The following is a 57,671-nucleotide window of genomic DNA, read 5'->3' on the forward strand; positions in this document are numbered from 1 at the left end:
GCACGCCGTTCGGTAGTTTCGGCCGGGGCGAATTTGGAGGCGCGATCGTGGGCATGGGGTGCAACTCTTCAGAGACCTTCGCCCGAGATGTCAATACATTATCGACGAAATCGGGCCGCCACGGGCCGCTTTTTCTCTACCTCTGCTCGTGAATGCTCATTCGTGCCCCCGATCGATCATCCGGGGGTCCTCGCGAATCGTCGATCCCGGCGCTCTCCCGCCGAATTAGCCGAAGCTTTGGCTGTCGAACGACGGCGCGGCCTTGCTGCGATAGGCGGCCGCCCGCACGCGGAGCAGAACCGCGCCGCAGACATAACCAAGCTGGAGCACCACCGCAAAGACGAGAATCGTAACAACGGTGTGAGTCGAATCATATCCCCGCCAGGCCGAGCCCGCACCGAGGATGGCCCCACCGAGAACGATGGCGGGCGGCAGGATGAAGACTCGGAATCGGCCTCCCAGCAACGATCCGATCAACAGACTGAAAACGGCAACGGTACTCACGACACAACTCCTTGAATTGGTCACGAGTGTTAATGGCCGCGGCCTAATACCGGCTTAAGCGGCATGGTTGAACAGCCGTTCAAATGCGCGCGCAATTCTGCGCGAATATGCCGCGATTTGTTAACAAACGCGGTGACATGCCCGCATAATTGTCACGTGTGTGACAGGACTTTGAGCATCCCACTATTAGGGCGTCGCGTTGCATAAAAATCGATTTGATTTTTTCGCTGCACTGCCGCAATGTCGCTTTGTTTAGTTAAGATATACCTTGTCTCACGTCGACGGTCGATCGACTTGCTCGCAACCACCATTGCGATGCGTGACGGGGCAGCGAGGTTTCGGATGGCTGTAGCAACTTACGGTTCGGAAAATTATTATTCGGCTATATCGAACCGACGCGGTGCTCTCCAGAGACCCCTGCAGGTAGCCTTGATCGCCGGTGACTTCGTCGGGGTGCTGCTCAGCTATTTCGTGGCGAGCGGTCTTTATCGGGTCCTCGTGACCGAACAGGATTCGTCCGTCGGAGCAGGTCTCGTCGTCGGCGCGGTGTTCGTGACCATCGCGTACTTCCAGGGTGTCTACGATCATCATCGCCTCTTGAGCACGATCTGGCAGCTGCGCAAGGCTCTGGCGGTCTGGCTGATCTCGTTGACCATTCTCGCGGTCGAGGCTTTCCTGCTCAAATCGTCCGCGGATCTGTCGCGCGGGACCACCCTGTTGTTTGCCGCGACCGGCGGCATTGCTTTGGGCGGTCTCCGCGTGCTGTGGCGCCTGGCGCTCACGTCAAGCTATGCCAAGGGTCGGCTGGTCGACCGGAAAGTGGTCCTCCTGAGCCTCAAACCCCTCGATTTCACATCGAGTCGCTTCAAGGATCTGCGCAAGCACGGCTTCAACGTCGTGCGGCACTTCGTGCTCGAGCCTTCTGAAGAGGGCACCGGCTGGGATCGCGAGATTCGCGATATCGTCCGTCAGGCACGGACGGCGAATGTGGAAGAATATCTCCTGGTCGTCGACTGGGACGAAATGCCTCTTCTCCAGAAGCTGACTCAGCACCTGCGCGTGGTTCCGCAGCCGATCCGTCTTCTGCCGGACTTTCCGATTGCCGATCTGGTCTCGCGTCCGTTCCAGCCCGTCAGCGGCACGGTCGCGATCGAGATCCAGCGCGCACCTTTGAACGCATTCGAGAGGGCGCAGAAGCGCTGCCTCGACATCGGCCTGGCTTCGTTGGCGCTCCTGTTGCTGGCGCCGCTGCTGGTTTTGTCGGCGATCACGATCAAGCTCGATTCAATGGGCAAGGTCATCTTCAAGCAGTCGCGGCGCGGCTTCAACGGCAAGCAGTTCGAGATCTGGAAGTTCCGCTCTATGACGGTGGCGGAGAACGGTAACAGCGTCACTCAGGCAACAAAGAGCGATGCGCGCGTGACGCGCGTCGGCCGCGTGCTGCGGCGGACCAGCATCGACGAGCTGCCGCAGCTCTGGAATGTGCTTCGTGGCGAGATGTCGCTGGTCGGGCCGCGCCCGCATGCGCTGGCGCACGATAATTATTACGATCAGCTCATCAGCAATTATGTCTACCGTCATCACATGAAGCCGGGCCTGACCGGTTGGGCCCAGGTCAACGGCTTTCGCGGCGAGACGCCCACCATCGATCTGATGGAAAAGCGGGTCGAGTACGATGTTTGGTACGTGAGCAACTGGAGCATCTGGCTCGATATCAGGATCATCCTGAAGACCGCGCTTGCGCTGATCCATCAGGAGGCTTATTGAGCCACTGAATTTTTGTGTTTTGCCTCTCTAGGCAATTTTCGATTGGTCCTCTGCCTTCACGAGCAAGCCGTCGACCACCGAGGCCAGACGATTGCGCCGCGATTGCCTGGAGCAGCCATCAGTCGGAATTTAGATGCTGTCTAATCGTAGCTGTCATCCCAACGAGAGTCCGAGTGCAGGGGAAGTACGGCAAATGCGACAATCGCGCAGATCACGATCGCGAACGGAATAACTAGTATGTAGTAGACGGCCGATGCTAGCGCCCTGTTAACTGACAATTTGGCAGCTACCTGAGCAACATCCGCCGACCGCGGCGCTTTGTTCTGACCGCTAAATGCACGAAATGATGCTCTGTTGAGGTCAATGTGCGTCATGTCAATTGCTCCATACACAAACCTGTTACCGATGCTTCGAATATTAATCCTAAATGAGGGGCTGCTAGGAAATGACGCCAGATTAATCAGTTGCCCGACCAATGTCCATTCCGTGACGTGAACGTGGTCAACATTTGCTAGGTGTATGATAATACCGGCACTGCCCTGCGGCTGTACTTTTGGGAAACCTCGCCCCTGTCAATCGCGCAGTGTTAACAGCGGCACCTGCTAGCCAGAACCATGCTGGCCTTTTTGGTCCTCCTGCGCAGGCTGTGTCGTTGAAGAACTACGGGCGGCATGATTACTCGGCGCGGTGGGTCAACATTTTTAATGTGGCCAAATCAATCTGCGGCATGACCAATAATCGTGCCTGCCTGCCACCTGGAAGCCCCAGAGCGGCTTTGACCGAGACCGGTTGCGGTTTTCCGAACGCCTCCCTGATTGGGTGCGATCGGTCGCTCATGACGTCCATTTCCGGTCGAGCACTTGATGCACATCTCGGCGGCAATTCAAGAAAGCAAATGGCACGATCAAGATTTTTCTCACGAAATTCCGTTCGCGCTTGCAACACAAATCCGTACGTCTAACAATACGTGCAAGGCGCAATGTAACCAAGGTTGCACACTTTGAATCGGCTGAAACATATCGACTCAATCCGAGGTCTGGCAGCTCTTGCGGTGATCTACTTCCACATCGCCGAATATGCGACCAAGCGGAATCTGGTATCGAATGAGTTCGAACAATACCTGTTCGGATTCTTCACGCACTATATTGATCTTGGAAAAGTCGGGGTAACCGTTTTTTTTGCCGTATCGGGCTTTGTCATTCCGTTCTCGATTTTCAAGTTCCGCACAAAGCCGATTCTGTCATTCGCAATCAGCAGACTGTTTCGCCTATATCCCGCTTATTGGGTCTCGCTCAGCCTTGGCGTTCTCTTTCTCTTCGTGCTGCATGACAAGCCGATCTCGCCGACCGTTGTGCTCGTAAACGTGTCGATGCTTCAGCAATTCGTCGGTGTGCCGAACGTCATTGATCTCTACTGGACACTTCAGGTCGAGCTGATCTTTTATTTTATCTGCGCGCTGCTGTTCGCGATGAAAGGCCTCGACGACACCAGGACGGTAACTGGCGTGGGCTTGGCATCCCTGGCTTTCGCCCTGTTCCTCGGGTTGCTTCGCTATTTCGTTGAACGAAAAGTGCCGGTGGCATTGCCGCTGGCACTGTCGGTCATGTTTTGGGGGCTTGCGATCAGGTATCACTCGGAGGACAGGGTTCGGTGGCGGAGGCCGCTGGTGGTTCTGACTGTAGCCCTGGTGGTCGTGATTCCGATTGTGTCGATCCTCGCCTACAACAAGGACATGGGCTTCCAGGAAACCTGGTACAAATACACGGCGACCTATTATCTGGCGATCGCGCTGTTCTATCTGCTCTACCGCTATGTCCGCATCACCTCGCCTGTTTTCGTCTATCTCGGTACGATCAGCTATTCGGTTTACCTGTTCGGTCCTATCGTTCAGGAAAGGCTTCTCACCGGGTGGGGCAATGGTGTCTTTGAATATCCGGTTCATGTTTTCATTATCGCGACCTTCCTCGGGACCATTGGTGTCGCGTCTATCGTTTACCGAATAGTTGAGGCGCCCGCGGTCACTTTTGGCCGGCGGCTGATCAAGCGCATCGAGGCAGGTGATAGCGTATCTGCTGTCGCTCTTGAGGAGCCGGTGCGGCCGCTATAGGTGTTCGCCGCAAGATGCAGCTCCCGTTGGCCAAGATCGTAGGGCGTAAGTCTCGCTACCTTGAGCGATCCTTATTCACGTCGAGCTCGACTCGTGTACCGGCTTATTCAAATTCCTAAGAGGAGGCGCTTCGGTGCCGCGGCGAGAACAACTACTCCAACTCAACTGGGTCCGAGGTATAGCAGCGCTGCTCGTCGTCGCTTATCACTGCGAGATAACGATGTTGATGCCGAAATATTTCGGAGCCGGCACGTTGCCGCTTTTCAAAGCTGGCCATGCTGGAGTTCAGCTTTTCTTCGTCTTGAGTGGCTTCGTTGTCTATCTGGCGCATCACCAAGATGCTGAGCGCAATAGCACCGCGATCTTCCGGTTCGCGGCAAAGCGCTTCCGCCGTTTGTATCCTGCACTTTGGGTTGTGCTCGTCCCCCTCGTCATATTGTCGCTGTTAGGTTTCTCGACGAAAGTGCCGACAGTTACAGACATTCTCGCAGCGTTTCTCATTTCTCCGGCCCAACAAGAGGTAGTCCTCGCCACGGAGTGGACGCTTCGTCATGAAATCATCTTTTATGCGCTGTTTGCCCTATTCGTATGGAACCGAAAAATCGGCTTTCCGCTTTTGCTGACCTGGGGCCTTGTCGCCCTACCACTTGCCGCTTTTGAAGGCAAAGGTTGGCTCATCGATTTCATCTTCAGTCTCAATCATATATTATTTCTGGCGGGCATGAGCGTGGCATGGCTCTATGTCCGCGGATATTCGGCCGGCGGCCCCTTTTTTCTTGCAGCTGGAATACTCGTCTTCTCTGTAACCTTTTACGTAGAGAGTTCGCAGTCCCACCTCACTAACCTCAGGCTGCTCTTGTTGGGCTTGGGTGCTACGGGAATCATTTACGGGTTGTGCTCGATCCCACGCTTAAATAGGCGTGTAGCACTGCTTGAAGAAGCTGGGGCGTCTTCGTATGCCCTCTACCTGATCCACTACCCGTTGATCTCGCTACTCGTAAAGCTTGCGGTCCAACTCGACAAATCAATGGCGGCTCCGCGCGTCCTGTACTTCGTGGTGATCGTGACGGCATGCCAGCTGGGAGCCGTGGTCTTTCATCGCTTGATCGAGGCGCCGCTGATGCGAGCTTCCTGGATGCAAAGCGTGCTCTCTCTCTCACCGCCAGCTAACAAGCCGGTTTAGTCTGGGAGAAGGTCTCGATTGTCATGGATGCGCGCATCCTGAGCGCTGTGCACGGGATCGTAATCGTCGGTCGATCGGACCATTGATGGGCCAGACAACCGCATGTTCGTTGAAAACGTGATCGTGGGGAAGCGACCCGGCCGATGTCATCCGCTCAAAGCGTTTGGCGAAATGCTTCGAAGCTTGCAACTAATCCTGACTTCGAGCGCCGGCATCGTTGATGCCACCATCCTCAGCGCTCCCCCAGTCCGCTAGCCGAGCAAGAAGTTCGCTCAAAGCTGAAACTGTCCAGGCCCGTCGCAACGCGCTACGAAAAGTCCGCTCCACTGCCCAGGATCAAGTTAGGTTTTGGATCTCGCCAGCTTTGCGCTTTCCATCGCGAAACCCACCTTCGAGCAGGCGGCGCAAGCGAACCTCGATGAGTTCATATGTGAACCAAGAAATGACAAGGCTCGCGATCAACCCGAGGAATATGAACGACAACCAGACCGGCCATAGCGGATAGCCCCCGCCTGCCAATTTTGCTCCTGCGACTTGGAGTGGATAGAGCGCGAATGGGTGCGCCAGATAGAGGCTGTAGCTGATTTTCCCTACATACTGCGCGACCGGACGCCCGAGCGGAGTGACGATTCCGGATCCAGGCGAGCGCGCCATGGCGAACAGCAGGAATCCGGGAGCGAGTCCAAGGAATGGATTGATGTATTCGAGGCAGACATACATCAGGAACAGGCAGCCTAGCCCTGCCACGACGCCTCGTAGCCCCGGCAACGCGATGCGAAGATCGAAATACCGAATTGCGATCCCGACCAGAAAGTACGCTGCGATGGGAAAAGCTGCGATGGCAACGAGTCCCCCAAGCACGAGAAGCGCCGAGACGGCCCACACTCGCCTGATCGAAATAAAATAGAAGGTTGCAGCAAACCAGAAATAGAACAGCCATTCATAGGTCAGCGTCCAGGCGTTCTGCTGGGCAGTCGGCAGCTGTAGAATGTCGGGCAGGAAGAGCAAATTAGCCAAGAAAAGGCCGACATAGCTGAGGAGATCGATCCCTTTGAAGAACTTATAGCCAACGATCGGCCCAATTGTGAAGATGACGAGATGGAAGGCGACGAACACCGGCAAGATGCGCATGCAGCGTTCGTAGAAGAACTTCGACAAGCGCCCGTGACGCACCAAGCTCGCTGGAATCAGATAGCCGCTGATGATGAAGAACAGTTCGACGCCGCGGCCGCCCGTCAGGATGGTAAAGTCGAACCACGCAGGAACCGCCGGCAGAAAGCCCGCATTCATCGGCATGTCGTACAGATGCACGAACAGCACGCTGAGCGCGGCAATCCCGCGCAGGCCCTGAATGGAGGGTTCAAACTTCTTGTCGTGGATGGTGTCCACTAGATCAGGGCTTTCCGTCACCTAATTGTCTGCCGAAATGGGAGATGCAAGATATTCGCCAATCAGCGCGATGGGACGGGAGCGGCCAGGGCTTTCCTTGGCGCCGGAAAGAGCAGGCGCGAAGGTTGTCGTGAAGGTCGGGTGAAAACTTCACTAAACGCCAGTCCAATCATTAGCAGGGCGCTGGCAGGACCGTAACTCAAAATCGTTATGGTATAGACGTTCATTACGAAGACGAGGGTCAGCTTGTAGATATCCGTTGTGCGCGCGACGGCAAGAACGACGAAGATCATGAAGACAACGAAGATCGGCCCAATCATCAGATAGGTGCCGATATAGAAGTTGTCGACGGGCACATAATAGAAGATCTTGTCCGAGAACAATTGCTGCGGATAGTTGAAGCAGCCCAATCCACACCCAGTGATGAAGCCGGTCGGCATCAGCTTAGCCATGTAGACGAACGGCAACTGCCAGCTGTTGTCGATTCGATCCTGCAGGCTGTACAGGCTCTTGGATAAGCTCGCCAAATTGATGCCGGCGAACAGGATCATCAAAATAATGGGAATGAAGATGCACAAGAACGACCACAGAGCTAGGCCGCGTAGCGCACTAAAGCGATAGCGTTCGTGGAAGAGGCGTACGAACATCATTGCTGCAAAGTACAGAGCGAGCGTGCCGGCCGCGGTCTTGCTCGTTGCAACGTTATTGGTCGCCCAGAACGCGACCGGCGCCCAGAAGGCACACCAGATGAGACCGCGCCGGGGCGAAGTCATGACATAGGAGATCACGATGAAATAGCTGGCCATCGTGCTGTCCGCCGCAAAGCCCTGTAGGCGCGTCGCGCCCTCGACGAACCAGAGTTTGGAGGCGGTTCTGGATGCACCAAACGTATCGAATTCGTATCCCACCCAGGGGAAGCGAACGTACGAGGACCAGACAAGTCCGATGAGCGAGATGTAAAAAAGACTGTGAACGAAGCCCAGTAGAAAGCGATAGTCCTTGACCTCTCGTTGACAAAAGCAAAACCCGACGAAGACCGGGGCGATCATCTTGAGGGAGGACAGGCCTCCTCTGTAGTCGTTGAGAAAGACGTATCCGACATACAACGAGAAGACGATGTAGAGCAGCGTGAATATTGCAAGGGCGTTTGCCTGCTTGATCGCATAGCGGTACGCAAAGGTCGCCACGCAGAGGAACGCCACGAGGTCCGGGATGAACCACAGCGCGCTGAGATGCGTGATGGTCGCGTAGTAGCGGAACGCGCCTGCAAATGCGTCGCGGCCGAAATACAAACAGAGCGCGATCGCCTCGATCGGAAAGCTCACGGTGTTCTGCTCGCGGATGGCTTCCATGCGGCTTCTGCCGGGGCCTGCCGTCGCTTCAAGCGTCATCGTGGGTTGTCGATCTCTCATGTTCGCGTATTCAATCGTAAGATAGCATCCACCTGTCGGCTGTACCAACAGCGTCGTACTTTCCCAATCGGCCCTTTTTTTGAGCAATCGAAGGCAACGAGTTTTGCGGGACTACCTCGGAAAGATATCCATTGGAATGGCATCGGCGGTTTTCGTGCTCGCGCCTCTGCCGCTCGGTTCGGTCGATCTGGCCTGGGTCTGCATCTGGACGGCTGTTCTTTCCGCGAGCTTGCTGACAGCGCGGGTGGATCACGGCTGCAAGGCTGATTTGTGGTTTATGGTGCCCATTCTGGCTGCAATTGCGGCGATTGCGGTGATCGTGTGGATTCAGGTCGCGCCCAATATCCTCGCCAATTTGCAGGATCCGGCATGGGGCAACGCGCGTGATCTCGCAGGCATCGACGTGCCGGGCCGCATTTCGCTGACACGATCCAGCCCCTTGTTGAGCTTCGGATATTATCTCGTGTTCGTGCTGGGGTTGAGCCGCGCCTATCTGCTCGGAATCGATGGGTGGCAGGCACATAAATTGCTGAAGCTGGTGGCTTATGCGAGCGTTTGTTACGCGTTGTACGGGATTCTTTCGCAATTGTTGCTGCCTGACACGCTGCTCTGGCGGCAAAAGGAGTTTTATCTCGAATATGCCACCGGAACATTCGTGAACCGAAATACGGCCGCGACGTTCTGGGGCAGCGGTGGGTTGATTCTCTTGATCATGATGGTGCGCTCAATCCTCCACAAATCGGACGATGCCGATTCCGCGCGCGTCAGGTTTCTCGACCGACCGGCGACGCAGGCCGTTGGTTGCGGCATCTGTCTCGTGGCGGTGGGAATGACCGGCTCGAGGGCGGGAATCCTGATCACCGTTCTCAGCATGGTCTGCGCAATCGTGCTCTATCTGGCACCGCTCAATCGCGGCGGGTGGTTGCTGTGGACCTCGGTGCGAAACAGCCTGGTGGCCGGGATCATCGTGCTGGCCCTCGTCGGCAGTCTGGCAATGGGGCGCATATCCCAGATCGGCCTGGTCGATGGCCAGCGCTACGAGGTCTACAAAACCGTCCTCGACATGATCCGGGGACACACGGTGCTCGGCTTTGGAGCCGGCAATTTCGACGCGGCGTTTCCGCCGTTCCGGCCCGCTTCGCTGGGAAGCCAGGGCATCTGGGACCGTGTCCACAGCACACCGCTTGAGCTCGTGCTGGACCTCGGATTGCCGGCGGCCACCGCTGTTTTTGCAGTGGCCGTCTTCTTTTTTGCAAGCCTGATCACCGCGGCGCTCCGCCGCAAACGGGATCGGCATATTCCGGTGATCGCTGCGGGAGCCTTCTTTTTAGGCTCCTTGCACTCGTTCGTGGATTTTTCGCTCCAAATTCCTGGATTTGGACTGCTATTTGCCTGCGTTCTGGGTTGCGGGCTGGCTCAATCGATCTCCACGTCGACGCGCGGACTGGCGCGTCGCGCGCCGGATTGGGATTCACCAATTCTTAGGTAAATCTACCATCAGCGACGAACTCGATGTATGAGTAGGGAAACAGGTGATTGAAGATGCGCTCACATTATTTCGTTTTTGCTGCCGTACTTCTGGGTTTGCCTGACGCAGGCTTTGCCGCCACAGCCTACAGTGGCGCTTGTGCCCCTGCGTCCGCACAAATTACGGCGGAAAAAGCTATCAGCTTTCTGGAAGCACCGGCCGCTCTGCTCGCCAATTTCGCAGATGGTGGCGGCGCGCTGTCCTCGGCAATCCGGGATCTGGTCAGCATTCGGCCGGAGACCCTCGAAGGTATTCAATCGCTCGCAGAAGCCGCCACGCCCGAGCAGAACAGCGCCATCGGCGCGGGGCTGGGCACCGCGGCCGCGATCTGCGTGGTGTCCCAGCCCGCGACCGCCATGGATATTCAGGCCGCCGCCTTGAAAAGCGGTAGCAGCGAGCTGTTGACCTCGTTTACGAGCATTACCGGCGACATCCCGACCAATGTTGCCGCTGCCTCCGACCCCACCGGTGAATCGACCGCGGGCGGCGGAAGGGGAGGTACGCCGACCCAATCATCGGGCGGGGTGACCGGGTCGAGCCCGAGTTCTCAGTCGTTCTCCCCGGCATCGTCGAGCGTTAACAACGTCTTCGCTGCCGCAGCGGCCGCACCTGCGGTCGCGCTCTCGCCGGTGAGCCCGACCAACTGAAAAGACGGTTTCGATCAAATTTTAGCGAAATCCGGAACCGAAGCGTGAAGGCTGCTTGCTAGTCTACTGCGAATGGTCGGCAATCGCTGAGGTTAGCTATGAAATCGCTCGTCGCTCTATCGATTCTTGTCTTGGGTTCCACGGCTTCGCTGGCCGCATCTGTCGAGCGGGAGAGCCGCTCTCCCGCCACTCTTGTGGCGGAAGCCCGCAATGTTCTGGCGCCGCTCCAGTTCGTCAAGTTCTGCATGAACTATCCGACGGAATGCGAGGCGCGCTCGGGTGAGGAACCCACGCTGTCGCGTGTCGAAGCGCTCGCCGCCCTCGAAGAGGTCAATTCGCGCGTCAACCGGTCGATCGCGCCCACGGTGAAGTCCAACGAACCACTCGTGGCGCGCTGGACCATCGGGCCTGCCGCCGGAGATTGTAACGACTATGCGGTAACCAAGCGCCATGAACTCCTGGCGATGGGCTGGCCGTCGTCGGCATTGCGCCTCGCCGTGGTGTTTGCGCCGGAGGGCGGTCACCTGGTTCTGGTGGCGCGCGTAAAAGACGGCGACTATGTGCTCGACAATCTGTCGCAGACGGTCCGGCCGTGGAACGAGACCAGCTATGCCTGGGTCTCGATCGAATCGACGGTGAACCCGAAGTTCTGGGTTGCGGTCAATGGCAGGAGCCCGCAGGGCGCCGCCCAGAAGTCCGCCGCTCTCGATTAAACCAAGGCGCGATTTACCCAACGGTGGGGTGATTTGGGCCGCCCCACCGTTAGTTTTTGCACCGCACAAAGATTTGCCATAGTGTTGCAGTCTACGGTCTGCACCGCTGCTTGAGGCGAACCTGGATGTCGGTACATACCCTGCCCGAACCGAGACGCTTTGGAAGTGGCTGCAAATGGGCGCTCATCGTGATCGCTGCCCAATTGACTTGGTTCAGTCCAGCTTTCGCCGGCAGGGGATGCCTGCCGCTCATGGAGCGCACGCCGTCACTGGAGCTTGAGCTCTTTGCTCAAGACACGTCTCGCGTGCTGGACTATGCCCAGAGTGATGATACCAAGCTGGAAGCGAGGGTCACGGGATATCTGGCGACCGATCCCGAGCTGATCAGAGTGATGAAGGATCTGCTCATCAAGGCTCCAGCGGCCCGCCACTACGTCATAGGCAAGGCAATCGGGCGCGCCGCGCTTCATTGCGGTGCTGCCGAGCCGGCCTATGCACGCAAAATCTCAACTTTCGTCGACACCTTACGCGATTCTGACGTGTTGACGGGGTATACGTCCGTCCAGACTTCCAACGGAGTGCAACTTGGGACCATCGGAAGAGCCGGACCGTCAGTGTCCGGAGGAGCCGCACTTTTCGAAGGCGAATTTGGTACCGAACTTGCAAATCCATTCACCGAAGTCCCATTGCCGCAATGACCTCTTGGGTTTCACCTGATGTATCAGCCTAGGACTGCGTTTGAGCCGAGTTCCGGTTTTCGGGCGCCTCTGAACGAGGCGTTTTTGACATTTGAGCGCCTGCTCGACATCGTCCGTCGTCAGTGGCCTCTGATCACCTACACGATCATCGGTGCGGTCGCCGTGGTGATCCTCTATCTGCTGACCGCATCGCCGATGTACACGGCGACGGCCAGCATCCTGATGGACACCCGCCAGGCCCAGCTTCTGAACAAGGCGAGCGATGCCGCCAATGCCACGCTGATCGACCCCGGCTTCGTCGAGAGCCAGGTCGAGATCATCACCTCCGAAAACCTGATCCGCGGCGTCGTCAACAAACTCAATTTGACCAAGGATCCGGAATTCGTCGGGCCGCCAACCGGCATCCTGGCGACTGTCGTCGGCACGGTCTCAAGGCTGTTTTCGTCCAACGGGCCGCCGTCGAAGGAGCAACTGGAGCAAACGGCCGTTCTCGAACTGAAGAAGAATCTGAAGGTTGAGCGCGTCGGGCAAACTTACGTCCTCAATCTGTCGTTTCGGTCGTTGGCTGCTGACAAAGCGGCTCAGGTCGCGAATGCCATCTCCGACGAGTATGTGGTCGGTTCGCTCGAGGCCAAGTACCAGTCGACCAAGCGCGCAAGTGAATGGCTTCAGAACAGAAGCGCCGAGCTTCAAGCTCAGGCGATCACCTCGGATCGCGCGGTTCAGACTTTCAAGGCGGAGAACGGCATCGTAGGCACCAGCCGCGGTCTGGTGAACGAGCAGCAGCTCGCCGACGTCAACACCCAGCTGATCCAGGCGCGCGCAGCGACGGCCGAAGCAAAGGCCCGGCTCGACCGTATCAAGCAGGTGACGACGCAGGATCTGGCGCAGCCGACGGTGACGGATGCGTTGAACAATCCGGTGATCACGCGGCTGCGCGCCCAGTTTCTCGATCTCCAGGCGCAATACGCGGACTGGTCGAACAAGTACGGCAAGGATCACCAGGCGACACAGAATATCGCGAGCAAGATGCAGGACCTCAAGACCTCGATCCGGGACGAGGTCAACCGCATCGCCGACGCTTATCGAAGCGATTACGAGATCGCAAAAAGCCGTGAAGTGTCTCTGGAGAGCGGCCTGAAGGGACTGGTGACCGAGTCGGGCAGTACGGCACAGGCCCAGGTCAAGCTGCGCAATCTCGAAAGCGCGGCCGACACCTACCGCACCCTCTACAACAACTTCCTCCAGAAACTCCAGGAAGCCACACAGAACGAGAGCTTTCCGATCTCGGAATCGCGTGTGATCGCGACCGCTGTCACGCCGGACAAGAAGAGTTCGCCGAAGACGGCTCTGGTCTTGCTGGGAGGCATCATCGCCGGCCTGTGCTTCGGTCTCGGCGGAGCCTGCGCGCGGGAAATGCTGAGCCAGGTGATCCGGACGCCGACCGAGATTGAAAACGAAATCGGGTTGCGCTGCCTCGGAACGCTTCCCGACGTCGGAGACGGCAGGGACCAACCGTGGTCGGCGACGCGAGCCAGTGTCTACGCGGTCGACCATCCATTCTCCCGATTTGCCGAGTCGCTGCGCAGCGCCAAGACGGCGATCGATGTCGCCCGCCTGACCAAGGAAATGAACGTCGTCGGCATCGTGTCCTCGCTGCCGAAGGAGGGCAAGACCACGGTCGCGGCGAACCTGGCGCATCTGGTCGCCATGGCCGGCCACAAGACTCTGCTGATCGACGGCGATCTGCACACGCAGTCTCTGACGAAGAAGCTGGCTCCCGAGGCGACCTATGGCCTGCTCGAGGCGTTGTCGGATTCCGCCAATTTCGAGCGCTATGTGAGCGTCAGCAAGAAGACCAACCTTTCGTTGCTGCCGGCCGTGGTGCGCTCACGATTGACGAATTCGTCCGACATCATGGCGTCCCGGGAGATGGCGACGCTGCTCGGCGCGCTGCGCCAGAAATACGCGTACATCTTCATCGACCTGCCGCCGATCCTGCCCGTCACCGATGCGAAGGCGGTCGGGCATCTCGTCGATTCCCTTGTCTACGTCGTGGAATGGGGCAAGACGCGCAGGTCAGCCGTGCAGGAGGCCGTCGCCGAGATCGAGGGCTTTAGCAGCAAGATCGTCGGCGTTCTCCTCAATCGCGCCAATCCCAAGGTGTTGAAGCGGATCGAGTCGTATAAGGGCCGCCACTACTCTGATTACTATGTCGAGGCGAGCTGAAGCGGCGGACCGATCGGCCCCGTGGCCGGGACGCATCCTCCTCGTCTTCAGGCTGATACTGGCCGCTCTCGGCGTCGGATGGATCGCCCTGGCTGGAAGCATCATCTTCCAGCCTAGCCTTCGACTGGTCGCCGAGCGCCTCGCCCGTGGCGAGACCTACGATACCGACGGCCTGCGGCAGATGGCCTCGCCTCTTCCCGCCGGCGAGACGAGCCTGTGCGACGTGAAGCGGCGGCGCAGCGCACTGATGATCCAGCTCCGCGTGGCGACCTCCTCGATCGAGAAGGCCGATCTCTCCCATCTGGACCAGGACGTCGGGGCCGTTGCCAATCTCGGCAAGGAATTGCTGACGTGTTCGCCCTCCGACGGCTTCGCGTGGCTGGGGCTGTACTGGGCCGAGATCCGCCAGGGCGGGGTGGGCCCGAAGGCCTGGTCCTATCTGGCGCAGTCCTATCGCTTTGCGCCGCATGAGGCATGGATACAGCTCATCCGTGCGCCGATGGTGCTGCGCGTGGGTCAGACGATTCCCGAGCCGCTGCGGCCGGCGGCGGTTACCGATTTCGACGACATCTTTCGCGCGCGGCTATATCCGAGCGCGGCGCTGATCTACAAATCATCATCGGCCCAAATGCGGATCGCGCTTCTCGACCGGACATGCGAACATCCAACCGAGCCTCGCGCCGTATTTCTCCATTATGTGAAAGAGCAGGGCTTGAGCATCGATCACCGCTGCTATCCGGCTCAATTGAATTCCAACGCTCAATCGAACGAGCAGAGCAAAGCGAGCGCGGATTTCCGCCAGGAATAGATCGATAGCCTAGCCTGCTGCGCGGCTCGTTCGGCTTCGGTGATCGGGCCGATGGCGATACGTTCGGTGAGAAGCGCGGCCAATCCCTGCACATCCGTAGGATTGAAGTAGCGCACGGCGTCGGCGCACGTCTCGTGAACCGGCGAGATATCGGCCGCAATGACGGGGCATCCGAATAGCATGGCCTCGAGCGGTGGCACGCCAAAACCCTCGTACAGGCTGGGAAAGACGAAGGCGGTCGCGTGCTGGTACAGCGCCGCCAGGCCTTCGTCCGGAAGCCTTCCCGCAAAAATGACGTTCGCGACAGGGGCCGTCTGCGTCTCTCCGCGGTTGAAGACACGGTCGTTCTCGCTGCCGACGACAATCAGGGGATAGTCGGAGCGGTTCAGTACCCGCATCGCCTCGATCGCGACCTGAACATTCTTGTTTTTCTTCAGCGACCCGACGGCCAGGAAGTAGCGGCCGGCCTCGAGCTGGAAGCGTTCCAAGACCGTGGGATCGGGCTGGACGCGCGCCAGATGTTCGGCGCTGTTCGGGCACACACCAATGTCCTGTTTAGACAGGCCCAGAGAGCCAGCGAGCTCGCCGCGCGAAAATTCCGAGACAGTGAAGATTCGGCTGCGGCGCGCCAGCAGCTGCCCCAATTGCCTATGCGCGAAAGCGTACTTCCAGCCGAAGAACTCGGGATGTTTGAAGACCTGCGCATCGTGGAGCACCACGCGCTGGTCCCGGTGAAGCAGGGGGCCGGAATTGGCAAGGCTGATCAGCGGGCCACCTCGCGCCGCCCGTGCGAGGTCGACCTGGTCCCAGGCATGCCCGGACCGCGTTCCGACCCGAGCCACCTCGATGCTGCGCAAGGCGAGGCGCGAGATCGCGTTTGGCGGCACCAGCAAGGTCCAATCCGCGCGCGATATTGATGGTGGGATCGCGGGCGTTCCCGCGAGTTCATCGATCGATCTGACCATTTCGGCGGCATAGCGCTGAACGCCGCTGAGCGATTGCGACAGAAATCGCCCGTTGATGAAAATCCGCAAAACAGCCAGATCCGCCCTGAAATCCGAGAGCCCATGGAACGAGACCCGTCGCTCCACCGCCAGCGGTCCGGAACCACGGCTCGTCGGTGACTCGAAAGGGAGTGCGATGAGGTTATCGCACGACCCCGTCGCTGCCGACAAGCGGACGTTTGGTCGTCCGCTAGGCGAAGAGGAAGTTGTTGTGGCTGAGCTGACTCGCTGTGACGTGAGCCAGCGTTATCGAGTCCGATCCGTTGATGTGAATTACCGTATCCTGCCCGCTCTGTTCGAATTGGAGGTGGCTGTAGTCAGCGACGAGAGCCTTCGAAATCTCGATTACGTCGTAACCCGAGGCCGAGCCCGCATGGAAATTGGCGACCTTGTCGTTGCCGTGGTCGAAGACCATTTTCGTCGAAGCCGTGGAGAATACGAACTGGTCGTTGCCGTTACCGCCCTCCAGGGTCTGGCCGGGCTTGAAGGCCATGACCTGATGCGTGGCGTCCGCCGCCGTCACGTCGGTTTGCAGGACGCTGCCGGACGAGTTGTACGATACATGCTGGGTGGTGCCTTGGGAGCCGAAGTTGAAGTTGTAGACGTCCCGGGCTCCACCGGTTCCCACCAGCACCTGCGACGTCACGTGTCCTTGCGCGTCGTAGTGCAGCGAGTTCGTACTGCCGTCGGTGGCAAAAGTCTCCTTGAAGTCGAGGGTCCCGTCGGAGTGGGTGCGGAGGATCGAGGTAGTCTTGCCGCTGGCGTCGACGTGCGTGACTTGGTTGGCATAGGTCTGCCCGGTGACTCCGTACACATAGTAGTCCTGGCTGTGGTCGGCATTCGTCATGGCCTTCTTGGTCAGTGCGCCGGCGCTGAACGTCGACACTGAAGATGAACCGTCCCCGCGAGTGACGGTCTCGCTGGTGACGTGGCCCGACGCGTCGTACTGATCCGTGATCGAGGTGCCGTCCGCGCTCTTGGTGACCTTGGAGAAGTCGGTGCCGTCGGCGCGCTCACGCTCGAAAGTCGTTAATAGACCGGACGCGTCGTAGACTGAGTGCTCAGTGGTATAGGCCTGACCCTTGATGTTGAACGTGTAGGACTCACGCGTCCCATCCGCGTGGACGATGTTCTCCGAGCTCTTTACGCCGCTTGCATTGTAATAGACACCCGTTCGCATGCCGTCGGCCACGGTGGTTTGGGTATAGTCGAGCGTGCCGTCAGCGTGCTGCTGGATGATTTCCGTCAGCTTTCCACTCGCGTCGTAGTGCTTGTGCTGGGTCGTGTAGGATTGGCCGGCCACATTGTAGAGGTAGACGTCGCGCGTCGCGTCGGTGTTGGTGACCGCCATCTGCGCTTTGGTGCCGCTGGCGTAGGTCGATGTCGTCGAGGCGCCGTTGGCGGAGGTGACGATCTCGCTCGTCAGAGCGCCCTTGGCGTCGTACTGATCGGTGGTCGTGATGCCGTTCGTGGTGGTGACCTTGAGCGCGTAGCTGCCGTCAGCATGGAAGCGCTCGAACAGGGCGAGCTTGCCCGAGGCGTCGTAGCTGCTGTGCTCCGTCGTGTAGGACTGGCCGGTGATGTTGTAGGAGGTAAATTCTTTCGCACCACCGGGATGGGTGATGCTCTGTGCAGTTTTCACGCCGGCCGCATTGTACTGGGTCGATGTCACACTACCGTCGCCGGCGGTCGACTGGGTGTAGTCCAGGCTGCCATTGCTATGGTAGCGCCAGACGCCGGTCACGTTGCCCGAGGTGTCGATATGCTGAAGCTGCGACGTGTAGGTCTGGCCGGTGATCCCATAAGAGTAGTTGTCATGGGACTGATCCGCGTTGGTGACGAAGACGTAGGACTTCGCCCCGGCGGAAGTGTAGAGCGTCGTGTTCGACGATCCGTCGGTGTGCGTGATCGTCTCGGACGTGAGCTTGCCCGCGGTGGTGTACTGGTCGGCCGTCGTAGTACCGTCCGCTGCGATCTTTGTTACTGCAGTAAGCTTTCCATTCGGGTCGCGATGATCGATCTCTGTCAATTTTCCGCTGGTCGCGTAGATATACGTGTCCTTGGAATGATCGGCATTATTGACGATCGTCTGCGTCTTGAGGCCGTTGGAAAAGTTCGTTGTGGCGGTGGACCCGTCTGCGTTGGTAACGAGCTCGTAGGCGATCACGCCATTGGAGTAGGCGGATTCGTCCGTCGAAGTCTGCTTGCCGGTCGAATCATAGTTGGTTGTCAGCTTCCAGCTCCCGCCGTCGACCGTGACGGCGAAGGAGTAGCCGCCCTTGATCGTCGACAGCACCGAGCCGTAATGGGCAATGATGTACTTCATCGTCGCTTCCGACGCGACGGTCAGCACGTGGGTGTCCGTTAGCGTGATGCTCGTGACGGTTCCGGCGGCGTTCAGATCCGACAGCTGCGCGACGATGTCCGCGGCGGTGTCGGTCACCGCCGTGACCGCGGCAGGCGGAATCGCAGAGGACGACGGCGGGTCGATCTCGATAACGAGCGGATGATCGCTGACCGGAACGGTGAAGTCCTGGACATTGTGATAGGTGGCGATCGGAACGGTCCCGGTCAAAGGGTCGTAGATGACGACAATCTGATGAACCGCGCCGAGATGCACTGCGACCGACTTGGTGGGATTTGCCACTTCCTTGTCAGTCGTATCGTTCCACAGCGTCGGTTCGGCCCAGACGACGAGGTCGTAGGCGCCGTTGCTCTTGCCTAGCACCATGCTGTTGCCGGTCGTGGGCATGTTGCCGAGGGTGTAGTTCAGCGACGCGGTGGGCGTGCGCCCGCCCTTTCCGTCGTCAGCGAGAATGCTTGTCAGATTGTGAAGTGCGGTCGCAGCGAGCTTCGGCGTGCCGTCAGAATTGAACAGGCCGAAATGCGCTTCCGAGTCGGTGTTCGAGGAACTGGAGTCGCGGTCGAACAGCTCGTATAGATACGTCATCTTGACGCCGTCGCTGTACGAATCCACCAGCAGGTTCAGAATTGATTTCGCCTGAACTGTCTGATCGACGCCCAGTCCGCTCGCGCTGGCCAGCGTGGTGTAACCGGTTTCGGTGATGACGGACGCCTTTCCGACGGCGCTCGTCGAAGCGGCATTTAATGAGTAGTTTAGGCCATACTGGTTTGGGGTGCTGGTCGCGACATAAGCGTGCGCATTCGAGTAGTCGGCGTACTTCGCGAGGTTCCCCAGCGACGCGTAGGCGGCGTTGTCGTTCAGGCCGAGAGTCATATTATAGACGGAGACGCTGCCGAGATGGGCATCACTCCGGATCGCAGTATAGAGGTCGGCCTGGAACTGGGCAGCCGCCGAGAGCGACGAGCTTCCGTGATAGCTGAAGGATTGGATGTTCGCCTCGTTAAGCCCTTCCAAGGCAACGATGCTGCCAGGGTGGGCCGCGAGGAACGCGTCGATAGATGCGACATATTGCGTCAGGCCGGTGCTACCTGTCGCAGGCAGATCTGACGATGTAACGAAATCGAACTTCACACCCGCGGCGGAGAGTGCATTCATAACGGGCACTGCGCTCGGATCCGTAGCAAATGAATCTCTGACGGTCGTAACCCCGAGATATTTCAGATCGTCGATTACGAGGCTGGCGTTTTTATAAGCACCCCACGAATAGCCAGCGTGCGTATTGATGCCGATCGAGTCAATGAACGATGCAGCAGAGAGAATCGTTTGATTGGCAGTCGTCATAGTCGCAAGTCCCCATTTCAAGTTTGGAGAGATGCTGACAGGCGACAGCGAGGATTGAGTGTTGGGAAAAAGTAAAATTGTTAGCGTTGCGATGTTTTTCTCGCGACAACGTTCCGTTGCAGGAACCTAGGCGCGGGCAAGCACCATCAATGACCATCCGCCGACGAATCGTACCGTTGCATCGGGTGCCATTGTGAAAGCGATGCGACGTGGCCAGGCGGCGAGGCGCTTCTTCCAGGTCTTGTAGGATTGGTCGATCGCCCACGCCGTATAGAAGTCATCAACAATTTCGAGCCCCGACTCTTTCAGCAGGGCAATCGCGCTCTCGCGCGAAAAATAGTGAATGTGACCAAGGCTTCGGCGCGCTTCCGGCAGCACCCAGCCGCGGCCGACCGAAAGCGCGTTCATGTCGAGCGGAATGTGAAGCACGTGCCACTGTGCCACTTTTTTCATCGCTCTGAGGAAGGCGAACGGATTTTCGACGTGCTCAATGACGTCGATCGCCATGCACAGATCAAACGTACGCCCGCTCTGGAAGGCGTCGGCCATAGTAAACGACAGGTTCGCGGATTTCCGCTTCGTGCTCATTGCGTGGGCATGCGGCGAAATCTCGAAGCCCTCGGCAACCGCCTGCGGGTAGCGCTTCGACACGATCTCAATGATCGCGCCGGTGCCGCAACCGACGTCGCAGATCGATTTCGGCTGGACATGGTTATTGTCGAGTATCTTTGCGATGTGCGCCGCCTTCCATGGCGCATCCTCTTCGTGCCAGTCCGGATTGTCGGCCAGATATTCGGTCGTGGTGTATCTGTCAGAAATTTCCGGATGCCTGCTATCCATTCGTCACTCCGACCTCCGTATTCATGGGCAACGCCACGCCAGCTGGGCCCTGTCTGACGGTCTCGAAGAAGTTGACGAGCTTGTTGCCAAGCGTGTCCTGCTCGAATTCGTGCGCCCCGCGCCTGGCATTGTCCCGAAGAGCCGCGAGTTGTGCCGGGTTTTGGAGAATGCGCTTCAGGGCGGCGCGCCAGGCCTCGACGTCGCCTGGAGGGACCAAAATACCGTTGAGCCCATCGACCACCAGTTCGGGAATTCCTCCCTTGTTGCTGCCCATCACGGGCAGCGACTCGCCGAGGGCCTGAATGACGACGCCGGGTGAATTCTCCTGCCAGATCGAGGGAACGAGAAGCATATCGCTGCCGACCATCCGGTTAGCGACCTCTTCCATCGATACATGCCCGGTGAACGTCACCCATTTGTGGTTAACACAACGCTTCTTCAGGCTCTCGGCATCGGGCCCGGTTCCGACCACCGTAAAGGTGAAGTCGTGTTGATCCGCGAGCGGCTCCAGCGCATCGAGCGCGACATCGACGCCCTTGGTCTCGTGCAGCCGGCCAACATAGAGCAGCCGGACGGTTTTCGAGGTTTCATGTCGGACCGTCGGGGTCGGATATTTGTTGGGATTGAGAATGTGGGCGGTCGGATAATTGCGGATCGGCAAGAGGCCTGACAGCTTGGCGAGGTTGGCCGCCGACGGAGAGACGAAGCCGACCCGCCGCATCTTCCGGATGAACCCCATCTTGACCCTTGCCGAAAACGAGCAGGCCCGGCACAGGCCGCGGCATTCGCTGCCGTTCACGAACATGGCCATCTTGACGCAGGCAAGGCTCAGATCGTGCAGCATGAAGACGGTCGGGATATCTCTTTTGGCGAGCTCGAGGATCGCATTGTACCCGATGCCCTGAATGATGTGGATGTTGGCGACATCGGGTTTGAACGCGTCCAGCACGTTGGCAACGATCGTCTTGTTGCGCGGATCGAAGTGATCCTGGAGGTGCCATACCGGCTTCTGCCATCCGGATCGTTGCGCGGCATCGAACACCGTGTAGGACCGCGGCATGGTCGTTCGCCAGATGGTGACGTCGCCGACCTGCGCTCCGCTCAGCTCATCGTCCGGATTCGGTGACGTCGTCAGAACGCCGACCTCGTGGCCCTGGGCAACGAGCCACCGGGCCAAATTACCGGCGCTGAGCTCCGCGCCCCCTTGCACATGGGGCGGAAACAGAGCCGAGATGATCAGGATGCGCATTGAAGCTGCCTGGCTTGGGTTTCGTTCGTGTCGGCGAACTGGCTCTTCCAGGACTTGATGCCGTCGATCGGGATGTCGAGCCGGACCGGCGCGGGCTTGCTGATCCACTCCTTGATGAAGTCGAAATCGCCGCGTTTCACCGTCGGAAGCTTGGTGTCCCGTGCGATCTCCGTGGCGCGGTTGTCGACCTCGACGATCAGCGAGCGCGTGCCAGATTGCAGCGCGAGCACGCCGCAATGCAGCCGCATGCCGATATAGTCGACGTCCCCGTTGGTCAGCGTCGCGCGCGCGGCGGCTACGCTAGGTTCGACGATGGTGACAGGCGTCGTCGAGATGTTGCGGAGATAGGCGAGGTCTTCATACATCTGCGGCCAGAAAAACAGCTTGTCGTATTGCTCTCCCAGGCGCCTGACGAACTCGCGGTCGCTGTCCGGATTCTTCAGATAGCCGGTCAGGGTGAAGAAGACGTTCGGCGCCTTGCGCACGGCGATGCGTGACAGGTGGTTCTCGTCGAGATCCCACATCGTGGGGCAGCCGGTGTAGATGACGTTCGGTATGCCTGCCTTCTTCAGCTTCTCGTAGCTGTAGCGGTCGCGAAGGGAGTGCGGCAGCGTCTTGTGCAGCAGCGTCTGGTAGATCGTCGAGGTAACCCAGTCGGGATCCGACTGGTATTTGTGCCAGCCGACGCCCATCAGGACCGGGCTGCCCGCCTTCCGGAGGTCGGTCAGCCGCAGCTTCCATTGATGATACCACAGCCAGTGGCTGCTCATCATGTTGGTCCCGCCGACGAAGGCATTCTCCGACGCCTTCAGCGAGGCAAAGGACGATTTGGAGGGATAGTCGTGGCTCGGTATGCCCGTGAAAAAGCCTTCGGGAAACATCTGCCTGAGATGTTTCATGACCGCTTCCATGATGATTTGGTCACCGAGATTATCGGTGACGTAGGACGTGTCGAATACGCAAATCTTCTTCAAGGCGACCTCAGGCGATGGACATTACTGAATCTTGGCGCATGCCGCATGCACGCACCAGGGGCTCACGATGGACCCCGGCGACAGTACGACCGGCACCTGACGTACTGGCTGCAATAAAAAGCATTTGCATTTGTACGTAGCGTGACGCTGGACGCTTGGCGGCCCCGGTACAACCAATCGGCGTACGATCAGCGGCACAGTGAGCAGCGACGAGCGTCCATTCGGACCGGCTCGAGATGGTTGATCTGAGTCGTCGGCGATCCTTTGAATTAGGGCTGTCGATGCAACGCACGATGGTCTCTCGCCGGGGCTACCTTTGTGGTACAATATTGGTCCGGCGAAAAGAACCCCAAAAGTGTGGGTTGCGCCCCGCGCGGCAGGGGGCTGATGGCATGGCGCGTGCTACACAGTTTCGCCTTCAAATTTCCCATTTGAGAACGTGCCTTTCGCACGCTCCCCGCTATTTGAGGTCGCAAATTGCTCATTTCGCCGCCATGCTCGTCTAATATGGGGGCATCGCGGGGCAATATTCATGGGACGAGTTATATGATGATTCCTAGAAGCCTGCGCCTTATCACGCTTCTCGCCGTGGTAGGCTGCTGTGGCGGATCTCAGCCGCTGGTCGCTGCCGATGAGGTCAAGACCCTGACCTTCGAGGGTGCATCCCTCCCGCAGCGGCCGGAGCCGCTCATCGTCGGCATCGGCGTGCATTTCGGCATCGGCGGTGAACACGGCTATGCCGCGGATAAGGCAGCGTTGTTGATCAGTGCGGGACATTTTGCCTCTTACCGCGACGATCTCGGCTGGAGCGTCTTCTACGCTCCCCCATCGGGACCGGGCCGCCAGCCTGCGAAGCTATTCAGCTTCATCGAGATGACTAAGGCGCGACCGACGCTGATCCTCGGCCATCCAAATCCGTCGGTTCCCGACGGCAATCCCCCACTGACGGACACCGGCCGTGCGGCGTTCGCGAATTTCACCGCGAAGGCGGTCGCCGGAACGCGGGATCTCAATCCGATTTACGAGATCTGGAACGAGTGGAACATGAATGCGGTTCGGGGGCGCCCTTGGCTGGATGGGCCCGGCGATCCCAGCGATCCGCGGGCCGCAGCCAATTATGCGCCGCTGGCACGAGCGTCAGTGAAGGCCATCCGCAAGATCGCACCTGACGCAACCGTGCTAGTGGGAGCCGTGGGCATCGACAACGACTGGAAGTGGACACAGTCGATCGTGGACATGGGCGTGCTCGACGGTGCGAGCGGCCTTTCGGTTCACATGTACAATCATTGCGACCGCGTGGTCACGAACAGGACAGCGCGCGAAGCCATTGATCGTCTGTCGCAGCTTCAGGACATCCTCAAGTCGAAACGAGGAGGCCAGCAATTCCCTGTCTATGTGACGGAGGTTGGTTGGCCCACGGCCCAGAAACCATGCGCGATCACGCAGAAGGTCGTGGCCGACAATCTGGCGCAGTTCATCCTGTGGTCGGCTGCGACTCCTTGGTTGATGGGCGTGTGGGCGTATGAATTGAAGGATCAGGTCGACAATCCGACCGACCTCGAATCGAACTTCGGTCTTTATGATCACAACTACCAGCCCAAGATGGCGGCTTGCGCCGTGATCGAGGCAAGCAAGCTGGCGAAGGAGGCTGCGGTTGGCGCAAAGCTTCAACGCCCCTTCGCCGATGTGTTCATCCTCCAGATCAAGACGCAGAGCGGCATCCGGCTGGTTGCCTGGACTTCGCGAGATGCCGTTCAGGCCGCGGCGACCGTCGTCGGGGCAAAGGCCGCGGTGAAGAGCGCGCCCCTGTGCGGCGACGGGAATGCGGCGCAGGACAGCAACGTTCGGATCGGCGCGACGCCGGTGATTATCGACATCGAAGGCGTGCCATCGGCCGACGTGCGTATCGCCGTCGCGCCCTGACAGCAGGCGCGAGGCGAGGCCTCGCGCGCGAGGTCAGGCGGCCTCGATCACGTCGAGCACCTTCGCGGCGCAGTTGTTCCAGCTGAACTCGCTCGCTCTGCTGCGTCCCTTCGCAGCCAGCTCGGCCTGCATCGCTTTGTTCGCTATCAGCGTCTCGACCTGGGCCTCGATGCTCGTGGTCTGGTTCGGATCACAGTAGAGGGCCGCATCGCCGCAGCGCTCGCGCAACGAGGGAATGTCGCCGGCAACGACCGGGCAGCCGCAGGCCATCGCTTCGATCGGAGGCAGCGGCGAAGCCTCGTACATTGAGGGAAACATGAAGACGGTCGCGCGCCGATAGAACTGCATGAGCTTCTCGGTGTCGTTGACCTGGCCGGCGAAGGTGATCAGCGACTGGACGGCTTGCGGCACGCCGCTGTTCGATTCCAGCAAGCCGCCCGCCGTCCCGCCCACGAAGGTGAACTTGTAGTCTTTCTTGCTCGCGAGCGAGCGGGCTACCTCCAGCATGCGCGGGAAATTCTTGCGCTTGCTGAGGCTGCCGACATAGAGGATGTGATTGTCCTCGCGCTGCACGTTTGCGGTGTCGGAGGCGATGTCGTTCGGCAGTCCGCCGTTCTGGATCGCCGTAAGCCGCGGCGCGACGTGGGGGTAACGGCTGACGATCGAGTCGCGCTCCGAGACCGACACGGTGATGACGCCGCGCGCGCGCTGGAACGCCAGAGGCACCAGGAAGCCATAAACCCTGCGAAAGGCCGAGCTGTAGGCCTCGGGGAAATAGAGATAGGAGAGATCGTGGACGGTAACGATCACGCTCTGTCCGTCTAGCAACGAGATGGCCGGCGCGGTGTTGCCCGGACAGAACAGCACCTTGCCGCGCGACAGCCATGGCAACTCGAGCTGCTCCCAGGCGTGCCCCTGAAGATTGCCACGCTGCTCGACGGCGATATTGGTGAGAGTCGGCGGCGCGCGGTCGAGCCTCGGACAGACGAGCGTGATGCGGATATTCGGGCGGGTTGGAATGATCCGGTCGAGTGCATAGAGCAGTTCGTGTCCATACCGTTGAACGCCAGTAACTTCCTGTGACAAAAAACGGCCGTTGAAACACACTTCCCGAGGCTTTCCGCCCATTTCATCTCCTGCTCTGCTGCTTGCCCGCGGCGGGCCTGGAAGTTCCGGCGAAGTACAGCGCCCGCGGTGTCAGCCATACGTGGCCCTGGACGCCCGGTATGTCTAAAGTGCAACCTTGGCGGGCGTGGCCGAGTTGGCGTTCGCTGCCGGTTCGCTCTTGTCGGTCTTGACGAGGCGCGCTGGTACGCCGACGGCCACCGCGTTCGGCGGGACGTCGCCCGTAACGACGGCATTGGCGCCGATCGTAGCGCCTTCTCCGACCTTGATTGCGCCGAGGACGACGCTGCCCGCAGCGAGGTACGCGCCATCGCCGATCTCGCATGCGCCGAGTTCGCTCCGACTCTTGAAGCCGATGGTCACGTTTTGCAGGATCGTGACGTTGCGTCCGATTGTGCACTTTCCGACGACGATCCCGTAGGGATGCGGAATGTAGAGGCCGCCGCCGATCTCGCAGGCGATGCCTAGCTCCGAGCCGAACACAAGGCAGCTAAGCCACCAGGCTATGCGCCTCAGCGTGCTGCCCAGAATCGGAATTCCGGCCAGCATCTCTTGCACGCGGCGCGCCATCACAAACTGGAAACCAGGCGTGAGCAGCGTCATCTTGGCCGCGATCAGTAGCTTGGTGCTCAGCCTGGACGCGTCGGTGTAGTAGGGGCTTTCCCGCCGGGCGTAGTGGTTGAAATCGGCGGCGATCTTCTGAAGGATGCTTTCGTGACTCATGATCGGTCCCGGCTCGGCATGTCGACCTGCGCAGTCGCGTTGGAGGAGGCTCTCATATCGCAAAAACCGGCTGATCCTGGCCTTGGAGTGGTGCCGCCACTATGGTGAATATTCATGGCTCAATCATAGCAGACTTTGGCGACCGTCGAAAGAAACTCTAATTTGCAGTGACTGACGCGCTTGCGCGCACAGCGGCCGCCAGCAATGCGAGCCGGATGCCGAGGAGAACGATCGCGGTGGCGAGCGACGCTATTCCGATCCCGATCAAGCCGAACAGCACCACACCCAGCACGCAGGATGCGACGGACAGCAGAACGCCCAGGATGTTGATCGCGGCATAAGACCGGTCGCGGCCGGTGCTGGTGATGCCGACATTGGCCAGATCCGAACACGACCGCAGGACCGACGTCGCCAGCATCAGCAGGAATAGACCCCTGTGCTCGGCGAGCCCGGTCATCGCGAGATAGCGCAGCAGCACCTCGCCGAACAAAAATATCATGACGGAGAGGCTAACCGAGAGGCCGATCGTCTTTACGAATTGTCGGCGCAACTCGGCACGCCATGCGCTGTGGTTACCGACCGGAAACGATTTCACGAGCGCGGGAAGTGCGACCTGCACCACGGCGGTCGCAACCAGAGTCTGAAGCGCGTTCGTCAGCGACCAGAAGAAAGTGTAGATGCCGGTCGCGGTGAGGCCTAGGAAGTAGCTCACGATGTAGCGGTCGGCATACATGAATCCTACGATGCCGAGATCGCTCAGATAGATGTACCAGGAGCGGCGCAGCCGTGAACGGATCCATTCGACATTGATGGCGTGGCCGAGCGACCTTCGAATGTGCCAGTGCCTGCCGATGAATAGGAGAGTCCCGAGGGCGCAAATATCGGCAACGATCCAGGCATCCAGGATGATCTCGACGTTCTGGAATTTCGGAAACAGGAACCCGAGTGCGACGATTGGAGGTATCCAGATTGCGGATCGCACGAATACGAGCATGTTGGCTTGATTGGACAGCTCCAGGCCGATCAGAGGCAGGTGCAGGTCGAGCGCGTAGGTTTCCAGCCACGTCAGGACCACGATGATGAGGTGCAGCCTGGTGATCTGGATGCCGAGGATCCATGCCGTCAGCAGCGCGGCGAACGAGAACAGCGCGAGTGAGATGGTGGTGACGAGAAGCCGGTCCTTGACCAGCGGGACGGCATCCGCGGGACGGAGGCCGACCACTTCCCGGGCGACGAAATAGTTCAGGCCCCATCCGATCAGAGCCGGCACGACCCCGACGACACCCACGGTGAGGCCATAGACGCCGGTTGCTTCGAATCCGAGATACTTGGCAATATAAAGCGCCAGGAGGAATCGAAGACCCAGTGTCCAACTTCGCAAGATAAGGTTCGTCATTCTGAAGCATCTACTCGGTGCGGCGCGCCGGACTTTGTGCCGATCATGGCCGGGTTAGTCATTCCAATATGGCCAAATCCCGGCAGATCATCTTTGCCGGAATTCAGGCAAAGACTCCGTGCAACGCCATTCCGATTTCCCGCCGCACTGGAAGCGGCAACCCGCGCCTGGCGATCAGCCCTTGATCGATGCGCCCCAGCCCCAGTTGACGCCATGCTCTCTGGCGGCGGTATCGACCGTGTCGCGAAAGCGCTGGGAGAACAGTTCGCGGGAAAATTTCAATGCGTTCTGTCTGCAATCGTCCGCGGTGATGGCCGGTGAAAGCGATTCGAATTCGCGGATGGCGTCCTTCACAGACTGCATCGTCTGCTCGTGGAAATGGATGCCGGTCCGGCCCGGGCCCTTGTCGCCGCGCACGGTCTCAAGCGAGCCCCCCCGGCCGTAGGCGATGACCGGGGTTCCGCACGCCTGTGCCTCGACCGGAATGATGCCGAAATCCTCCTCGGCTGCGAAGACGAAGGCGCGGGCGCGTTGCATATGATCGAGCAGCACGTTCTTGGGTTGATATCCCATGATCGTGACGTTCGATCCCGCGACTGCTCTTGCGGTAGAAATCTCCGGCCCGTCGCCGATCACGATCAGCCGCTTGTCCGGCATGCTTGCGAACGCTTCGACGATCAGGGGAATACGCTTGTAGGGCACCATACGCGATGCCGTTAGATAGAAGTCCGAGCGATCGCCCGGTCCCGGTCTGAAATACTCGGTGTCGACCGGCGGGTGGATCACCTCTGACTTGCGGCCGTAAGTCTTCATGATCCGGCGTGCAACGAATTGTGAGTTCGCAACGAAAGTATCTACCCCGTGCGCCGTGCGCACGTCCCACATCCGGATGTAGTGCAGGATAGTCCGGGCGATGATGCTCCTGAGGCCGGAGTCCAGACGGCTCTCGCGCAGATACTCCGCCTGCAAGTCCCAGGCGAAGCGTACAGGGCTGTGGACGTAGGAGACGTGAAGTTGGTTTGGTCCCGTGATGACTCCCTTGGCCGCCGCGTAAGAGGAAGAGATCACAAGGTCGTATTCGGCCAGATCGAATTGCTCGATAGCGATTGGAAAGAAGGCGAGATAACTGCGATACTTCGTTTTTGAGAAAGGCAAATTCTGGATGAAGCTTGTGCGAGGAACGAGACCTGATAGGAATTCCCTGCGATCCTCCGGCAGATGACACACGAGCGTAAACAGGTCTGCTCGAGGGAAGAGTTTGATAATCTCGCGAAGAACCTGCTCGGCGCCTCCTTGCACCATCAGCCAGTCGTGTACGATCGCAACTCTCATGCTAAGCGCTGATTTCTTCCGAACATAACTGCGGATCGCATTTGACCTCGACGGCCCGCGCAAATCGTTATCAACCGCCATCTCGCAATAGTCAACGTGCTGCAGCGCGAAGCGTGTGCTTCTATTCGTGAAGATTTTGCCACGCAGTGTTCCAACGCGCCCGACGTCAAACGTTTTGGGTGTAATCAGCGTCGCGCCCTTTCAGGCAGGTGCGACACCGAATTCATTTCAACGCGTTGATGTTAACAGCTGTATTTGTCGCCGAGTTTGTCAGGTTGAGGAATTTGAGAATCTCCGTTTCCGGAGATTCCGAGACTATAATCTGGTCATGATCGCGAACCTGGAATGTATCGGCGAGGAAAAGCCCATCAGGCTTGCTCCAGTCGAACCAGTAGATCGTTGGGATAACGTCTCCGGGGAACATCGTGGTATCGTATCCGGAAGAGTCGAGCAGCCTACGTGGCTCGAAACGGAACACATAGACGGCCATTAAATTAGCGCGCGCAGGATCGAGGCCGCCGGACTTCGCGAGCGCCTCGGCAAGAGTCATTGTGTCGTTCTCGAAGGTGAAGCGCCTGTTGTTGGTGCCCCCGATCGAACCCGGCGAAGGTGTCGAGCCGAAGGTCATGAACACGCGCGGTTCCCGTGAAAGATAGACGACGTCGCCCGGCGCGAGCTGCACATCATCGTTCGGCCTGCGCACCAACCCGCTCATCGATTCCGTGAGAACCTGGCCGCCACGCTTGATGGTCACCTTGGTCTCATAAGACGGATATTTCGGCCCGCCGGCGCGGGCTACCGCGCCAGTCACCCTGATGCCACCAGGGTCGACGGGAAAGCGCAACGGCGTGTTGACCTCGCCCAGTACGCTGATCTGGTTGCCGCGCTGCTCGGCGACAGCAACGACTACCTGCGGATCAATCGCGCGGTTTTTGATACGCTCGCGAATGATGTCCGACACCGCGCGCGCCGTAAGGCCGGCCACTTTGACCGAGCCGGCATAGGGGATCGTGATGTTGCCAGACTGGTCGACCTGTTGTTTCGGAATATCGACAAAATTGCCGGGCCGGACGCTTGCTTCCTTCGGAATGAATAGGCCGCCCGACTGGGCCTCGTACACCGTAACCTGCACGAGGTCACCAACGGCGATCGTGACGTCCTTGTAATTTCCGCCTCGCAGTTTGGCGAAGCTCCCGCCATACTGGTCCGTTACACCATTGGTTGCCCGCATAACGTCCGGGTTGATCGGCACTAGCACATACGGAACCGGACCCGTCGGCGCTGTTCTGAGAGTTGCATTGCCTCCGACCGAAATCGCATTCGGAGCGTCCTGCGGGATGAAACCGCAGCCGGCCAAGCTCAGCGATAGCATCGTGGACGCGAAGAGGAACGAGAGGTGCTTGGAGGCAGACGTTGGGCGCAAGGGGATCACTCAGGTTGCTACGCAGTATAGCCACAGATACCAGCAGCTATTCCACGTAGCTATTACACAATGAGGAACACTGGCTCTTCTCGGAACCTTGTTGCCAATGGGCAACAAAAAACGTCACGATTGGGCCTTATTTAGAGCTTCGAGGTACACCTCGATGAGCGCTGCGTGTGTTCTTTCAATTGAAAAATAGTCGGTGAACCGCGCAAAACCTTTGATCCCCATTTCCGACAGATCAACCTGTCCTGCTTTGGTAAGACCATCACGTAAAGCGTCGGCACTGATGGACCGACAAATAATCCCAGTGACGCCATCATCAACTATTTCAGGCAGAGCACCGGCGCGGAAGGCAACAATTGCCTTTTTAGCGCGCATCGCCTCGAGCGCCACGAAGCCAAACGCTTCCCAGCGGGAGGGAATAACCGTGAGATCAGCCAGATCAAGCTGGACTTCGATTTCCTTGCGGTCGAGCCAACCCATCATTCTAACGTTGTTGGGAGGTTGAATTTGCTCTTTTGAGTTGACGACGGGCGACCCAATCATGCGAATGTCCGCCACATTACCCAGCATTTCTGCTGCGCGAATGAGTAGATCATAGCCCTTCTGTCGATCGAGACGTCCGACGAACAGGACCTTCAGCTTGTCGGAATCCCACCTCGCATTCGGTGGAGGCGCCTTTTTCCGGATCATTGAAAGGCCGTTAACTACGAGGCTTAGGCGCTTATCGGAGATGCCGGCGCGCTGGGCCGCACGATATTCGTCATGCGAAACGCAGATGATGCGATCGGTCCCGAGCGCCAGCATGCGCTCCAGCAATTCAGTGGAAATGGTGCTGACGTGGGACGTCTGCCTAGAAAACGCCCAGCCGTGCGGGCAGTAGACGATCTTAGGCCCCGAGGGCATGGACATCAGGATCGGTCGCAGAACTAGGCCGGCGAACGTTGAGTGTATGTGTACGATGTCCGGCTTTAACCGGCGCACTTCGGCGACGGTCTGGCGCGCCAGCCGGAACAGACTCGCGAAATTTCTGCCGGTACGACTAAACAGCGAGATGTAGCCGTCCTCAATCTCGACAAGCTCGCTGCGGTGGTCGCGCGGAACGACGTAGTGGACCTGCTTGAACGTCTTGCGTTGGAGCGGGTGAAGTTCATTGAAGTATGTCGCGATACCGCCACGGATGGTCTCGGCAGCATGTAGTATCGTCAATGGTAACTGCGTTTCCGCCATAATCAGACTAGATGCGGTTTTGAGCGACGATGAGTCAATCGATAGCCCCCTGAAAAATTGGATAAGGTCGGAAGGAATACGCTCTTTGGGGTCACTTTAGCTGGGCAGAGTCGACATGATAGGGGAAGAAATGTGGCCGGAGACGTCAAAAACTGATGGCTTGGCTAAACCGGCAGGGCTATTCCGATGAGCTTAGCTGGGATCCGATCTAATAGATCGGATCCCATGCCGATCTTGCCGCCTCACGTCAAATCCGCTGCTCCCGATATTTGCCGTGGCGCGTTGGGTCAAAGATGGATCTGTGTGTGTAGATCAGACTCATTAACCCTGTGCTCCGAAGCCTGGCTGTGCTCGTGCAAGACGCTCGTACTTGTTTGGCCAGGTGTGAGCGGCCCTTTGGGACCGTCAATGACCTTGTCGCATGTTTGTTTCTCGAATGGAAGTGTCAGCACATTTGCCTTTCTACGCCTTACTGTCGCGCAGTTGCGATTCTGCTGGAGTTTGGGTGACCAATCGCAGAGCGTCGCAGGCGAAAGGCAGTCGTGACTTCGGTCCGAATGGAGAGCTGATCCTTCTGCGTGTACCCTTGTGGGCACAGCTGGCGGTCGCGGGTACGGGTTTGGCGAAGGCCTGGGCATTGATGCGTGTTGCGTCGAGCCTGGCACAGTGCTGGCGGCCCGCTGTGGGAAGACAACCCATTTAGAGGCGGGACGCGAGCCTGCTCCGGGATTGACCGGAACGGCCGATAGCTACAATAAGGGATAGGTTTTCCCGCGGCGTGCTTTCCCAGATGGTAAGTCTAGGCCGTGGGTTCGCCGGACCTGTTGAATACAATATGAGCCTTCGACCATGCGCGAGCGGATCGCTCTCATCACCGGCGTGACCGGCCAGGACGGGGCCTATCTGGCCGAATATCTGCTGTCGCTCGGCTATATCGTGCACGGCATCAAGCGGCGTTCGTCGTCGTTCAACACCGCGCGGGTCGATCATCTCTACCAGGATCCACATGTCGGGAGCGTCCCCTTCCTGATGCACTACGGTGACATGACGGATTCGACCAATCTGATCCGTCTGGTTCAGCAGATCCGGCCGACCGAGATCTACAATCTCGCTGCCCAGAGCCACGTCGCCGTCAGCTTCGAGAGCCCGGAATACACCGCCAATGCCGACGGCATCGGCGTGCTTCGCCTGCTGGAAGCGGTCCGCATCCTCGGCATGGAGAAAGAGACGCGGTTCTACCAAGCCTCAACCTCCGAGCTTTACGGCCTCGTCCAGGAGATCCCGCAGAAGGAGACCACGCCGTTCTATCCGCGCTCGCCTTACGGCGTCGCAAAACTCTACGGCTACTGGATCACGGTGAACTACCGCGAAGCCTATGGCATGTTCGCGAGCAACGGCATCCTTTTCAATCACGAGAGCCCGATCCGCGGCGAAACCTTCGTCACCCGGAAGATCACGCGCGCTGTCGCCCGCATCGAGGTCGGCCTCGAACAGACGCTCTATCTCGGCAATCTCGAAGCCAAGCGCGACTGGGGCCACGCGCGCGACTACGTCGAGGGCATGCACAAGATCCTGCAAGCCGACAAACCCGACGATTTCGTGCTCGCCACCGGCGAGATGCACTCGGTGCGCGAGATGGTCGAGCTGTCGTTCGCGCAGGTCGGCCGCCGCATCGCATGGCGCGGCGAGGGCGTCGAGGAGACCGGCGTCGACACCAAGACCGGCAAGACGGTCGTGAAGATCGATCCGACCTATTTCCGCCCCACCGAGGTCGATCTCCTCGTCGGCGATGCCAGCAAGGCGCGCGAGGTGCTCGGCTGGAAACCGAAGCGGAGCTTTGCAGCGCTCGTCGCGGAGATGATGGCGAGCGATCTGTTGGACGCAAAACGGGACGCGGCGAGTGGCAAACGCACCGTTTGAGTTGACCGGCAAGACCGTCTACGTCGCCGGCCATCGTGGCATGGTCGGCAGCGCGATTGCGCGTCGGCTGGCGCGGGAGGGTGTCAAGCCCGTCACCGTGGACCGGCGCGAGGTCGATCTGTGCAACCAGGCCGCGGTGTTCGAGTGGTTCGCGAAGACGCGGCCTCAGGTGATCTTCCTCGCCGCGGCAAAGGTGGGCGGCATCGCCGCCAACAACACGCTGCGCGCCGAATTCATCTACGACAACATCGCGATCGCGGCCAACGTGATCCAGGCCGCGCATCAGAACGGCGCCGACAAGCTGATGTTTTTGGGCTCGTCCTGCATCTACCCGAAATTGGCGGCGCAGCCCTTGCGCGAGGACTCCGTGCTGACCGGCCCGCTGGAGCCGACCAACGAGCCTTATGCAATTGCAAAAATCGCCGGGATCAAGATGGCTGAGGCCTACCGCAGCCAGTACGGGTGCGACTTCATCAGCGTGATGCCGACCAATCTCTACGGCCCCGGCGACAATTATCACCCCGAAATGAGCCACGTGGTCGCGGCCCTGATCCGCCGCTTCCACGAGGCCAAGATTTCGGGCGCGAAGCGTGTCATAGTGTGGGGCACCGGCACGCCGCGGCGCGAGTTCCTTTATGTCGACGACATGGCGGATGCCTGCGTGCACCTCATGAAGACCTATTCGAGTTCCGAGCTGGTCAACATCGGCACCGGCAAGGACATCACCATCGCCGAGTTTGCGCGGGTCGTCGCCGAAATCATCGGTTACAGCGGCGAGATCAGTTTCGACAGCTCGCGTCCCGACGGCACGCCGCGCAAGCTACTCGATGTCAGCCGGATCGCAAAACTCGGCTGGCGCGCCCCGACGTCGCTTCACGACGGGCTGAAGCGTGCATACGCGGCTTACCTGTCGAATCTGTAGGCTGCAAGGAGCGGCCAAGGCCTATTCGCCCGGGCGATGCCGCCCACGATCTTCTCTGCGGCATCAGCCATGCGGCCATGCCGATCTGGCGTCAGCTGCGACATCCGAGCAGGCGACCACAATCGCTCGGGACGTGCCCCTGAGCACGATAAGTTCCTAGATCGTTTTCCTCAGCCAATGGTCGGTGCGCAATTGTCCGCTCCACTCGAGATGACTGAGGCCAATCAATAGGCCGCAGGGTAGGCTAGGCAAGTCGAGCTTGCCGAACAGCCTACGCGCGCTGCCTTTCAGGCCAGCCGCTAAAGCTGTGTGGGTCGCAGTGTATCGACTCGCAATTCAAAGCAGGTGACTCCAGTCGTCGTAGAGCGACGTGATCAGATGACGCTTCCTTTCGCGAATGTTGCCGACCATCTTAATCAAAAATGCAGGCGACCAGGAAGCGAACTGGCTGCCAAGCGATCCACCGATCGCCCCCAACCAAACAGTTGTAGTTAAAACGGCTACAGCACCGAACGCGAGGGGAAAGGCGAGATCGAACAAGTCGCTGGGAGGGTAGGCATGTGCCGCTTGTTTCGCACTTCTGTCTGACATTCGGATTTTCCTCTGGTCGAGGTCATACCGATTATCGTCCTCAGCACCCAAAACAGGGGACCAGCTGGCGCCCGACTCAGCAGATGATCCGTCGGATGACTGTGAGAACCGCGGGCCACATTCACCTTACCAGTCAACCCTCAGCGTTCGAAGCGTGATCGTGGAGCGTCGTTTCTGATGCGACCAAACATCAGCCCCAGCAGGTTGGCGCGATTACGAATTGCCTTCTGTGTTCGATCCAGGGCTGCCGCAACTTCGTTGGGTCGGCAGCCGCGACCGATCATTTCGCGCAACTGCCGCTCGTCTTCAGGTGTCCAGAGTTTTATGATCGGATAGCGGTCGTTGCCCATCTCGAGCTTCCTGCTGTTCTCCTTCAAATTGCTAGAGGCGATACTAGTTCCCAAGCGTCTATTTTCTTCAACTCGGTGGGTCACCTCGCCGATGGGCGGGCTTGGTGTCGAATGCCCGGCTGCAATCCAATCTGCATTTCAAGCGAACTGAGGATCCCAAGGATGTCGTCGAGCCCCATTCGATGCTCGATGTGCTTCGTATGAAGATAGCTCCATCGGGCACCTGAGCAAGCATTCAAGTGAATCACCCTGAGCCGTCGCGGGGCTTCGACCGCCACGTGTGCTGCGGATGCGCCACTCGATCGCCTCCAGCAGATAACGCATCTGCGCCGCGCACAGCCCCACCACACCGCCCACCGTCGCCGGCCAGACAAAACGGCCACGGTCCAACCGCTTCGCGTAGAGCGACAATCCACTTCCATCGTGCCACAAGGCCTCGATCAGCGAACCGCCGCGTCCGCGGAACATGATGACATCTCCGGCGAACGGATCACGACCAAGGCTTTCCTGCACCAATAATGACAAACCCTGCATGCCCTTGCGCATGTCAGTGTAGCCGGTCGCAATCCAGATGCGTGCGCTCGAAGAGACCGGGATCATCGACGCTCCAGAACCTGCAGCACCCGCGCCAAGGCGGCCGCGTCGACGGCCGTCTCGACAATCACCCGACGATCACAGCTAACGACGATCACGATCTGCCCGCTCGTCGCTGTGGCAGCAACTGCCGGCTCGACCTCAGCGGCAAGGACGACCCGCGCAAAGCCGGATTGCTCGCTTTGAGGGCTGATCGGCTCGGGACCGAACGAGCGCCGCCATGTCATCAGCAACGGGAACGTGATATGCTATGGCGTCTTGCTGTCGACGATATCGCGCGCGGCGCTTCAAAGCTGTGTTTCGGCATGGAATAAGGACCCCGTTTTCGGGGTGATCGGCATCCAATCGGGACCCCGGGATAAGGGTCCACAGTGGCTTCCATCGAGTCATGGAAGCCGAGGTTGGGATGCTGGTGGTGGAGACGATTGGTAAGATCCGTCGCGCCTACTTTGTTGATGGTCGTCCGATCAAGGCGATCTGCCGAGAACTTGGCGTATCGCGGAAGGTGGTTCGCAAGGTCATTCGTTCTCAAGCGACGGAGTTCCGGTATGAGCGCGAGACGCAGCCGCTCCCGAAGATGGGTCCCTGGAGTGCCGAGCTTGACCGGTTGCTGGCAGGGAATGAGAGCAAGGCGGCGCGGGAAGGGCTGACGCTGATCCGGCTATTCGAAGAGCTTCGCGGCCTCGGTTATGCCGGCGGCTATGATGCGGTTCGTCGATACGACGGTGGAGCAAGGAACGCGGCACCTCGACAGCGTCGGCGTATGTGCCGCTGAGTTTTGCCCCAGGCGAAGCCTACCAGTTCGACTGGAGCCACGAGGTCGTCCTGCTCAATGGCGTGACGGTGATGGTGAAGGCCGCCCATGTCCGGCTCTGTCACAGCCGCATGCTGTTCGTGCGGGTCTATCCGCGGGAGACGCAGGAGATGGTGTTCGACGCCCATGACCGGGCGTTCGCCCTGTTCAAAGGTACCTGCACCCGCGGCATCTACACAACATGAACACCGCCGTTGAGACGATCTTCGTTGGTAAAGGCCGTCTCTACAATCGCCGCTTCCTGCAGATGTGCAGCCACTATCTGGTCGATCCGGTCGCCTGCACGCCTGCATCGGGCTGGGAGAAGGGGCAAGTCGAGAACCAGGTCGGGCTGGTCAGGGAACGCTTCTTCACGCCCCGGCTGCGGTTCAAAAACCTCGACGAGTTAAACGCCTGGCTGCTCGACAAATGCATCGTCTATGCCAAGGCTCATCGCCATCCGGAGCTGATCGATCAGACGATCTGGGATGTGTTCGAAGCCGAACGCCCCAAACTCGTTCCCTATGCCGGCCGCTTCGACGGCTTCCATGCGGTGACGACATCGGTCTCGAAGACTTGTCTCGTGCGCTTCGACAACAACAAGTACTCGGTTGCAGCCAGCGCGGTCGGGCGTCCGGTCGAGGTTCAAGCCTATGCCGATCGCATCGTGATCCGTCAGGATGGGCGCATCGTTGCCGAGCACCCGCGATCCTTTGGCCGCGGCGATACCGTCTACGACCCTTGGCATTATGTGCCGGTGCTCGCCCGCAAACCCGGCGCCTTGCGCAACGGTGCTCCCTTCAAAGACTGGGTACTGCCGGCCGCGATCGAGCGGATCCGGCGCAAGCTTGCCAGCACCGACGATGGCAATCGGCAGATGGTCGACATCCTCAACGCGGTGCTGACTGACGGTCTGCCCGCGGTGGAAGCGGCCTGCGCGGAAGCGCTCAGTCATAGCGTCCATTCCGCCGATGTCGTTCTCAATAGCCTGGCCCGGCAACGCGAACCCGCTCCACCGGCCAACATCATGACGCCGGCCGCACTGACGCTCCGCCATGCACCGATCGCCGATTGTGCCCGCTACGACAACCTCCGGAGGACCATCTGATGGAACGAACCCAAATCTTCGATCTTATGGGCGAACTCAAGCTCTACGGCATGAAGGCCGCCTTCGACGAGATCATGGCGACCGCTGTCAAACGCCAGCACGAACCCCAGCGCATTGTCGGCGACCTGCTCAACGCCGAGATCAACGAGAAGCAGGCCCGCTCGATTAAGTACCAGCTCACCATCGCCAAGCTGCCGCTGGCCAAGGATCTCGAGGACTTCCAGTTCGAAGGCACACCCATCAACCAGACGCTGGTCAATGATCTCGCCGGCGGCGGCTTCATCGCCCAACAACGCAACGTCGTGCTGGTTGGCGGCACCGGTACAGGCAAAACCCACCTGGCCATTGCCATCGCCAGAAGCTGCATCCGATCCGGTGCCCGCGGCCGCTTCTACAACGTGGTCGACCTCGTCAACCGTCTGGAGATCGAGACCCGCAATGGACGGCAAGGTCGGATCGCCGAGCATTTGACCCGGATGGACTTCATCGTCCTCGACGAACTCGGTTATCTACCGTTCGCCCAATCCGGCGGCCAGCTCCTGTTCCACCTCGTCAGCCGGCTCTATGAGCGCGCCTCCGTCATCGTGACCACCAATCTCGCATTCGGCGAATGGCCGAGCGTGTTCGGCGATGCCAAGATGACCACCGCGCTGCTCGACCGGCTGACCCATCACTGCGACATCGTCGAGACCGGCAACGATAGCTGGCGGTTCAAAAGCCGCGACGATGTTCAAACAACCCGCGCTCGCGCCGTCTCCGCAACCCCGACCAGCTCCGACGACCCGAGCGCTACCAGCAGAGCACGCCGATCAAAGGGGGCCCTCTTGGATGCCGATAGGGGGTCCCACTCGAACGCCGATTGACAGTCGATCGCGAGAAGCCACTCGATAGGGAGCCGGAGCTGAGATCCGCAGCAATTGCTGCCTGAAGCGCTCGGTAGTCGGCAATGTGCTCTCCTGGCAAAAGCTGTGGTGGAGGGCAGAGCGCCTCAAACTCTTGTGGCAGCAGGGGGAGGAATTGCCGCTGATGCCCGATCGATGTGACCATTCATTGCCGGCGCACCTGTAGAACGGACGGTTCAATAGGTGAAGAGGCATCTGCTCCTTTCGCCATGTGTACCGGGCTCCCATCCCAAAGTTCCTTGGCAATCTGTAAGGGAGAAATCCGCAGGTTTGCCCACCAGGCTCGCTCGTCGCCGTTCCGGTGAAGCGATTGATGGTGAGGTCGGCACAGCGGTACGGTGAATTCGTCGCTTACCTTGCGCCCTAGTGTCCGCGGCTGCGCGAACTTCAGGTGGTGGGCGTCTGCTGGTGACTTTTGGCAGACAAGACAACCCCGGCTGCGGATAAAAGCGAGGTGCTCCTTGCTTCGGCGCCGGGCCAGCTCTTTTGGGAAAGCCAGGCCGGCGTGTTCTTGGAGATGGGTACCGGCTGCTGGACCATCGGATGTCGTTCCGTAGACTTGGGCGGAAGCAATTACGTCATCCATGGAGGACGGTGGCTCGTCTGCTCCTTGTGATCTGACAAGAGCATTTTCCTCGAGTCGCTTCTGGTAGGCGGCTTCAAGAATATGGGCGTCCACCTCCAGAAGAGTGTTCTTGAGTGGCAGGCTAGCCTTAGCCCAAGCGAGCAGCCCGTCGCTGTCCTCCCGGAGGGCTAGCTCTCCCAAGAGGCGCTCCAGGAGCTCGGCAGAGGCCTGAGGCGGCAAGACCGGGGCTCGGCTCATAAGGTCCTTGGACGGCTTTCCCTTCGGTCGTGGCTCCGTGGCGGCTAGCGGTCCCGTGAGAATGTCAGGCGCGTCCAAATCGTCCTCTCCGGCGATGCCGACCAAGGCAAACAGGGCATAGCGGCGAGCATAGGTCAGCGCCGCCCCCATCCGGTGCGGCGCCTCGACCTCCTTGGAGGCGCAGAACGGTAGGTCAGAGGAAATCCATTCTCCCGAGGCATGGGCGAGCAGGCTGGTGAGGTGGATTTGCCCCGTGGCCTGCTCAATCCGGGTGGTCTGAATGGTGGCGATCTCTTGTCGGCTCAGGGCCTTGCGGACGATATCAAGGCCGGAGGCAAGCGAGGCATAACGGAAGGTTCGGTCATCTTCCCGAGGAAAAGGCGAGCGGATCGTTGCGGTGAGCGTCTTCTCCGGGTTGGTGAGCTCGGCTTGTGCTTTGGCCAAGGCGGCGGCGATTGCTCCGATGTGATCACTGGACTGCATTGGCGCCCCCCATCTGGAATGCCTCGAAGCTGACTGCCCCTGATTTCGAGCGCTTGGCCCTGATGCCATGTCCAACAGCCTCCTTGGCGTCTTCTGGAACTAGTTTCTTCAGCTCAGCCTTGGCCATTTCATGTTCTCCGTGCGCTTCCCGGGTGCGGAGATAGCAAGCAGCAAGCTCGGCCCAAGAATTGGAAGCCGCCATGTCAACGATTTTAATTGCTGCCAATCGTGGCCGGGGCGTATCGGTGTTGAATAAGATGGGCGGATTGCCGGTCTGTACACACCGCCAAAACGTCTTCTCAGCGGTTAAAAGGAGGTGCTGATACAGCGGGTCGGCATGAACGGTTATCTCCACCCATTTGCCGCCACCGGTGATGATCGAGAGCACCGCTGAGCGGGCGGCAACGACCCACATGTTGTGCTGCAGCTGAGCCATGTGTTTCTCGGCCGCCGCCTCTTCGGAGAAATTCCAAGGCAGCATGAACTTGGCTTCGAACACCGCTCCGGTCGCTTCAATGCGGCCATCCAGCGTTGCACCCATCCATTTGTGGATCGGGTGACAGACCTTCTTCTGGACGTCTACGACCGTGTGGCCGCTGGCGCGCTCGTACCAAGTCCGGTTGAGGTCCTCTGTGATGCTGCCGAGTTGGACGACCAGCTCTCCACTGAGGTCTTCGGGATCCACCTCGCCCCGCTTCTCCTGCCAGAGGCGGATCAGATTGTCTTGGTTGTCGCCCATGATGATCCGGGCGTCGGATCCGCCGATAAAGGTGCGCCGGTCTGCGGTAAATAGTTGAGGCGTTCTAGTAAGAAACACGGCAATTTCTCCTCTGGATCAAATCAACATTTTATGTTGATACGAATTAGCGGAGAGGATGTCAACATAAAATGTTGAAGTCGATGTCGCCTTCTCAGTGCCGCAGCGCTAGGGCGCTGCTAGATATGACCCAGCCGCAGCTTGCTTCGTTGGCAGGTGTCGGACTCTCTACTATTGTGGACTATGAGAGACAAAGGCGCAGCGTTTCCGACGACGCTATAAACAAGCTGCAATTAGCTCTTGAAGCAGCCGGGATCACGTTTATCAATGCGAATGGTGAAGGCGAGGGAGTGCGCCTGCGCACTCCCAAACGTTGACAGAGCAATTGGGCTCCTTACGCACGGGGCTCATGACGGAAATCTCGTCGAGGCACTAAGGCGCCAGGACAACCAGCCGTTCGGCCATGCCGTGACTTGCGTCAACGGTTTGTATCTTCTCGCGAGTCGGTAGGTTTGCTGCGCGCCTAGCCGGATGCCTAGCACGGTCAGCAGGACAAAAGAGCAGTTCGGGTTAGATCCGAATAGGGAAGGATGAACCGGCATTTGCCCTGCGTATAACACCGCCGGTTGGGCGTTATCACTTGCGTGTACCTCGGGCTCGCATAGCCATTGACGTAAGAAAAGCCCAGTCGGCCATCTCAGCGCGCTCGAAGGAAGCGCAGCAATCCCGCCCAGCATTCGCTATTGCTGACACAAATGCCAAAGAAGCGGCACAAACGAACTCGCGCTGAGCAGTCTCACCTCGTTTACGAACGGAGGCCGCCGTCGGAGATACTTCGCCCTTCGATCTCGACACGATCGTGGAGGCCTATAGGCGAGTGCCGGCACTATTACCTCCGCCAGCGCTGTGTATCGGCGAGCGCAATACTCGGCATTGGTTCATATTCGTGAAAACGGCGGTGGAGAAACAAATCCCTCCGGAAACCCCATCGGTTACCCTGCTAGCTGGGGACAATGACTGTTCTGGTTCCGTTCTTGATCTGAACCCGCGTTTGTGCCAGCAATATATACGGCAGGCCATCCAGAGGCTCCAAAATGCGTGCGAGTATCAAATCACTTTCTGACCGCAACGTGCCAAAGGCGATTGAGTTTCTTTTCGAGGATCAGCCCCTTTTAAGTTCTGAGCGACGCGAAGATTACGACGCCTTGCTTGCGGGACTGATTAACGCGGTTGGGCCCAACAATGAGATCCATTGGATACTTCTGAAAGACCTAAGGGACCTTATTTGGGACATTCAGCGCGAGCGGAAAATTAGAGCCGAAATTATCGCGGGGCGCGTTGTTGCCGCAACGAGAGGTTCTACGAGGTCGGAATTCCTCAGGCAGCGTGCTATCGAAAAGGGCGAGATCGTAGCTCAAGTCACATCGAGCGAGTCGCAGCCAAATCTTGCTCAGTCCATCACTGAGAATGCACCTCACATCGAGGCGTCGGACCGGCGTCTCGCTGGTTATGAAGCGCGCCGCTACGCCATTCTCCAGCAACTACTACTATTCTCTAATGTTTTCGAGATGATGTCTGAAGGCAAGGATTCAAAAGTTATTGAGAGTGCCTTCACCAGGAAATCTGCTCGACAATGACAACAGAGAAACGAAGACAGGCAAATCGGCGCAACGCAACGAGGAGCACCGGCCCACGGACAGCCCAAGGCCGAAGTGTTAGTCGCCGCAATGCCATTCGTCATGGGCTCGCAGCTTCGATACGTTATGATCCTGAATTGAAGATCGCGCGAGATGAGCTTGCAATGGCAATGTGTGAAGCTGTGGGGCTACAGAGTATCACAACCGAGGCTTATGAAGCAGCAGAGGCCTCTTTGGATCTCCTGCGCATACGTGGAGTGCGTGCCAAATTGTACGATTCATTTGTACTCAGCGGATGTGATCTACGAACTGACCTCTGCGAGCAGCTTGCCAAGTTAGAACGCTACGAGCGCCGCGCATTCTCCCGTCGAAAGCGAGCCCTGAATGAGCTACATCAGCATTCTCTGGACAATTTTTTGGTGAATGCGCCAAAAAACCGTGAGGAGGCTCCGACATGAGCAGCTGGTTCAAGGTGTTGATGGTTGTTGCTCTTGTCCTTTATTTCAAGGCATCACAGCTTGTGGCAACTGCCATCGTCGACCGATTTGGATTTCTAGGATGCTTGGTTTCGCTTGGCGGACTCTATGGTCTTGGGTGTTGGCTCGAGAAGCGGGATTCGTGCCGCGTGACTGGGCCTGAAGGCAGGCGACGTTCTGCGCCGCGCAGTTTGATGGACGCCGAGCGCCGAACTCGTAGGGTGAGGGGGATAGGGGATATCGAGGTGCGCTCATCGTGAACTGGTTTGGCAGAACGAACCCAAATGTCTAGGGCAGGCCACTTAGTGCTCTACGACGCTTTGATGTTGAGGAGCTTTACAGCTGCGGCATGATAGCGATACCTACGCACTGCGCAGCGGCGCCATCACCGCGACCGTCAAAGCGCACGGCGACGAACTTTGCTCGTTGCAGGGCGTCGGCACGGAGTTAATCCGGCAGGCCGAGCCGGTCTGGACGCGCCATGCCGCTGCTTTCCCGATCGTCGGACGTGTCGCGACTGACGAAATGCGGCACCGGGCAAACCTACCGGATGGGCCCAGCACGGCTTTGCCCGCGACAGCTGCTTTGCATGAGAAGGCGCGGGACGAGCGCCGTTGCACGCTGCTGCTCGAAGACAGTGAGGCGACGCGAGGGCTCTATCCGCTCCCGTTCCGACTGACTGGCCTGGGCTCCGCCCGGTGGCACTTGGGATTGCTGATCTGAGCGGCAAAAGTTTCGCCACCCAGTTCGGTTTGCAGCTTTGACGTTGCGAAAGCAGTCTATTGCTTCAATTCGCCTCATCAAGCGGCCCGTGGATACCGTCGGGACAAATCTCTGTCACTGCGGCGCCCCGCGGGTGCCTCAAAGCCGCGCCAAGACCTCCTGAACTAATGTCGTTGCTCGATATACCGAGCCCTTTTCCAAGGAATGGATTTCATGGTGGTCTTTGTGCAGGCGAACAGTCTGATCTGTGGAGCCTTCTGCTTGGCGTTATTGGGCATGACGCTATCTGGGTGTGCGAGCGGTCCACAGCCGGCCGGTCGGATCGCATGGGACGGAACTGGCCGAGATCCGAACCTGCCGGAGGTGCGCCAGCGGGGCCCTCATGTTGCAGCCGCCACGCCGAAGAAGGATCCGACCGCGGAAGAGGACGCGTTGCTCGCTAGCCTAGAGCCAAGGTCTCCGGAGTGGTCAGCGGCTCAAAGGAAAATTGATGCCAATCGCGACAAGCGGCTCGCGACCAAGTTGATCATCTGCCGGGGCTGCTCGGTGTCCGTGACCAAAGCCGAACCTCCTCAGGCCACTGGTCTCACAGATAGCCGATTGTCCGCACTCCGTTAAACTCGATCCGTACCGGGCCGCGGCCCGCCCCCAAAATCGTGGCGGCAGGCAAACCTCGTCGAGGCCCGCCTAGCGTGATGTGATACTCGGCGCCGGCCGGCGTGTCACGCCGTCCATCCATCCGTAACGGAGAAGGGTGCATCTGGTACCGCTCTGGGAGCTTGGTAGAGGATACCCTAGCCTTCGTCCCGCAGTTGGTCGAAATTGGCGATGATACTGATGGAATGCCTTCCGTCGAACTGCGCAATGCTTGAAGGGTTGCTTCAACTGTACGTTCGGGTCCCATGTCCCCCCGTGATAGCGGACATCCGCTTCGGGGTGAAAAGGAAGCTGACGGTCTCCGAGGCGCCAGGCAAAAGGCGGCCGGACTCAAAAGTATACGGTTTGTAGCCGAGAGACGCCGTCAACTCGATGAGGTCGGGTTTGGCGCTAAAGTCCTCGATAAGAAGTATTGGTTCGTGTTGTCCGAGCGTCTCGACGCCGCCCTTTACCACTTGAAACTCAAAGCCTTGCACATCGATTTTGATGAAGATTGGATCGGCTAGTTTCTGCGCATCGAGAGTTTCGACCGAGCAGGCGTGGGAGTCGACGACAAGTTTTGCCGGATCAAAAAAATAGACGGTGTCCGAATTAATCCAGGAATGGGCCTCTTGGTAGTCCAGAGAGCCCAGGCCGTCATAGACAAAGCCGCGATAGGATGGCACGTGCAGTTGAAAATTGCCCGGCTTGTCGGACAACCCGATCGGGCGAATAGTCACATCGGGATCGCTGCGAAAGCGCTTTGCAAGTCTCGATGCGAGAGCCGGATTTGGCTCAAATGAGACAACCCTTGCGTTTGGTGCGTAGAGCCGGATGTTATCGATCGACTGGCCCAGGTTCCCTCCGACGTCGATGTAAGACCCATCAAGCCTGTCCTTGAACAAGCGAATAGCTGCGAAAAACGGTTCGCTGGGAACGCTCCTTACCTTCCGGTAAGAATAATAGAACTGGTCTTTGGCCTCTTTGAGGATCGGAAAGTAGGATTGTGCAGTTCTGAATGGCTTCTTCAGTCGCCAGGGAATTTGCATGTTGCACCTTAAATATACCGAAATAAGGACGAGACTTATCACAAATTGATTTACTCGCCAAATCCAGTCTAGGATCAGGTTGTTTGAGCAGGGAATACTCATTTGTCACGTACGAGCCAACATTTTGTGGCACTCGATTTCTATCGTTTCGTGGCCGCGGTTGCGGTCGTGGTCTATCATGTCGCACTTCACGACCATGAGCGCGGGGAACTCTTCCCTGTAGTGGAGAAGTTCAATCTCTTCGTGGACTTCTTCTTCGTGCTGTCCGGGTTTGTGATTGCTCACGGCTACGCCGGATCAGTCAATACGTGGCCCGGTCTCATTACCTTCATGAGGCGCAGATTTGCGCGGATCTACCCGCTGCATCTGGTCACACTGGGGCTTTTTTTCGCAGCCGTCGCGGTGATCGCGGCCACGCACAAGACGGCGCCGAACCCCGAGAAATACAGCTTGTCGCTCCTTCCGGCGCAGATATTTCTCGTGCAATCCTGGCCGCTGAACGCGCCGCTTCAGTTCAATTACCCCGCATGGTCAATTAGCGTCGAGTTTGCCATGTACCTGCTGTTTCCGCTCCTGATGTTGTGCGGCCGCAGATTTGGAATGCTGTCATTGGTTGCTATTGCTTTGGCTGGGTTCGTGACGCTGGAAGTGTTGTGGGCCAGGGGCTTCATGAATGCCCCTTACTGGGATGAGAACTACAGCCCAGTCCGGGGTCTGCCAACGTTTACGGCCGGCATCGTTATCGCGGGAGTTTACGGCAAGCTGAGGCATGGAGTTTTGCTTGGCGCGCTTTCGCTAGTAGCAGCGGGCGTCTTGATGGTGCTACATGCCAACGACTATTTCATCATCGCGGCGTTCTTCGCGTCGGTGTATTTGACGGCCTCCGGAGAGGCCGCAGTACCCGAGCACGTCCTCAATTGCAGATTTGTCCGCACGCTTGGAGACGCGTCGTATTCGATCTATATGCTCCATGCGTTCGTGTTGATGGCATTCTTCACCTTCGTCTGGCGGGGCCACGACGAGGCGCCTGGCGGTGTCTATGTCGTTGGTCTCTTGGCGGTGATCTGCGTGTTGTCAGTTGGAATGTTCAGGGGATTTGAACGGCCGATGCGTGATTGGATATCCGGCCGCCGCAAAGCAGGCGCCGTCCCTGTTTAGCCACGGCTCTCATTTTCCGCTTTCTGGGCGACTAATGTCGAGGACGAGCAGTGTGCGAGCTAACTGACCTAGCCGGCGTATCGTCATGGCCACGCAAGGATCACGTCCGCGCCTTCTACTCAGGCCACAGTCTGGTCGAGGGGGTTCCAGAGGTCGTCGCGCAGATTGCGGGCTCATTGGGCCACCAACTGGATTTTGAAACGCAGATCCTGGGTTATTCGCTGCTGCGCCAGCGGACAAGAGGCGACCTGCCTTCGGCGTCCGACTGGCCGGGTTATCGTTCCGGTCAAAACCGCGAAGGTACCGGCTTGGATGTCGCCGAGGAGTTGCGCCAACCCCGGCGCCTGGCACCCGGCGACACCTACGATGTCCTCATCGTCGCCGAGCGTCACGACCTGCCGGCCATCGCGCGCAAGGAACGCACCGCTTTCTATTTGACCCACATGGCGAAACACCTTTTGGCAGGCCATCCCGACGCCGAGGTGTTCCTTTATCATTCCTGGCTTCCCATAAATCCGGAGGCGCCGCGGCTCTGGATCGACTACGAGCGAGCGGTCGCGCCGATGTGGGAATGCATCGCCAGCCGTGCGAACCTCCACCTGCCGCCGCGCGGCGATGTGCCGCGCGTTCGCGTGCTGCCCGGCGGCAGCGCGCTCGCCGAGCTGGTTGCCGCGCTGTGGGAGGGCAACGTGCCAGGTGTTGGCGGCATTTCGCCGGCCGCGCGTGTTCAATTGCTGTTCTCCGACAATGTGCACATGAGCGATTTGGGGCGCTACTTCATTGCCCTGGTGAACTATGCGATCCTGTTCGGCGGCAGTCCTGATGGCGCGGTGATCCCGGCAACATTGTCGCCGGAGACAGGGCGGCACCTGCAAGCGTTGGCATGGCAATTTGCCGTCTCTTACGGCCAGCTGGCGAGTGCGGTCGCGGGCCGAGATATGGCAGCTTGCCGGGCCCTGATGCAAAAGGACGTCTGTCCGGCTTATGCAGCTTTTCGCCACGGCAAAGGTACGCCGGTTCTTGCCACGCTCAAGCGCCTGGTCAAAACTCATTCCTGCCGGCGCGACTACGCCAATGCGCTTGATTGTGAAAACCCGTTCGCTTCGCCCGATAAAAAATGAAGGGTTGGGCCCGGGCCGGCAGCGGATCAGAGCCCCGCGCGCCCACTCTCTACAGCCTGATAAGGTTTCCGCGAGTTCGCCTCGTCGAGTGCCGCGTTCAAGGGGCCCAGCAAGACCTTCGCGTTGGCTCCAAGCAACAGTGTGTCATGATTGCCGGGGATCATGACCATCTTCAATCCGCCTGTGATCACGCTCTCCCACCCGTAGTAGGGCCCTCCGCCGCCGTAGATATAAGGGACGCTCTCGGCCCGGAAGAGGATCGCCTTTCCGTGCCACGGCCGGGGCATGTAGCGCGCGGCGGCCTGGCCGAAATTGTCGGTGAGCTGGCGATCCCGCAGCGCGTGCGGCACGGGTTCGTTTGCGCGGACATGCCTCCTGATTTGCGATTGCTCGCGCGCCATATGGGCTCGCTCGCGTCGTTTGCCGACAATCTCTTTGATGTAGCCGAGGCCTTCCTCGCGCAAACGGAGGAGCATCCGGTCCAGAGAAACCGTGCGGATCGGCATCTGAGGGTGAAACGTGTCAAACAAAACGAGGAGTGGGACCTCTTCACCCAAGGCAGCCAGTTGTTGCGTCATCTCGAAAGCCACGACACCGCCACCCGAGTAGCCGGCCAGCAAATAGGGACCGTGCGGACGAAACGCGCGGATCTCCGCAATATAGGCTCGAGCCATCTCCTCGATCGAGGTATGCGGGCTGCTCTTGCCATCGACACCGCGGGCCTGCAGTGCGAAGAACGGCTGGTCATGGTGCAGTCCCCAGGAGAGGTCGCGAAAGTTGAGGACGTTACCCCCGGCGCCATGAACGCAAAACAATGGCGGCCGATCGCCGCCGCGCGCGATCTCAACCAATGATCGAGGCTTCGCCGGAAGCTTCGCGCTAGCCACATGATCAATAGCCCGCGACACGCCTTGAGACGATGGCAAGTCTTGGGCTTTCAATTGCGGGAGCTCCCCGACGAGATCTGTCGATAGATCGATCTCGGTGAGGCCCTTGGCTTCTCGCAACAGCGCCGCGGTGGCAGCAATGGTGGGCGCCTGGAAGAGCACGGAGAGCGGCAGTTCGACTCCATGCTCCTTGCGAATCCGATTGAAGAGGCGCATCGCGATCAGCGACTGCCCGCCCAGTTCGAAGAAGTCATCGTCGATCGAGACCTTCTGAATGCCGAGCATGTCCTGCCAGATGGCCGCGAGGTCGCGCTCGATTGCATCCCGGGGCGCTCTGAAGCCGGCATCGCCGCCAGGCCGCACGAGGCCCGGTGTTCCAATCGACCAATTGACCTCCTCCGCAGGTGTGCCGCGGCTGCCTTGGTTTAGACGGTCCAGCCAGAGGCTAAGGTCGAGAGTGGAAGCCACAATTTGCGGCGAGACATCGCAGGCCATAATACGGTCCAGCGCTTCGAGGCCTTCCGCAGTGGTCATGCCCTCGCGCAGAAAGCTTTCCTCGGCGGTCTCGCGACCATCCGGCCGCGGCAGTCTGGGAGAAGCCGGGTTGGCAGCAAACGCGTCGACCCGGCGCATCATGAACCGTTCGATCGAGACCAATTCGTCGCCGTCTTCGTCGAGCAGGGTGACATCGAATATTGCGCTTTTGTCGTCCGCGGCGCGCAAACGCACATGGCTGGAGAACGTTGCTGGCACCGGTCGCCGCACCAGCACATGGCCATAAGAGAATGGAACGTAGAAATCGTCTTGGCCTGCAAACCCCGGGATTAGCTGTTGGGCCGCACCCGTCGCCATGTCGAGCAGCGCCGGATGCAGCGCATAGGTCGCGAGATCGGAGGCGAGGGCAGCCGGCAACGCGAGATCGATGAGCGCTTCGCCCTCGCCGAGATTGATCGCCCGGAGATTGGCCCAACGCGGGCCAAAATCCATGAAGTTCTGGACCAGCCGGTTGTTGACCACCTCGCCACGTTCGCGGCAGCGTCCGCGAATGGCTGACACGGATTGCCCTGGAACTGCTGGCGAATCGACATAGGCGATACGCGCCGTGGCATAGAGCTGATCGTCGGACTCACCGTAGATCGCGAGACCATGGTCACTTTCGCGATTTAGTTTGATGTTGATCGCGCGCGCCTCGTCGTGACCGACGGCTAAAGGCTGGAGAAAGGTGAGATCGCGAATTTCGACCGCCCGATTTTCGGGCCGGTACGCAAGAGCTGCGCGAGCAAGTTCCAGGAAGCCCGTGCCAGGAATGACCGCTTGGCCATTCCTGACGACATGTTCGCCCAACGGCCAATGTGTTCTGGGATGCAGCACGGAACGAAACACTGTCTGCTTGATATCGTCATGCACGCAGTCGCCAAGAAGGGAGCTCGCGCCGGGGATTTCGCCAGCGGTCGTGCGCTGATGCTCACGGACCAAGGTCGCGAGCATGCCCACCTCTTTCCAGGCATTCCAATTGATGCTGACGGTGCGGGTCCGACTGCCCCGCGCCGTGCGGGCCTTGGCAACTGCGTCCAGAACGGCATTGGCGGCAGTATAGTCGACCTGTCCGGCCAGTCCGAGGATCGAGCTGACCGAAGAGAAATTGACCAGGATATCCAGTTCGCCGTCGCGGAACAGCGATTGCAGAACCAGGGTACCCTTGGCCTTGACCGAGAGCACCGCCGATTGAGTCTCGGGTGCGCGAAGTGCGATCAACTGATCTTTGAGCACGCCGGCACAATGGAAGACACCGTTGATGCGGCCGAAGCGTCGCGTTGCCTCGGCTACCACATCAGCCACGGCGTCGCGGTCGGTGACGTCGGCAGCAGCCAGCATCACTTCGGCACCAAGTGCCCGCAACGCCCGAACCTTCTCGATTTTCCGCGACGTGCTGTCGTCTGCGCCGTGGTCCTGGAGCCAGCGATCCCATGTCGATTCCTGGGGCATCGCCGACCTGCCAACGCACACGAGACGGGCCTTGGCGTGCAGTGCCAGATGCTGCATCAGTTCGAGACCGATGCCGCCCAGTCCGCCAGTGACGAGGTAAACCCCGCCGGGCTGCAGCCAGGAGCGCATCTGTGGCGCGGGATCCAGCGCCAGCGGATCGAAACGCTGCACCCATCGCCCGCCCTCGCGCAGGACCACAAGCGGATCGCGCTTGCTGCTGCAGAGCTCGCCGAGCAGGCGATCTGCCAGGAGCGCTTCCGCGGCGGATTTGGCTGTCGGCACGACCACGTCGAGGACCGAGCATGACGTGCCGGGCATCTCGCGCGGCAACACGCGGCAGACGCCCATCAAGGCGGACTTCTCGGGGTGTAGCTCGCTCTCGCCGGGAAGCGCCTCGATCGCGGTGCCGATCGCGGTCAGCCGAACCTGATCGACCTCGAATGTCAAGGCCTGCGCCAGAAACAGCAAACTGTAGAAATTCTGAACCGCACCGACGTCCCAGGCAGCAAGGTCGGCGTCATCGGACGAGCCGAAGAACCGCCTCGGCCTCGGAGCGAGCGCCCAGAGGTGGATGATATGTGCCGGCAGGGCGTCCTGCCTTCGCAGCCCCTCCATTAGCCTGGAATAATCCGCGGCGCGGGTCGGATCGATCGTGAAGTTCAGCGCACCGCGCTCTGCAAACTGGGGCGCAGCCGTGACCGTGGCAATCCGTGCGCCGGTCGCGCGTAGGCGTTTGACGATTGCGGCGGCCAGCGGTGAAGCGTCGGCGATAACCAGCCACGGCTTGCGAAGCTCTTCTTCAGAAAGCTGTCCAGAGGGCGCCGCGCGCACGAACGCGGGAGCCGAGAACCATCGACCTAGATCAGGCTGCCGTGTCAGCGAGGTGGTGGTCGTGGCCTGCACGCCCTTGTCGATCCAGTATCGTTGCCTTTCGAAGGGATAGGTTGGCAGCGGCACGCGGCGTTGTGAGTTCTGCGCGAAGAAGCTGGAGGGATCCAGCTCGATGCCAGCGACCCAAAGTCGGCCTACCGCCTCCTTTAGGAAGACGACGTCAGACGCCGCTTCGCTGGGATGACGCAGCGAGGTGGTCACCACGGCGGCTTTGCCGGGTTGCTGCCTGTAGAGGCTTGCGAGCGTACGGCCAGGTCCGACTTCCAGCAGCGCTCGGCGACCACTCTCCAGTACGGTCCGGGCGCCTTGGTCGAACCGCACGGTATTTCGAAGATGACGGACCCAGTAGGCCGGGTCCATCGCTTCGGGGTCGGTGATCCAGGTTCCGGTCAGGTTGGATACGAAGGGGATCGTTGGCTTCTGAAACCGAATGGGTCGGCAGAATCGCTCGAATTCCCGCAGGATGGGCTCAAGCATCGACGAATGCGCGGCGACATTGATGTGAATGCGAGTGTGGTCGATCTGCTCCGCAGCGAGCTCGGCTTCGAGCCGCTCGATTGCGTCGACAGGGCCTGATGCGACGCAAAGCGAAGGTCCGTTCACGGCGGCAAGCGAGAGCTCGCTTCCAAGTCGCGGCTGCATCTGCTCCTCGGATAACGCGACCGACAGCATGGCGCCGCGGGGGAGCGTTTCGAACAACTTGCCGCGCAACGCAACCAGCGACATCGCATCCGGCATCGAGAGAACGCCCGACACGCAGGCGGCGGCGTACTCGCCGGCGCTGTGCCCGATCAACGCGTCGGGGACTAGCCCCCACGATCGCAGCAGCATCGCCAAGGCGTACTCGACTGCGAACAGTGCAGGAAGCGCCAAGGAGGGGGCCTCGAGCTGCCTGTGCGCCTCGGTCACTGCATCGGGCGATGGGAACATCAATCTGCGCAGATCGAGCGGGATTCGGGGCTGGACGACGGCGATGCAGGCGTCCAATGCCTCGCGGAAAACCGGCTCCTTCTCATAGAGCTCCGCGCTCATGCCGGCGTATTGCGCTCCACCGCCGGGGAAGAGGAATACTGTGGATGTACGCTCGCGCATGGCCGTGCCCGTGAGGATGCGCCGCGGATCGCGGGTTTCCAATTGGGCCGCTGCCGATGCTGCATCGCTCGCCACCAAGGAGCGGCGAACCTCAAAGGCCTCGCGACCGGCCATCAGTGTGAATGCAACCTCATCGAGCGGCTGTCTCGGATTCGTCCGTAGATGGTCGGCCAGATTCCGTGTCGCCACCTCTAGCGCAGCGCTGGTTCGTGACGACAGCAGAAGCAATTGCGGTTCTGTCTCCTGACGCGTCTGCAAAACCCGGCGCGGGGCTTCTTCCAGGATCAGGTGGGCGTTGGTGCCGCCGGCGCCGAGGCTCGTGACACCCGCGATCCGCGTCTTGCTAGAGGCCACCGGCCACGGCCGCAGGCTGGCGTTGACGAAGAATGGCGAGGCGGAAAAGTCGGCCTGCGGATTTGGCGTTTGATAGTGCAGCGTCGCCGGCAACTCGCGGTGCTCGAGCGCGCAAATGGTCTTGATCAGGCTGCACATGCCCGCGGCCTCGCCGGCGTGGCCGATGTTCGATTTTACCGAACCGATCGCGCACGACTGGTGTTGAACGTCGGGCCCGAAGGCCTCGACTAGCGCCGCGATTTCGATGGGGTCGCCGATCAGCGTGCCGGTGCCGTGCGCTTCGATATAGGACACCTCTTCGGGCGCGACGCCGGCCAGGTCCAGTGCCTCGGAAATGACCCGAGCCTGCCCACTGATACTAGGCGCGAGGTACCCCACCTTGTCGGAGCCATCGTTGTTGATGGCCGAGCCGCGGATCACTGCACGGATGCAGTCGCCGTCGCGCAGGGCGTCCGAGAGCCGTTTGAGAACAACACAACCGACGGCGGATGCCATCACCGTTCCGCCGGCCTGGGCATCGAATGGACGACAGTGCCCGTCGGGAGACAGGATTTCTCCCGGCCGGTACAGATAGCCTCGCTGCTCGGGGTAAATAGTTGAGGCGCCGGCCAGCGCCATGTCGCACTCGCCATTGAGCAGACTCTGGCAGGCGAGATGAACCGCAACGAGCGAAGACGAGCAGGCCGTCTGCACATTCATGCTCGGGCCGACGAGGTCAAGCTCGTAGGATACGCGCGTTGCGAGGAAGTTCGGATCGTTACCGGTATGACGCAGTAGCCAGGCGCCAATCGAGCGCAGGACTTCTTCATTGGTCGCGAGGTTGTAGGTGAAGTATTCGCTCGCGCCTGACGCTGCAAAGACGGCGACCGGGCCGTCGACCTTCGCGCCGACATAGCCTGCATCCTCGAAAGCCTCCGATGAGCATTCGAGAAACAGGCGGTGCTGCGGGTCGAACACGGCGGCGTCGCGGGGGGAGATGCCGAAAAATGCAGCATCGAATTGATCAATGCCGTCTAGGTAGCCACACGCCTTCACATAGGACGGGTCGCGCAACACTTCTGGGCGTTCGCCAACAGCAAGCAACTCTTGCTCGGTGAAGACGCGGACGGTTTCACGGCTCTCGCGGATATTCTCCCAGAACTTTGCCACGCTCGATGCGCCGGGGAAACGTCCGGCCATGCCGATGACTGCGATGGAAGGCGTTTCGCTGCCGCTTGTGGCGCCAATCGACGTCACTTGGTCATGCACTGGGCTCGCTCCGAGGAGGCCTAGATCAGCGGCCGAGCGCTGAATGATTTGAAGGTCGAAATACGAATGCTGTTTAATTGGGCGATGTGCCCCGCGACGCCGGCGAGCCGGATAAGAAATAGCTCGATCAGGGTTCCACTAATGTGCTGGGCTGCAATTGTTATGCATTTGTCGTTCTTCGTCCACGGGACGCGATCAGATACCTAGCTATTTTTGCAAACATTGGCAATAAGGTAAAGGCAATAAGGTAAAGGCAATAAGGTAAACTCAAACTATTCTGCCTCGGCGTGAAAACCAGATGCAGATCAAGTTTTTTTTGATTGCTTCCGGCCGTGTTGACTGTAACAGATGTGTTGCGTCCGATTTAAAATCGATTTTTGAAATTAATATACTTCGCTGGGATTGGAGCCCGCTCATATTCGCGGATCCAGCGCTGACTTTTTGGGAGTGCTATGCTGCAGGACAGTTATCCGCTCTCGCCACTCCAGCAGGGTATGCTGTTTCACCATCTCGAGGCACGGACCCCGGGCGTGGATGTCGAACAGCTCGAGATATGGCTCAACGAGCCGATCGACACCAATGTCCTCGCCGATGCCTGGGCCATGGTGGCGAAACAACACCCGATCCTGCGTACTCGTTTCCGGTGGCAAGGCCTGGAAGTTCCGCTGCAGGAAGTCGTAAGCGAAATTGCGGTGCCTTTTGAGGCGCGCGACTTGTCGGGGATAGTGGCCGAGCAGCAGGAGGAGGCGCTGCGCATTTTCCTGGCCGAGGATAGATTGCGTGCCTTCGCCCTCGAAGTTGAGCCGCTCTGGCGTGTGACGGTGCTGCATCTCGCCTCCGATCGCCTTCGACTCGTCTTCACCTACTCGCACGCGATCTTGGACTCCTGCTACGCCTTCGTCGTGAAGGAGGTGTTCGACGTTTACGCAGCGCTGGTGCACGGCGCGCAGCCGTTGTTTGAGGAACGTCCGTCCTATCGCGAGCACATCGCCTGGCTCCAGCGGCACCTGGAAGCGAATGCAGTGGCCGCTGAAGGGTATTGGCGAAACCTCCTGGCCGGCTTTCGCACTCCGACCAATCTCGAAACGCTACGGATTGCCGCTTCCGACGCGCCCCCCGCCGCCGGTCATGCCACCCTGGAATTTGCGCTATCGCTGGCCGACACTGAGAAACTGCATGATCTCTCCGCGCGGGCCTCATTGCAGACGTCTGCTCTCGTCGAAGTCGCCTGGTCGCTCGTGCTTTCGGCGTTTTCGGCCCAAGATGATGTCGTCTATGGACTGACCAGGGCCGGCCGGCGGTCGTCGATCGAGGGCGCAAATCGTGTTATCGGGCTGTTCATCAATACCGTTCCGGTCAGGGTCAAACTACCCTCCGAGTTGCCGGTGCTGGAATTATGCCGCCAACTGCGCGAACAGCGTCTCGAGTTGCGCGGTTACGAACACACGCAGCTCGTCAATATTCTTCGCTTCAGCGAGGTGCCTCGCGGACAATCGCTTTTTGATTCGATCATCGTCTTCAATTCGCAAACCGACGATGCGCGCTTCAAGTCATTCGGTCAGGAATGGCAGCGGCGCGACTTCACACTGCACGACCAGACCAATTTTCCGTTCAACGTGATGGCCTATGACGGCCCTCGATTGACCTTCAAATTGTCATTCGACACGAGCTGTTTTGCGCCGGCCTCCGTCGAGCGCATCGCCGATCTGTTGCAGGCGATCCTTGTCGCGATTGCCGACCAGCCGGAGGCCAAGCTCGGCGATCTACCAAGCCTGCCATCGCAGGACGCCGGTTCGATACTCCAGATCTGGAACGATACCGACAGACCGCTGCCGGGGCCGCACTGTGTGCATGAGGCCTTCGAAGCGCAGGTCGATCGCACACCTGACAAGGTGGCGCTGGTTGACGGGTCTCGCTCGCTCACTTACCGCGAACTCGATCGGCGTGCCAACCACGTCGCCCGGGCGCTGATCGCCGGCGGTGCGATGCCGGACCAGATGGTCGGCATCCATGTCGAGCGGTCAGCCGAAATGATGATCGGTTTGCTTGGCATTCTCAAGGCCGGTGCAGCCTATGTGCCGATGGATCCTTCTTACCCTGCTGAGCGGATCGCGCTCATGCTCGAGGACTCTCGAGCCGGCGTGGTGGTAACCACCACGGACCTGGCGGGCGCGCTGCCGCCTCAAACCCGCGCGCTGTGCATTGATGCGGGCGGAGAGGCCAGCGAAGCGGGTCGACCATACGTGGCGATGTCGGGCGAAAATCTCGCCTATGTCATCTTCACGTCGGGTTCCACCGGACGTCCGAAGGGGGTGATGCTCGAGCACCGCAACGTCACCAACTTCTTCGAAGCCATGGACCAGGCGTTGGGGACGGAGCCGGGCGTGTGGCTCGCGACGACCAGCATCTCGTTCGACATTTCGGTATTGGAGCTGTTCTGGACGCTGGCGCGCGGCTTTACGGTGGTCATCCAGCATGAAACCGAACGGCTCGCGCGCGCCGACGCGCGTACCAACAGGCCGATCGATTTCAGCCTGTTCTACTTCGCCGCTGATGCGGCCGAGGGGGCCGGCGGCAAATACCGGCTGCTGCTGGAGGGCGCTAAATATGCCGATGATCACGGTTTTTCTGCCGTGTGGACGCCCGAGCGGCACTTCCATCCCTTCGGCGGCCTGTATCCAAATGCGGCGCTGACCGGCGCAGCAGTCGCAGCCGTTACCCGGCGCATCGGGATCCGGGCCGGAAGCGTGGTGCTACCGCTGCACAACCCTATACGCGTCGCGGAGGAATGGTCGGTCGTCGACAACCTCTCCAACGGTCGCGTCGGACTGAGCTTCGCTTCCGGATGGCACGCCCGCGACTTCGTACTGCAGCCGGAGAACTACAAGAACCGCCGCGACCTGATGGCGAGTGGCATCGAGACCGTGAAGGCGCTTTGGCGCGGTGAGGCGATCAAGGCCATTGGCGGCGATGGCCAGCCAGTAGAGATAAAGACGTTTCCAGCCCCGGTGCAGCGTGAGCCCAAATTGTGGGTGACCGCAAGCTCGCATCCGGACACTTTCGCGCTGGCCGGACGGCTAGGCGCCAACGTGCTAACAAACCTGCTGGTGATGAAGCCCGAGGAGCTCGTCGCGAATATCGCGGTCTATCGCAAGGCCTGGACCGACGCCGGCCACGACGGGACAGGGGCGGTCACCCTCATGCTGCACACCTTCGTGGGCCCCGACGCGGCAGAAGTCCGCAGCAAGGTGCGAGGA

General features: G+C 59.5%; 41 protein-coding genes and 1 pseudogene (2 of these 42 only partly in view). 19 read left to right on the forward strand and 23 right to left on the reverse strand.

The features are described from left to right. A protein-coding gene (locus N551_RS0116580; protein WP_027567878.1) for a metallophosphoesterase family protein crosses the window boundary here: on the reverse strand, window positions 1-55 show its start. 680 nt of this gene lie to the left of the window's left edge; only the first 55 of its 735 coding nucleotides appear in the window; the start codon lies at window positions 53-55; its stop codon lies beyond the left edge, outside the window. 170 nt (window positions 56-225) lie between these two features. Next, window positions 226-504: a hypothetical protein gene (locus N551_RS0116585; RefSeq protein ID WP_245287787.1), complete on the reverse strand. Its 279-nt coding sequence runs from the start codon at window positions 502-504 to the stop codon at window positions 226-228. A gap of 342 nt (window positions 505-846) precedes the next feature. On the opposite strand from N551_RS0116585, the gene N551_RS0116590 reads away from it, so the two are divergent. The 3 genes from N551_RS0116590 (at window position 847) to N551_RS36590 (ending at window position 5,561) form a co-directional block, all read left to right on the forward strand. Further along, on the forward strand, window positions 847-2,271 hold the full coding sequence (locus N551_RS0116590; RefSeq protein WP_027567880.1) for an undecaprenyl-phosphate glucose phosphotransferase: 1,425 nt from the start codon (window positions 847-849) through the stop codon (window positions 2,269-2,271). A gap of 1,000 nt (window positions 2,272-3,271) precedes the next feature. Next, a complete protein-coding gene (locus tag N551_RS35565; protein ID WP_035961460.1) occupies window positions 3,272-4,378 on the forward strand; it encodes an acyltransferase in 1,107 nt (368 codons plus the stop codon). A gap of 133 nt (window positions 4,379-4,511) precedes the next feature. Then, entirely contained in the window at window positions 4,512-5,561 is a 1,050-nt protein-coding gene (locus N551_RS36590) for an acyltransferase (protein WP_051462757.1), read from the forward strand. Window positions 5,562-5,897: 336 nt separating this feature from the next. Here the strand turns inward: N551_RS36590 and N551_RS0116610 are convergent, their stop codons facing one another. Together N551_RS0116610 and N551_RS35575 are read right to left on the reverse strand one after the other, a co-directional pair. Further along, window positions 5,898-6,950: an acyltransferase gene (locus N551_RS0116610; RefSeq protein WP_027567881.1), complete on the reverse strand. Its 1,053-nt coding sequence runs from the start codon at window positions 6,948-6,950 to the stop codon at window positions 5,898-5,900. Window positions 6,951-7,012: 62 nt separating this feature from the next. Next, window positions 7,013-8,341 (reverse strand): hypothetical protein, encoded by a 1,329-nt coding sequence (locus tag N551_RS35575; protein WP_051462760.1) that lies wholly within the window; start codon window positions 8,339-8,341, stop codon window positions 7,013-7,015. Between the two features lie 157 nt (window positions 8,342-8,498). Here N551_RS35575 and N551_RS35580 point away from each other — a divergent pair, with 157 nt between their 5' ends. The 6 genes from N551_RS35580 to N551_RS35590 all read left to right on the forward strand — a co-directional run bounded on the left by N551_RS35580 (window position 8,499) and on the right by N551_RS35590 (window position 14,985). Next, on the forward strand, window positions 8,499-9,851 hold the full coding sequence (locus N551_RS35580) for an O-antigen ligase (RefSeq protein WP_051462762.1): 1,353 nt from the start codon (window positions 8,499-8,501) through the stop codon (window positions 9,849-9,851). A 47-nt stretch (window positions 9,852-9,898) separates the two neighbouring features. Next, window positions 9,899-10,537 carry a hypothetical protein gene (locus N551_RS0116625; RefSeq protein WP_027567882.1) on the forward strand — a complete coding sequence of 213 codons (639 nt, stop codon included), beginning with the start codon at window positions 9,899-9,901 and terminating at the stop codon, window positions 10,535-10,537. A 131-nt stretch (window positions 10,538-10,668) separates the two neighbouring features. Beyond that, window positions 10,669-11,250, forward strand: a complete 582-nt coding sequence (locus N551_RS35585; RefSeq protein WP_245287788.1) for a transglutaminase-like cysteine peptidase — start codon at window positions 10,669-10,671, stop codon at window positions 11,248-11,250. 125 nt (window positions 11,251-11,375) lie between these two features. Continuing rightward, the gene (locus N551_RS38010) at window positions 11,376-11,948 is read left to right on the forward strand and encodes a hypothetical protein (protein WP_155809742.1); all 573 of its coding nucleotides are present in this window, start codon (window positions 11,376-11,378) and stop codon (window positions 11,946-11,948) included. Window positions 11,949-12,032: 84 nt separating this feature from the next. Next, entirely contained in the window at window positions 12,033-14,177 is a 2,145-nt protein-coding gene (locus N551_RS0116640; RefSeq protein WP_245287789.1) for a polysaccharide biosynthesis tyrosine autokinase, read from the forward strand. Beyond that, window positions 14,161-14,985 (forward strand): hypothetical protein, encoded by an 825-nt coding sequence (locus N551_RS35590; protein ID WP_051462764.1) that lies wholly within the window; start codon window positions 14,161-14,163, stop codon window positions 14,983-14,985. Before N551_RS0116640 ends, N551_RS35590 begins: the two co-directional genes overlap by 17 nt. On the opposite strand, the gene N551_RS0116650 is transcribed toward N551_RS35590, so the two are convergent. The 5 genes from N551_RS0116650 to N551_RS0116670 form a co-directional block, all read right to left on the reverse strand. Further along, complete coding sequence (locus N551_RS0116650; protein ID WP_371180067.1) at window positions 14,937-16,160, reverse strand: glycosyltransferase family 4 protein; 1,224 nt, start codon at window positions 16,158-16,160, stop codon at window positions 14,937-14,939. The two genes, N551_RS35590 and N551_RS0116650, sit on opposite strands and share 49 nt — an antisense overlap. Window positions 16,161-16,179: 19 nt before the next feature. After that, a complete protein-coding gene (locus tag N551_RS0116655) occupies window positions 16,180-19,695 on the reverse strand; it encodes a hypothetical protein (protein WP_027567886.1) in 3,516 nt (1,171 codons plus the stop codon). Window positions 19,696-19,821: 126 nt separating this feature from the next. Next, window positions 19,822-20,535, reverse strand: a complete 714-nt coding sequence (locus N551_RS0116660) for a bifunctional 2-polyprenyl-6-hydroxyphenol methylase/3-demethylubiquinol 3-O-methyltransferase UbiG (protein WP_051462766.1) — start codon at window positions 20,533-20,535, stop codon at window positions 19,822-19,824. Beyond that, window positions 20,528-21,784 (reverse strand): glycosyltransferase family 4 protein, encoded by a 1,257-nt coding sequence (locus N551_RS0116665; protein WP_027567888.1) that lies wholly within the window; start codon window positions 21,782-21,784, stop codon window positions 20,528-20,530. The genes N551_RS0116660 and N551_RS0116665 overlap by 8 nt, the downstream gene beginning before the upstream one ends. After that, window positions 21,772-22,758: a polysaccharide pyruvyl transferase family protein gene (locus tag N551_RS0116670; protein WP_027567889.1), complete on the reverse strand. Its 987-nt coding sequence runs from the start codon at window positions 22,756-22,758 to the stop codon at window positions 21,772-21,774. The genes N551_RS0116665 and N551_RS0116670 overlap by 13 nt, the downstream gene beginning before the upstream one ends. Before the next feature lie 477 nt (window positions 22,759-23,235). On the opposite strand from N551_RS0116670, the gene N551_RS0116675 reads away from it, so the two are divergent. After that, the gene (locus N551_RS0116675; RefSeq protein ID WP_155809744.1) at window positions 23,236-24,681 is read left to right on the forward strand and encodes a cellulase family glycosylhydrolase; all 1,446 of its coding nucleotides are present in this window, start codon (window positions 23,236-23,238) and stop codon (window positions 24,679-24,681) included. A gap of 33 nt (window positions 24,682-24,714) precedes the next feature. On the opposite strand, the gene N551_RS35595 is transcribed toward N551_RS0116675, so the two are convergent. From N551_RS35595 to N551_RS35615, 6 genes are all read right to left on the reverse strand, one after another. Then, window positions 24,715-25,809, reverse strand: coding sequence for a glycosyltransferase family 1 protein (locus N551_RS35595; protein ID WP_081747850.1), 1,095 nt, complete (start codon window positions 25,807-25,809; stop codon window positions 24,715-24,717). Window positions 25,810-25,911: 102 nt separating this feature from the next. Beyond that, entirely contained in the window at window positions 25,912-26,529 is a 618-nt protein-coding gene (locus N551_RS36595; RefSeq protein WP_051462771.1) for a serine O-acetyltransferase, read from the reverse strand. A gap of 157 nt (window positions 26,530-26,686) precedes the next feature. Beyond that, window positions 26,687-27,925 carry an oligosaccharide flippase family protein gene (locus N551_RS0116690; RefSeq protein WP_027567891.1) on the reverse strand — a complete coding sequence of 413 codons (1,239 nt, stop codon included), beginning with the start codon at window positions 27,923-27,925 and terminating at the stop codon, window positions 26,687-26,689. 174 nt (window positions 27,926-28,099) lie between these two features. Beyond that, complete coding sequence (locus tag N551_RS35605) at window positions 28,100-29,257, reverse strand: glycosyltransferase family 4 protein (protein ID WP_051462773.1); 1,158 nt, start codon at window positions 29,255-29,257, stop codon at window positions 28,100-28,102. Window positions 29,258-29,480: 223 nt separating this feature from the next. Beyond that, window positions 29,481-30,629 carry a polysaccharide biosynthesis/export family protein gene (locus N551_RS35610; protein WP_081747851.1) on the reverse strand — a complete coding sequence of 383 codons (1,149 nt, stop codon included), beginning with the start codon at window positions 30,627-30,629 and terminating at the stop codon, window positions 29,481-29,483. 174 nt (window positions 30,630-30,803) lie between these two features. Then, entirely contained in the window at window positions 30,804-31,892 is a 1,089-nt protein-coding gene (locus N551_RS35615; protein ID WP_035961488.1) for a glycosyltransferase family 4 protein, read from the reverse strand. An 870-nt stretch (window positions 31,893-32,762) separates the two neighbouring features. Between N551_RS35615 and gmd the strand changes: the two genes are divergently transcribed. Together gmd and N551_RS0116715 are read left to right on the forward strand one after the other, a co-directional pair. Next, on the forward strand, window positions 32,763-33,833 hold the full coding sequence (gene gmd / locus N551_RS0116710) for a GDP-mannose 4,6-dehydratase (RefSeq protein ID WP_027567892.1): 1,071 nt from the start codon (window positions 32,763-32,765) through the stop codon (window positions 33,831-33,833). Then, a complete protein-coding gene (locus tag N551_RS0116715; RefSeq protein ID WP_027567893.1) occupies window positions 33,814-34,755 on the forward strand; it encodes a GDP-L-fucose synthase in 942 nt (313 codons plus the stop codon). Before gmd ends, N551_RS0116715 begins: the two co-directional genes overlap by 20 nt. A 336-nt stretch (window positions 34,756-35,091) precedes the next feature. Here N551_RS0116715 and N551_RS0116720 read toward each other — a convergent pair whose 3' ends face one another. The 4 genes from N551_RS0116720 to N551_RS35625 all read right to left on the reverse strand — a co-directional run bounded on the left by N551_RS0116720 (window position 35,092) and on the right by N551_RS35625 (window position 36,523). Further along, on the reverse strand, window positions 35,092-35,346 hold the full coding sequence (locus N551_RS0116720) for a hypothetical protein (protein WP_155809745.1): 255 nt from the start codon (window positions 35,344-35,346) through the stop codon (window positions 35,092-35,094). Between the two features lie 140 nt (window positions 35,347-35,486). Next, on the reverse strand, window positions 35,487-35,696 hold the full coding sequence (locus tag N551_RS35620; RefSeq protein WP_051462801.1) for a hypothetical protein: 210 nt from the start codon (window positions 35,694-35,696) through the stop codon (window positions 35,487-35,489). A 138-nt stretch (window positions 35,697-35,834) separates the two neighbouring features. Then, the gene (gene tnpB, locus N551_RS37050; RefSeq protein ID WP_155809746.1) at window positions 35,835-36,296 is read right to left on the reverse strand and encodes an IS66 family insertion sequence element accessory protein TnpB; all 462 of its coding nucleotides are present in this window, start codon (window positions 36,294-36,296) and stop codon (window positions 35,835-35,837) included. Next, window positions 36,293-36,523 carry a hypothetical protein gene (locus N551_RS35625; protein ID WP_155809747.1) on the reverse strand — a complete coding sequence of 77 codons (231 nt, stop codon included), beginning with the start codon at window positions 36,521-36,523 and terminating at the stop codon, window positions 36,293-36,295. Before N551_RS35625 ends, tnpB begins: the two co-directional genes overlap by 4 nt. Window positions 36,524-36,696: 173 nt before the next feature. Here N551_RS35625 and istA point away from each other — a divergent pair. After that, window positions 36,697-38,182: pseudogene (gene istA, locus N551_RS35630) on the forward strand (IS21 family transposase); the annotation flags it as partial. Between the two features lie 8 nt (window positions 38,183-38,190). Continuing rightward, a complete protein-coding gene (istB, locus tag N551_RS0116740) occupies window positions 38,191-39,054 on the forward strand; it encodes an IS21-like element helper ATPase IstB (RefSeq protein WP_027567895.1) in 864 nt (287 codons plus the stop codon). A 184-nt stretch (window positions 39,055-39,238) separates the two neighbouring features. Here istB and N551_RS0116745 read toward each other — a convergent pair whose 3' ends face one another. Both N551_RS0116745 and N551_RS0116750 read right to left on the reverse strand, forming a co-directional pair. Then, a complete protein-coding gene (locus N551_RS0116745) occupies window positions 39,239-40,399 on the reverse strand; it encodes an ERF family protein (RefSeq protein WP_035961468.1) in 1,161 nt (386 codons plus the stop codon). Further along, a complete protein-coding gene (locus N551_RS0116750) occupies window positions 40,386-41,216 on the reverse strand; it encodes a YqaJ viral recombinase family protein (protein WP_027567897.1) in 831 nt (276 codons plus the stop codon). Before N551_RS0116750 ends, N551_RS0116745 begins: the two co-directional genes overlap by 14 nt. A gap of 83 nt (window positions 41,217-41,299) precedes the next feature. On the opposite strand from N551_RS0116750, the gene N551_RS37055 reads away from it, so the two are divergent. Together N551_RS37055 and N551_RS0116760 are read left to right on the forward strand one after the other, a co-directional pair. Then, window positions 41,300-41,533: a DNA-binding transcriptional regulator gene (locus N551_RS37055; protein WP_027567898.1), complete on the forward strand. Its 234-nt coding sequence runs from the start codon at window positions 41,300-41,302 to the stop codon at window positions 41,531-41,533. 717 nt (window positions 41,534-42,250) lie between these two features. Then, a complete protein-coding gene (locus N551_RS0116760) occupies window positions 42,251-42,793 on the forward strand; it encodes a hypothetical protein (RefSeq protein ID WP_027567899.1) in 543 nt (180 codons plus the stop codon). Window positions 42,794-44,873: 2,080 nt separating this feature from the next. Here N551_RS0116760 and N551_RS0116770 read toward each other — a convergent pair. Then, window positions 44,874-45,677, reverse strand: coding sequence for an FkbM family methyltransferase (locus tag N551_RS0116770; protein WP_197031144.1), 804 nt, complete (start codon window positions 45,675-45,677; stop codon window positions 44,874-44,876). 126 nt (window positions 45,678-45,803) lie between these two features. On the opposite strand from N551_RS0116770, the gene N551_RS0116775 reads away from it, so the two are divergent. Then, window positions 45,804-46,835, forward strand: a complete 1,032-nt coding sequence (locus tag N551_RS0116775) for an acyltransferase (protein ID WP_027567902.1) — start codon at window positions 45,804-45,806, stop codon at window positions 46,833-46,835. Between the two features lie 50 nt (window positions 46,836-46,885). Continuing rightward, the gene (locus N551_RS35640) at window positions 46,886-47,956 is read left to right on the forward strand and encodes a hypothetical protein (protein WP_155809748.1); all 1,071 of its coding nucleotides are present in this window, start codon (window positions 46,886-46,888) and stop codon (window positions 47,954-47,956) included. Between the two features lie 26 nt (window positions 47,957-47,982). On the opposite strand, the gene N551_RS35645 is transcribed toward N551_RS35640, so the two are convergent. Continuing rightward, the gene (locus N551_RS35645; RefSeq protein ID WP_081747854.1) at window positions 47,983-54,414 is read right to left on the reverse strand and encodes a type I polyketide synthase; all 6,432 of its coding nucleotides are present in this window, start codon (window positions 54,412-54,414) and stop codon (window positions 47,983-47,985) included. A 452-nt stretch (window positions 54,415-54,866) separates the two neighbouring features. Between N551_RS35645 and N551_RS35650 the strand changes: the two genes are divergently transcribed. Continuing rightward, window positions 54,867-57,671, forward strand: partial view of a MupA/Atu3671 family FMN-dependent luciferase-like monooxygenase gene (locus tag N551_RS35650; RefSeq protein ID WP_051462782.1) — the 5' portion only. Its footprint extends 2,757 nt past the window's final position; 2,805 of the gene's 5,562 nt are visible here — the first part of the coding sequence; the start codon lies at window positions 54,867-54,869; its stop codon lies off the right edge, out of view.

It is taken from the genome of Bradyrhizobium sp. URHA0013 (assembly GCF_000518345.1).
Taxonomy (GTDB): Bacteria; Pseudomonadota; Alphaproteobacteria; order Rhizobiales; family Xanthobacteraceae; genus Bradyrhizobium.

Bases quoted from the DNA above. Each gene is read 5' to 3' on its own strand.
- N551_RS0116590 (WP_027567880.1), top strand. From the start codon at position 847: ATGGCTGTAGCAACTTACGGTTCGGAAAATTATTATTCGGCTATATCG.
- N551_RS35575 (WP_051462760.1), bottom strand. From the start codon at position 8,341: ATGACGCTTGAAGCGACGGCAGGCCCCGGCAGAAGCCGCATGGAAGCC.
- N551_RS35580 (WP_051462762.1), top strand. From the start codon at position 8,499: ATGGCATCGGCGGTTTTCGTGCTCGCGCCTCTGCCGCTCGGTTCGGTC.
- N551_RS38010 (WP_155809742.1), top strand. From the start codon at position 11,376: ATGTCGGTACATACCCTGCCCGAACCGAGACGCTTTGGAAGTGGCTGC.
- N551_RS35590 (WP_051462764.1), top strand. From the start codon at position 14,161: ATGTCGAGGCGAGCTGAAGCGGCGGACCGATCGGCCCCGTGGCCGGGA.
- N551_RS0116655 (WP_027567886.1), bottom strand. From the start codon at position 19,695: ATGACGACTGCCAATCAAACGATTCTCTCTGCTGCATCGTTCATTGAC.
- N551_RS0116660 (WP_051462766.1), bottom strand. From the start codon at position 20,535: ATGGATAGCAGGCATCCGGAAATTTCTGACAGATACACCACGACCGAA.
- N551_RS0116665 (WP_027567888.1), bottom strand. From the start codon at position 21,784: ATGCGCATCCTGATCATCTCGGCTCTGTTTCCGCCCCATGTGCAAGGG.
- N551_RS35595 (WP_081747850.1), bottom strand. From the start codon at position 25,809: ATGGGCGGAAAGCCTCGGGAAGTGTGTTTCAACGGCCGTTTTTTGTCA.
- N551_RS36595 (WP_051462771.1), bottom strand. From the start codon at position 26,529: ATGAGTCACGAAAGCATCCTTCAGAAGATCGCCGCCGATTTCAACCAC.
- N551_RS0116690 (WP_027567891.1), bottom strand. From the start codon at position 27,925: ATGACGAACCTTATCTTGCGAAGTTGGACACTGGGTCTTCGATTCCTC.
- N551_RS35605 (WP_051462773.1), bottom strand. From the start codon at position 29,257: ATGAGAGTTGCGATCGTACACGACTGGCTGATGGTGCAAGGAGGCGCC.
- N551_RS35610 (WP_081747851.1), bottom strand. From the start codon at position 30,629: ATGCTATCGCTGAGCTTGGCCGGCTGCGGTTTCATCCCGCAGGACGCT.
- gmd (WP_027567892.1), top strand. From the start codon at position 32,763: ATGCGCGAGCGGATCGCTCTCATCACCGGCGTGACCGGCCAGGACGGG.
- N551_RS0116720 (WP_155809745.1), bottom strand. From the start codon at position 35,346: ATGTCAGACAGAAGTGCGAAACAAGCGGCACATGCCTACCCTCCCAGC.
- N551_RS35620 (WP_051462801.1), bottom strand. From the start codon at position 35,696: ATGGGCAACGACCGCTATCCGATCATAAAACTCTGGACACCTGAAGAC.
- tnpB (WP_155809746.1), bottom strand. From the start codon at position 36,296: ATGATCCCGGTCTCTTCGAGCGCACGCATCTGGATTGCGACCGGCTAC.
- istB (WP_027567895.1), top strand. From the start codon at position 38,191: ATGGAACGAACCCAAATCTTCGATCTTATGGGCGAACTCAAGCTCTAC.
- N551_RS0116745 (WP_035961468.1), bottom strand. From the start codon at position 40,399: ATGCAGTCCAGTGATCACATCGGAGCAATCGCCGCCGCCTTGGCCAAA.
- N551_RS37055 (WP_027567898.1), top strand. From the start codon at position 41,300: ATGTCGCCTTCTCAGTGCCGCAGCGCTAGGGCGCTGCTAGATATGACC.
- N551_RS0116760 (WP_027567899.1), top strand. From the start codon at position 42,251: ATGCGTGCGAGTATCAAATCACTTTCTGACCGCAACGTGCCAAAGGCG.
- N551_RS0116770 (WP_197031144.1), bottom strand. From the start codon at position 45,677: ATGCAAATTCCCTGGCGACTGAAGAAGCCATTCAGAACTGCACAATCC.